This window comes from Methylobacterium sp. 142-1Y (assembly GCF_057747795.1).
On the sequence record NZ_JBYLEN010000002.1, the window covers coordinates 315172 to 372842 of the forward strand.

36 protein-coding genes and 2 pseudogenes (2 of these 38 only partly in view) are annotated in these 57671 nt (G+C 72.8%); 17 read left to right on the plus strand and 21 right to left on the minus strand.

What is annotated here, in order from left to right; translation table 11 throughout:
• The 4 genes from AC3AOF_RS31505 to AC3AOF_RS31520 form a co-directional block, all read left to right on the plus strand.
• On the plus strand, positions 1 to 1598 hold the 3' portion of the coding sequence (locus AC3AOF_RS31505; protein ID WP_488349418.1) for a glycosyltransferase. The gene continues 1450 nt to the left of window position 1, outside the view; only the last 1598 of its 3048 coding nucleotides appear in the window; its start codon lies off the left edge, out of view; its stop codon occupies positions 1596 to 1598.
• On the plus strand, positions 1595 to 4708 hold the full coding sequence (locus tag AC3AOF_RS31510) for a tetratricopeptide repeat protein (protein ID WP_488349419.1): 3114 nt from the start codon (positions 1595 to 1597) through the stop codon (positions 4706 to 4708). The genes AC3AOF_RS31505 and AC3AOF_RS31510 overlap by 4 nt, the downstream gene beginning before the upstream one ends.
• A gap of 171 nt (positions 4709 to 4879) precedes the next feature.
• A complete protein-coding gene (locus AC3AOF_RS31515; protein WP_236993407.1) occupies positions 4880 to 5161 on the plus strand; it encodes a hypothetical protein in 282 nt (93 codons plus the stop codon).
• A 10-nt stretch (positions 5162 to 5171) separates the two neighbouring features.
• A complete protein-coding gene (locus AC3AOF_RS31520; RefSeq protein WP_488349420.1) occupies positions 5172 to 7064 on the plus strand; it encodes a tetratricopeptide repeat protein in 1893 nt (630 codons plus the stop codon).
• On the opposite strand, the gene AC3AOF_RS31525 is transcribed toward AC3AOF_RS31520, so the two are convergent.
• Entirely contained in the window at positions 7024 to 8844 is a 1821-nt protein-coding gene (locus tag AC3AOF_RS31525; RefSeq protein ID WP_488349421.1) for a glycosyltransferase family 9 protein, read from the minus strand. The genes AC3AOF_RS31520 and AC3AOF_RS31525 overlap by 41 nt on opposite strands.
• 120 nt (positions 8845 to 8964) lie before the next feature.
• On the opposite strand from AC3AOF_RS31525, the gene AC3AOF_RS31530 reads away from it, so the two are divergent.
• Together AC3AOF_RS31530 and AC3AOF_RS31535 are read left to right on the plus strand one after the other, a co-directional pair.
• Positions 8965 to 10767 (plus strand): tetratricopeptide repeat protein, encoded by a 1803-nt coding sequence (locus tag AC3AOF_RS31530; RefSeq protein ID WP_488349422.1) that lies wholly within the window; start codon positions 8965 to 8967, stop codon positions 10765 to 10767.
• The gene (locus tag AC3AOF_RS31535) at positions 10764 to 12671 is read left to right on the plus strand and encodes an O-linked N-acetylglucosamine transferase, SPINDLY family protein (RefSeq protein WP_488349423.1); all 1908 of its coding nucleotides are present in this window, start codon (positions 10764 to 10766) and stop codon (positions 12669 to 12671) included. The genes AC3AOF_RS31530 and AC3AOF_RS31535 overlap by 4 nt, the downstream gene beginning before the upstream one ends.
• Here AC3AOF_RS31535 and AC3AOF_RS31540 read toward each other — a convergent pair.
• The 3 genes from AC3AOF_RS31540 to AC3AOF_RS31550 all read right to left on the minus strand — a co-directional run bounded on the left by AC3AOF_RS31540 (position 12623) and on the right by AC3AOF_RS31550 (position 19667).
• Positions 12623 to 14617: a tetratricopeptide repeat protein gene (locus tag AC3AOF_RS31540; RefSeq protein WP_488349424.1), complete on the minus strand. Its 1995-nt coding sequence runs from the start codon at positions 14615 to 14617 to the stop codon at positions 12623 to 12625. The genes AC3AOF_RS31535 and AC3AOF_RS31540 overlap by 49 nt on opposite strands.
• A 270-nt stretch (positions 14618 to 14887) precedes the next feature.
• Positions 14888 to 16054, minus strand: coding sequence for a glycosyltransferase family 4 protein (locus tag AC3AOF_RS31545; protein ID WP_488349425.1), 1167 nt, complete (start codon positions 16052 to 16054; stop codon positions 14888 to 14890).
• An 85-nt stretch (positions 16055 to 16139) separates the two neighbouring features.
• Positions 16140 to 19667, minus strand: a complete 3528-nt coding sequence (locus AC3AOF_RS31550; RefSeq protein WP_488349426.1) for an O-linked N-acetylglucosamine transferase family protein — start codon at positions 19665 to 19667, stop codon at positions 16140 to 16142.
• A gap of 466 nt (positions 19668 to 20133) precedes the next feature.
• Here AC3AOF_RS31550 and AC3AOF_RS31555 point away from each other — a divergent pair, with 466 nt between their 5' ends.
• Positions 20134 to 30933 carry a beta strand repeat-containing protein gene (locus AC3AOF_RS31555; protein ID WP_488349427.1) on the plus strand — a complete coding sequence of 3600 codons (10800 nt, stop codon included), beginning with the start codon at positions 20134 to 20136 and terminating at the stop codon, positions 30931 to 30933.
• A gap of 176 nt (positions 30934 to 31109) precedes the next feature.
• Positions 31110 to 31672, plus strand: a pseudogene (locus AC3AOF_RS31560) (IS630 family transposase); the annotation flags it as partial.
• Positions 31673 to 31929: 257 nt separating this feature from the next.
• Here AC3AOF_RS31560 and AC3AOF_RS31565 read toward each other — a convergent pair.
• The 12 genes and pseudogenes from AC3AOF_RS31565 to AC3AOF_RS31620 form a co-directional block, all read right to left on the minus strand.
• Positions 31930 to 32336, minus strand: a pseudogene (locus AC3AOF_RS31565) (transposase); the annotation flags it as partial.
• 198 nt (positions 32337 to 32534) lie between these two features.
• The gene (locus AC3AOF_RS31570) at positions 32535 to 33332 is read right to left on the minus strand and encodes an IclR family transcriptional regulator (protein ID WP_488349428.1); all 798 of its coding nucleotides are present in this window, start codon (positions 33330 to 33332) and stop codon (positions 32535 to 32537) included.
• A gap of 8 nt (positions 33333 to 33340) precedes the next feature.
• The gene (locus AC3AOF_RS31575) at positions 33341 to 34075 is read right to left on the minus strand and encodes an ABC transporter ATP-binding protein (RefSeq protein ID WP_488349429.1); all 735 of its coding nucleotides are present in this window, start codon (positions 34073 to 34075) and stop codon (positions 33341 to 33343) included.
• Positions 34076 to 34077: 2 nt separating this feature from the next.
• Positions 34078 to 34848, minus strand: a complete 771-nt coding sequence (locus AC3AOF_RS31580; protein ID WP_488349430.1) for an ABC transporter ATP-binding protein — start codon at positions 34846 to 34848, stop codon at positions 34078 to 34080.
• Positions 34845 to 35897: a branched-chain amino acid ABC transporter permease gene (locus AC3AOF_RS31585; protein WP_488349431.1), complete on the minus strand. Its 1053-nt coding sequence runs from the start codon at positions 35895 to 35897 to the stop codon at positions 34845 to 34847. The genes AC3AOF_RS31580 and AC3AOF_RS31585 overlap by 4 nt, the downstream gene beginning before the upstream one ends.
• Entirely contained in the window at positions 35897 to 36754 is an 858-nt protein-coding gene (locus AC3AOF_RS31590; RefSeq protein WP_488349432.1) for a branched-chain amino acid ABC transporter permease, read from the minus strand. The genes AC3AOF_RS31585 and AC3AOF_RS31590 overlap by 1 nt, the downstream gene beginning before the upstream one ends.
• 22 nt (positions 36755 to 36776) lie before the next feature.
• Positions 36777 to 37901, minus strand: coding sequence for an ABC transporter substrate-binding protein (locus AC3AOF_RS31595; RefSeq protein WP_488349433.1), 1125 nt, complete (start codon positions 37899 to 37901; stop codon positions 36777 to 36779).
• A 200-nt stretch (positions 37902 to 38101) separates the two neighbouring features.
• Positions 38102 to 39685: a tripartite tricarboxylate transporter permease gene (locus tag AC3AOF_RS31600; RefSeq protein WP_236993422.1), complete on the minus strand. Its 1584-nt coding sequence runs from the start codon at positions 39683 to 39685 to the stop codon at positions 38102 to 38104.
• 4 nt (positions 39686 to 39689) lie between these two features.
• Positions 39690 to 40142: a tripartite tricarboxylate transporter TctB family protein gene (locus AC3AOF_RS31605; RefSeq protein ID WP_488349434.1), complete on the minus strand. Its 453-nt coding sequence runs from the start codon at positions 40140 to 40142 to the stop codon at positions 39690 to 39692.
• A 73-nt stretch (positions 40143 to 40215) separates the two neighbouring features.
• Positions 40216 to 40575 carry an AtuA-related protein gene (locus AC3AOF_RS31610; protein ID WP_060851194.1) on the minus strand — a complete coding sequence of 120 codons (360 nt, stop codon included), beginning with the start codon at positions 40573 to 40575 and terminating at the stop codon, positions 40216 to 40218.
• A 6-nt stretch (positions 40576 to 40581) separates the two neighbouring features.
• Positions 40582 to 41937 carry an acyclic terpene utilization AtuA family protein gene (locus AC3AOF_RS31615; protein ID WP_488349435.1) on the minus strand — a complete coding sequence of 452 codons (1356 nt, stop codon included), beginning with the start codon at positions 41935 to 41937 and terminating at the stop codon, positions 40582 to 40584.
• 91 nt (positions 41938 to 42028) lie between these two features.
• Positions 42029 to 42991: a Bug family tripartite tricarboxylate transporter substrate binding protein gene (locus AC3AOF_RS31620; protein ID WP_488349436.1), complete on the minus strand. Its 963-nt coding sequence runs from the start codon at positions 42989 to 42991 to the stop codon at positions 42029 to 42031.
• Positions 42992 to 43261: 270 nt separating this feature from the next.
• Between AC3AOF_RS31620 and AC3AOF_RS31625 the strand changes: the two genes are divergently transcribed.
• The 9 genes from AC3AOF_RS31625 (at position 43262) to AC3AOF_RS31665 (ending at position 53084) form a co-directional block, all read left to right on the plus strand.
• The gene (locus AC3AOF_RS31625; RefSeq protein ID WP_488349450.1) at positions 43262 to 44392 is read left to right on the plus strand and encodes a thiolase family protein; all 1131 of its coding nucleotides are present in this window, start codon (positions 43262 to 43264) and stop codon (positions 44390 to 44392) included.
• Complete coding sequence (locus AC3AOF_RS31630; protein ID WP_488349437.1) at positions 44389 to 44769, plus strand: Zn-ribbon domain-containing OB-fold protein; 381 nt, start codon at positions 44389 to 44391, stop codon at positions 44767 to 44769. Before AC3AOF_RS31625 ends, AC3AOF_RS31630 begins: the two co-directional genes overlap by 4 nt.
• Positions 44769 to 46868 (plus strand): acetate--CoA ligase family protein, encoded by a 2100-nt coding sequence (locus AC3AOF_RS31635; protein ID WP_488349438.1) that lies wholly within the window; start codon positions 44769 to 44771, stop codon positions 46866 to 46868. Before AC3AOF_RS31630 ends, AC3AOF_RS31635 begins: the two co-directional genes overlap by 1 nt.
• A 25-nt stretch (positions 46869 to 46893) precedes the next feature.
• The gene (locus AC3AOF_RS31640) at positions 46894 to 47871 is read left to right on the plus strand and encodes a tripartite tricarboxylate transporter substrate binding protein (RefSeq protein WP_488349439.1); all 978 of its coding nucleotides are present in this window, start codon (positions 46894 to 46896) and stop codon (positions 47869 to 47871) included.
• 477 nt (positions 47872 to 48348) lie between these two features.
• Positions 48349 to 48687 carry a hypothetical protein gene (locus AC3AOF_RS31645; RefSeq protein ID WP_488349440.1) on the plus strand — a complete coding sequence of 113 codons (339 nt, stop codon included), beginning with the start codon at positions 48349 to 48351 and terminating at the stop codon, positions 48685 to 48687.
• A complete protein-coding gene (locus tag AC3AOF_RS31650; RefSeq protein WP_488349441.1) occupies positions 48684 to 49514 on the plus strand; it encodes an HTD2 family dehydratase in 831 nt (276 codons plus the stop codon). The genes AC3AOF_RS31645 and AC3AOF_RS31650 overlap by 4 nt, the downstream gene beginning before the upstream one ends.
• A complete protein-coding gene (locus AC3AOF_RS31655; RefSeq protein ID WP_488349442.1) occupies positions 49511 to 50734 on the plus strand; it encodes a CaiB/BaiF CoA transferase family protein in 1224 nt (407 codons plus the stop codon). The genes AC3AOF_RS31650 and AC3AOF_RS31655 overlap by 4 nt, the downstream gene beginning before the upstream one ends.
• Before the next feature lie 62 nt (positions 50735 to 50796).
• Complete coding sequence (locus tag AC3AOF_RS31660; protein WP_488349443.1) at positions 50797 to 52032, plus strand: ABC transporter substrate-binding protein; 1236 nt, start codon at positions 50797 to 50799, stop codon at positions 52030 to 52032.
• Positions 52029 to 53084 carry an alcohol dehydrogenase catalytic domain-containing protein gene (locus AC3AOF_RS31665; RefSeq protein ID WP_236993434.1) on the plus strand — a complete coding sequence of 352 codons (1056 nt, stop codon included), beginning with the start codon at positions 52029 to 52031 and terminating at the stop codon, positions 53082 to 53084. Before AC3AOF_RS31660 ends, AC3AOF_RS31665 begins: the two co-directional genes overlap by 4 nt.
• A gap of 228 nt (positions 53085 to 53312) precedes the next feature.
• Here AC3AOF_RS31665 and AC3AOF_RS31670 read toward each other — a convergent pair whose 3' ends face one another.
• The 5 genes in view from AC3AOF_RS31670 to AC3AOF_RS31690 are tightly spaced (at most 48 nt apart) and all read right to left on the minus strand, a layout consistent with a single transcriptional unit that may run on beyond the window.
• Positions 53313 to 54089 (minus strand): glucose 1-dehydrogenase, encoded by a 777-nt coding sequence (locus tag AC3AOF_RS31670; protein ID WP_488349444.1) that lies wholly within the window; start codon positions 54087 to 54089, stop codon positions 53313 to 53315.
• On the minus strand, positions 54086 to 54931 hold the full coding sequence (locus AC3AOF_RS31675; RefSeq protein ID WP_488349445.1) for an SDR family NAD(P)-dependent oxidoreductase: 846 nt from the start codon (positions 54929 to 54931) through the stop codon (positions 54086 to 54088). The genes AC3AOF_RS31670 and AC3AOF_RS31675 overlap by 4 nt, the downstream gene beginning before the upstream one ends.
• 37 nt (positions 54932 to 54968) lie before the next feature.
• A complete protein-coding gene (locus tag AC3AOF_RS31680) occupies positions 54969 to 55304 on the minus strand; it encodes an NIPSNAP family protein (RefSeq protein WP_488349446.1) in 336 nt (111 codons plus the stop codon).
• Positions 55305 to 55334: 30 nt separating this feature from the next.
• Positions 55335 to 56573, minus strand: coding sequence for an ABC transporter substrate-binding protein (locus AC3AOF_RS31685; RefSeq protein ID WP_488349447.1), 1239 nt, complete (start codon positions 56571 to 56573; stop codon positions 55335 to 55337).
• Between the two features lie 48 nt (positions 56574 to 56621).
• On the minus strand, positions 56622 to 57671 hold the 3' portion of the coding sequence (locus AC3AOF_RS31690; protein WP_488349448.1) for an FAD-dependent oxidoreductase. Its footprint extends 660 nt past the window's final position; 1050 of the gene's 1710 nt are visible here — the last part of the coding sequence; its start codon lies off the right edge, out of view; its stop codon occupies positions 56622 to 56624.

A 57671-nucleotide genomic window follows, 5' to 3' on the forward strand; every position in this document is an offset into this window, starting at 1 on the left:
GCCCCGGTGACCATGCCACCGTCCTGCGCGCAGGGAGGATCCTGATCCGGCACCGGCCCGGCGAGGCCGGCCCGCACCTCGCGGTCGCCTGGGCGCAGAGCGCCCTCGGCCGGCACGACGAGGCCCTGGCGCAACTCGACCGCGCCCTCGCGCTCGGACCCGCGGACCTCGTCGCCGAGCCCGGGACCCGCGCTCTCGCGGCGGGCTGCATCGCGGCCGCCGAGGCGGACCTCGCCCGCACGGGGCTCGGTGACGAGGCCGTCTCCGGGGCTCCGGGCCGGGCCGCGATCGTCGACCGGCTCCGCCGCCTCGCCGGCCTCGTCGGCGCGCTCGGCGACGATCCGGGCCTGCTCGCGGAGACCGCCGAGGCCGTCGCGGAGGCGGCCGATCCGGGAACGGCCGCCTCCCTCCTGGCCGGCGGCCTCGGCCGGCGGCGCCTGCGTCTCGGCGAGCCCGATGCGGCGCTGCCGCTCCTGCGGCGCGCGGGCGCGGCCGGCGGTGCCGCGGTGGCCGAGGCGCGGGTCGCCGCGGGTCTGGCCCAGGCGCAGTTCCAGATGCTCGACGCGCTGGAGACCCTGCTGCAGGCGGGCCAGCGGGGCCAGGCGGGGCCGGGCTGGCGCGCCGAGGCCGCCCGGCTGATCGCGACGGTCGACGGGATGCTCGACCTCGACCCCATCGGCGAGGATATCCGCAGCCGGGTCTGGGGAACCCTGCGGGGCTTCTCGGCCTGGCTCGGCTTCACGGCGGAACCGCACGTGGCGCGCCCGGCGCCCCCGGCCGGGCGCCGGGTCTACGATTGCTTCTCGTTCAACGACGAACTCGACATGCTGGAACTGCGTCTCGCCGAGATGGGGCCGGCCGTCGACCGCTTCGTCCTCGTCGAGGCGCGCCACACCCATGCCGGCCTGCAAAAGCCCCTGCACTTCGCCGAGAACCGGGCCCGCTTCGCCGCCCATGCCGACCGCATCGTGCACGTGGTGGTGGAGGACGATCCGGGCGGCTTCGCATGGCGGCGCGAGGCGCATCAGCGCGACGCCATCGCCCGGGGCCTCGCCGGGGCGGATCCCGACGACCTCGTCCTCGTCAGCGACGTGGACGAGATCCTGCGGCCCGAGGTGGTGGCGGCCCTGCGCACGGCTCCCGGGGACCTGTTCGCCCCGCGCCTCGCCATGCGCCTGTACTTCCTCGACCTCGCCGCCGCCGAGCCGTGGCTCTCGGTCGCGGCGGCGCCCTGGTCGCTGATCCGCCGGATCGGGCCGAACCATGCCCGCTACCTCGTCAAGCAGGGGCTCGGCCGGCCGGTGGCGGAGGCCGGCTGGCACTTCACCTGGATCGGCGGGATCGAGCGCTTCGAGGCGAAGATGCGGGCCTATGCCCATCGGGAGATGGCCGTCGGGTTCGATCGCGACACGGCCGCCAACCGCGCCCGCCTCGCCCGGTTCTACGCCGACGGACGGCCCTCGGCCGGGCTCGTCCCGGGTATGTGGCGCGACCTCGCCCGGGTGCCGGTGGATGCCGGCTTCCCGGCGAGCGTGCGGGCGGATCTCGACCGGTACCGGCGGCGCGGCTGGCTCTGTCCGCAGGAGGCAGGGTCGTGACGCAGGCCGCCCGGCGCGCCCGCGACGCCGTCCTCGACGCCGCCCGCGCGCATGCGTCGGCCGGCCGCCTCGACGCGGCCCGCACCGCCTGCCAAGCCGTCCTCGCGGCCGATCCGCATTGCGCCGAGGCGACCGGCCTGCTCGGGAACCTGGACGCGGCCCTCGCCCGGCAGGCGCGGTCGCGGGACCGATCGACGGCCCTCCCCTCGCCGGAAGCGGTGACGGCCGAGCCCCCGGCGCCGAGCGACCGCGCCTCGCCCGCTCCGGACCGCGGGGACGAGACCGACGCCGTGATCGTGCTGCGCCGCCGTCTCGCCCTGTCGCCGGATGACGGGAAGGCCCGCCTCGACCTCGTCGAGGCGCTGATGCGGGCGGGACGCCCCGCCGAGGCCGAGCCGGAACTCGCTGCCTTCGTCCGGCGCTACCCGGAGGATTGGCGCAGCCCGAGCAACCTGGGCATCCTGCGCAAGACTCTCGGACGCCACGCCGCGGCGGAGGCCGCCCTTCGCCGGGCCCTCGTGCTCATGCCGTCCGATCCGGCGCTCCTCGGCAATGCGGGCTCCGTCCTCGCCCGGATGCCGGGCCGGGAAGCGGAGGCCGAGCTGTGGCTGCGCCGGGCGGCGGCGCTCGGTGGCGATGCGCCCCGGGGCCTCGTCGATCTGGCCGGCTTCCTCGCCGGACAGGGGCGCGATGGCGAGGCCGAGGCGCTCTGCCGGGCGGTCCTCTCCCGGGATCCGGACCATGCCCCGGCCCATCTCGTCCTGGCCTTCGTCCAGCTCGCCCGCGGGGCGCTGGAGGCGGGCTTCCGGACCTACGAGTGGCGCCGGCGCCTGCCGGGGTGGGAGGCCGGCCGGGCATCGGAGGCGCCGGACTGGACCGGCGACGATCCGGCAGGCCGCACGATCCTGATCCGCGAGGAGCAGGGCCTCGGCGACGCGATCCAGTTCGTCCGCTACGCTCGGGCCCTGCGGCGGCGCGGCGCGCGGGTGATCGCCGCCTGCGGACCGGCCCTGCGGCGCCTGTTCTCGACGATGCCGGATCTCGAGGCCGTGACCGGCCTCGACGGCGCAGCACCGCCCCACGACGCGCAGGCGCCCCTGCTCAGCCTGCCCCATCTCCTCGGGCCGGAGGCCGGCACGACCCCCGGCATCGTGCCCTATCTGGGCGTCGAGCCGGCCCTCGCGGCCCGCTGGCGCGCCCGGCTCGCCACCGGGTCTGTGCCCGGCCGGCCCTTCCGGGTCGGCCTCGTCTGGGCGGGCAACCCCGGGCATCCGGACGACGCGCGCCGCTCGCCCGGCCTCGCGGCGCTGGCGGACCTGCTCGACGTGCCCGGCGTGCAGACGGTGGTGCTGCAGGCCGGACCGGGCCGCACCGATCTCGGGCAGGTGCCGCTGCCGCCGGATTGCCTCGATCTCGGGCCCGACCTCACCGATCTCGCCGACACCGCGGCCGCGATGGCGGCGCTCGACCTCGTGATCACCTGCTGCACCGCGCCCGCCCACCTCGCGGGCGCACTCGGCTGCCCGGTCTGGAACCTCGTCGCCTTCGCGCCCGACTGGCGCTGGGGCAGGCAGGGCGAGACGACGCCCTGGTACCCGACCATGCGCCTGTTCCGTCAACCGCGGCCCGGCGCCTGGGCACCCGTCGCGGCGGAGGTCCGGGCCGCCCTCGCGGCCGCGGCGACACCCGGTGCGCTGCCGCTGCGGGACCTGCGGCCGGAGCCCGGCTCCGAGGCGGAGAGGCACGAAACACGGGACGGGCGCGTCGCGGAGGAGCTGCGCCCGAACGATCAGCGCGCCGATGACCGATGCTCCGACGACCAACTTCTGGCGCAGGCAGAAGCGGCCCTGGCGGCCGACCCGGCCGATCCCGGTGCCCTGAGCGTCCTCGGCGTGCTGCAGCGCCGGGCCGGGCGCCACGAGGCCGCCATCGCCTTCCATCGGCGTGCCCTGGAGCGGGCGCCGGAGCGCGCCGCGATCTGGTCCAACCTCGGCAACGCCCTGCGCGATGGCGGGCGGCTCGACGAGGCGGCGGCGGCGCACGAGCAGGCGCTCCGCCTCGCCCCGGAGGACCCGACCCTGATCTTCAACGCCGCCATCACCCTGCGCCAGTCCGGCGCCTTCACGGACGCGCTGGCGCTGCTGGAGCGCGCGGCCGCCCTCGCGCCCGCGACGGCGGACCTGATCTGGGAGCGCGCGCTCGCACGGCTCCAGATCGGCGACTACGAGGGAGGCCTGCGCGACTACGAGGCGCGCTTCGGCATTCCGACCTATCGCAACCGCATCCTGCACGGCCCCCGCTGGGACGGCGGCGACCTGGCCGGCCGCACCCTCCTGATCACGGTGGAACAGGGATTCGGCGATGCCCTCCTGGCGGCGCGCTACGTGCCGCTGGTGGCCGAGCGCGGCGGGCGCGTGATCCTCGAATGCCATCCCGAGCTGCGCCGGATCCTCGCCGGCCTGCCGGTGGCGGCGCTCGTCGATCCCGGCGCCCGGCATCCGGCCTTCGACGTCCAGATCTCGCAGATGAGCCTCGCCGGGCTGTTCGGAACGCGGGCCGGGACGGTGCCGCCTCCCGTCCGCCCGACCCTGCCGGAGGCGGCGCAGCGCAAGGCCCATTCCCTGCTCGGGCCTGCCGACGGCACCTTCCGGGTCGGGATCGTCTGGTCGGGGCGGGAGAGCTTCGGCGAGAACCACCTGCGGGCGACCCGGCTCGCCCCCTTCCTGCGCTTTTCCGAGATTCCGGGCGTGCGCCTCTACAGCCTGCAGAAGGGCGGGCCGGCGGCCGAGCTGGACGGCGCCCTCGCACGCCTCGTCACGCCCCTCGGCCCTCATCTCGACGATTTCGCCGACACCGCCGCCGTGGTCGCGCGGCTCGACCTCGTGGTGATGACCGACAGCGCCGTCGCCCATCTGGCGGGCGCCCTCGGGCGTCCGGTCTGGAACCTCGTGCAGCACGTGCCCTACTGGATCTACGGCCATTCCGGCGACGCGACGCCCTGGTACCCGACCATGCGCCTGTTCCGGCAGGGGCGCGACCGGGCCTGGGAGCCGGTCTTCGCCCGGGCCGCCGACGCCCTGCGCCGGCTGGCCTCCGACCGTCTGCCCTGATACGTCCCGGGCCCCGGGGCGCGACGGGGATCGAACCTCCCGCGCGGGAGCGGCGCCGATCGCGTTGCAATCGTGCGCGGCGCTAGGTAATTGATTTTTCCGCATTTTCCGAGACGGACCGGTCTCCGCCGCGTCGGGAAATGCGACAGGCACGTCCGGAGGAGGGTGGCCGTGGACTACTTCAGGATGGTCGAGGACAGCTGGGAGCTGAGCGACGCGATCCGCGACTACGTGAGCAAGGCCGGCCGCGAGGTCCCGTTCCCGGAGCTGTGGGAGAAGATCCTCGCCCCCTCTCCCCTGGTCGACCAGGCCCGCACCCTCGGCGAGGAGGGCGTCGCCAAGGGCCGCATCTTCCTGAACTCGCCCTACGGCCTGCAATTCCGGGCCGACCACAAGGATTGGATCCCGTTCCGGCACGGGCCGGTCGATCTCTCCGCCGAGCCCCTGCCCTGAGGGCGCGCCCGTGACCGGCCGGGCCCTGTTCGACGCGGGGCTCGCCCGACACCGGGTCGGCGCCCCGGCGGAAGCCGCCACCCGCTACCGCCATGCCCTCGCCGCCGAGCCCGGCCTGCCCGAGGCCTGGCACATGCTCGGGGTGGCGACGGCGCAGGCGGGACGGCTCGACCCGGGCCTCGACTGGATCGGCCGGGCGCTGCGGCTCGCGCCCGGCCTCGTCGAGGCGCGGCAGAGCCGGGTCGTCCTGCTCTCCGCCGCCGGCCGCCGGGACGAGGCGACCGCGGATGCACGGGGCCTACTGCATCAGGCCCCCGACCACGGCCCGACCTGGCTGCGTCTCGGCACCCTCCTGGCGCAGGGCGGCCCCGGGCAAGGCACGGCCGCCGTCGCCGCCTTCTCGCGCGCGGCGCGCCTGATGCCCGATTCTCCCGAGGCGTGGCGTGGGCTCGGCCTCGCCCTGCGGGAGGCCGACGAGCTCGATGCGGCGCTCTTCGCCCTGCGCCGCGCCCGCGCGCTCCGGCCGGATGCGGAGGCGGAGATGAGCCTCGGCAACGCCCTCCTCGCCCGGGGCGAGCGCGCCGCTTCCCTCGCCCACCTCCTGCGCGCCGTGTGCCTCGCTCCCGGCAGCCCGGAATGCTGGTACAATCTCGGGCTCGCCCGCCACGCCCGCGGCGAGACCGAAGCAGCCCTGCTCTGCAACCGGCGGGCCGTCCGCCTCGGGCTCGGCCTCGCCCGCACCCGGATCGCCGCGGCGCTAGCCGATCTCGGCCGCGCGTCGGAGGCCGAGGCCGAACTGCGTGCCGCGCTGCCGCTGCCCGGCACCGCCGTGCCGGATGCGGTCGAGCAGCTCACCGGCCTGCTCCTGGCGCAGAATCGGATTCCGGAGTTGCGGGCGCTGTTCGCGCCCTTCGAGACCGAGCCGCTCGCCGGTCGGCTCCATGCCGGCGAGGGCCGCACGGCGCTGGCCGCCGCCGACCTCGCCCAGGGGCGCCCCGCCGCGGCCTATGCCCGCCTCGCGCCCGTCGCCGGCGAGGCCGGCTGGACCTTCACCCTCCGCTCGGTCGCGGCCCTACGCCTCGCCCTGGACGAGCGCGGGGAGACGCTCCTGCGCCCCCCGGCCGATCCCGGCCGGCCCCGCCTCGCCTCGAGCACGCTGGGCACGCGCGGCCGTTTCGCCCACAACGTCCTCGAATACATCCTCCTGCGCCTCTACGCCGAGCGGCACGGATTGGTGCTGGAGACGCCGGACTGGGTCGGCGGGCTGTTCTTCGCGCTCGACGATCCCGCCCCGGCCGGTCCGCTGGCCCCCCTGCTCTTCGGGCGCCACCTCCTGAACGAGGGCGTGCTGGGCGAGGCCCACCTTCCGCCGCTCGCGGGCTGCGATGCGCTCTCCCCGCTCTTCCTGTTCGCCTATCCGGAGGCGGTGCGGGAGCGGGTCCAGTCCTGGTTGCGGCCCAGGCCCGCCTTCGCGTCCCGGCTCGACCCCGTCGTGGCGCGGCTGCGGCTTCTCGGCCGCACCCTGGTGGCGCTGCACCTGCGGCGCGGCGACTTCGTCGCCTGCGGCTACCCGATCACCGATGCGGGCTGGTACGTGTCATGGCTGCGCGAGCTCTGGCCGACCCTCGACCGGCCGGTTCTCTATCTCGCGAGCGACGACCTTGCGGCCGTCCGGGCCGATTTCGCCGAGTTCGATCCCCTGTCGCTGACGGACGTGGCCGAGCCCTGGCCGGGTCTCGACTACCTGCAGGACTTCCACGTCCTGTCCCGGGCCGACATCGTCGGCGTCAGCGCGGCCAGCGGCTTCAGCGCCCTCGCCGCCCGTCTCAATCCCGGCCTGCGCCTCGCCGTCGAACCCGATCTCAAGGCGCGGCGGATCCGCCCATTCCGGCCGTGGACGTGACGCGGCCGGGACCGGCGCGATCGGGAGAGGCCAGGGCGCGGGCCGCGAGCAGGCCGGCCAGGGCCGCGCGCACGCGTTCGACCACGCCGCTCCAGTCGCCCCGCCGCTCCTGGCGGAACAGGCGCATGCTCGGGTACCAGGGCGTCAGGTCGCCGCGGGTCCGCCAGCGCCAGTCGCAGGCGAAGGGCAGGATCGTCCAGGTCGGGCAGCCGAGCGCGCCCGCAAGATGGGCGGGGCCGGTGCAGGAGCTGATCACGAGGTCGAGCCCGCTCATCGCCGCGGCGGTGTCGGCGAAGTCCGCGAGGTCCGGCCCGAGATCGACGAGGCGCCCGGCCGCCTCCGGGCAGGCGGCGAGCTGGGCGTGGCCCGGCCCCTTCTGCAGGGACAGGAAGCTCACGCCCGGCACGTCGAGGAGGGGCAGGAAGGCCGGAAGGCCCGGCGAGCGCACCCGGTCGCCCTTGAAGGTCGGGTTGCCGGCCCAGACGAGCCCGACCCGCAGGCCCGGCTGGCGCGCCAGGCGGCCGGCCCACGCCGCCCGCAATGCGGGCTCGGCCACGAGATAGGGAAGCGGACCCGGCGGATCCTCCCCTGCGACACCCATGAGGTGGGGAAGGCTCAGCAGCGCGGCGTGGGCGTCGTGCGGCGGGACCGGATCGCCGTAGCGGATCACCGCCGCGACGCCCGGCAGCCCGGCGAGGACCCGGACGAGGTAGGCGTTGCAGGCCAGGACGACCCGGGCGCCCCGGGCGGCGAGCAGGGTGGCGTAGCGGGCAAATTGCAGCGTGTCGCCCGCGCCCTGCTCCTCGTGGACGAGAAGCGTCAGCCCCGCCGGGTCGCCCCCGGTCCAGCGCGGCGAGCCGAAGGCCGGCGCGGCGCGGGAATCGGCCATGCGGCTGCGCCACTCGTAGGCGGCATAGCCCTCCGCGTCGCGGCCCTCGATCAGCAGGTTGAAGCCCAGGGTGGTGTGGGCCTCGGCCAGCCCGGGATCGATCCGGATCGCCCGGCGGGCGGCGGCGGCGGCCGCACGCGGGCGCATCCCGTGCTGGGCTCCGAGGGCGAGGTTCAGCCAGGCCGCCGCATCCGCCGGCCGCAGCGCCAGCATCCGGCGCTGGCAGCGGCCGGCCCCATCGTGATCGCCGCGATCCTGCAGGGCGATCCCGAGATTGTTGAGGAGGCCCGGCTCGTCCGGATCGATGCCGAGACCGTTGCGGTAGGCGGCCTCCGCCTCGGCGTCGCGGCCGAGGCGCCGGAGGGCGACGCCGAGATTGCCGTAGGCGGCGGCCAGCACCGGGTTCATCCCGAGGAGCGTCATGAGGACCTCGACGGCCTCCTCCGCCCGCTCCGCCAGGATGAGATGGCGCGCCAGCCCGAGCCGCGCTTCGATGCCGAGCGGATCGAGGTCGATCCCCCGCGCCAGCGCGGTCGCCGCCTCCGCGTGGCGGCCACCGTCGCCGAGGATGTTCGCCAGGATGGCCCAGGCCTGCGCCGTGCGGGGCGCGACGCGCAGGGCCGCGACGGCCTCCCCCTCGGCCTCGGCGAGGCGGCCCGCCGCGCGCAAGGCCGCCGCATGGGCGAGGCGGAAGGCGGGATGGCGTGGCGCGACGCGGACCGCGCGGGCGATCCAGGCGGCCGCCTCCGCCGGCCTCCCCGCCTGCAGCAGGCAGATCCCCTGGAGGTGGAGGGCCTCCGCCCGCTCCGGCGCCGCGGCGAGGGCGTCGCGGCAGCCCCGTCCGGCCTCGGCGAGGCGGCCGATGCCCAGATCGGCGATGATCGCATCCATCGGAGCCGGAAGCCCGCCCGCCTTGCCCATAGCCTTCCCCGGCTCCGCGCTTTATTCAGATACCGCCTCGCCGTCCAGGCGAGCGCGCGCAGCACGGACACGAACACGATCGCCGGCAGGATGGAGAATGCGTTCGAGACCGCGCTCGGGCTCTACCGTGCGGGACGGGGCCGGGACGCGCTGCCGTTGTTGCGCGAACTGGCCGGGCAGCATCCCGGCGAGCCGGCCATCCTGAACCTGCTGGGCGTCTGCCTGCGGATGGCCGGAGAACCGGCGGCGGCCGAGACGGCCCTGCGCGCCGCCCTGGCCGGATGCCCGGACCACGCGGACGCCCTCCTGAACCTCGCGGCGGTCTCGCGGGATGGCGGACGCCACGGCGTCGCGGCGTCCTGCCTGCGCCGCCTCCTCGCGCAGCATCCCGCCCTCCGCGAGGGCCTGAACCAGCTCGGCGCGACGCTCTCGGAGATGGGCGATCTCGAGGGGGCGGAGAGAACCTTGCGCCGGGCGGTCGGGCTCGTGCCGGACGGGATCGACGAGCGCTTCAACCTCGCGGCGATCCTCTGCCAGGCCGCGCCGCCGGATCGGGCGATCGCAGCCCTCAGGCAGGCCATCGCTCTGCAGCCCGAGGGCGCCTTCGCCTACGGGCTGCTCGGAGCCTGCTCCCTGCGGGCCGGGGACCTCGACGGGGCGCAGGCGCCCTTCTCGCGCGCGCTGCGCCTCGATCCGGCCGCGGCGGAGGCGCGCCAGGGCCTCGTGCGCGTCGCACGCTACCGGGCGACCGCGCGGGCCGCCCGCTCGGGCACGGGCCCGGACGGCCTCGCCCTGCGCGGTGCCTTCGCGACGGCGAGCGGCTACAGCCACATGACGCGGCGCCTGATCGAGGCCCTGAGACGGCAGCGCATCCCCCTGGAGATCCTCGGCCTCCTCGGCGACGAGCGCTGGCCGTTCGAGCCCCTCGACCGCCCGGTCCGGGCGCGGGCCCTCCTCAACGTCCTGATCCCGATGGCGGTGGAGCGGGTGCCGGGCCTGCCGGCGGTCACCTTCACGATGTTCGAGGGCCATCCCATCCCGCCGAGCTGGCAGGTGCACAGCCGCAACAGCGACATCGTCGTCGTGCCGACCCGCGCCTCCCGCCGGGCCTGGATCGCGGGCGGCTTCCCTGAGGCGCGACTGCGCCTCTGCCCGCTCGGCATCGACCCGGAAGCCGGGGACGGCGCCCCCCTGCACCTCGCGCTGCCGGACGGGCGTCCCGTCGCGGAGATCCCGTACCGCTTCCTCAACGTCTCGGATTTCGTCCCGCGCAAGAACGTCGACGGGCTGCTGCGGGTCTGGCTGCGGGCCACCGACCGCCGGGACCCGGCCTGCCTGATCCTCAAGCTCGCCATCGGCGGCCGGCCCGACGGCCGGGCCGAGCTCGCCGACCTCGTGCGCCGCGGCGAGGCGGCGACGGGCCGCCGCGTCGCGGAGGCCGCGCCGATCCTGCTGGTCGACGCGGTCCTGGACGAGGTCCGGATGGACGGCCTCTACCGGGCGGCGACCCATTACTGGAGCCTCTCGCACGGGGAAGGCTGGGACCTGCCGATGGCGACCGCGGGAGCGCTCGGCCTCGGGCTGATCGCGCCGCGCCACACCGCCTATGTCGATTATCTCCATGACGGCATCGCCCACCTGATTCCGGCCCGCACCGCACCGGCCAGGCGCCCCTACGCGGACGAGCCCTGGGCGCCCTTCCACGGCCTGGACTGGTGGCAGCCGGACGAGGAGGCGGCCGTCGCGGCCCTTCGGGCCGTGATCCGGAACGGCGCGGCGCTCCCTTCCGCCGCGGACCACCTGCGACGGTACTTCACCTGGGACCAGTCGGCGGCGACCCTGCTGACGATCCTGGGCGGGCTCGGCCTTACCCCGCCGCCGGAGGAGCCATGAGCGCCGTCGGGGTGCGATCGGAGAGGGAGGCGAGCGCCGTCGAGGCGCGGTTCGCGGAGGCCTGCCGCGATCACGGGGCCGGCCGCACCGACGCCGCCGAGGCCGGCTACGGCGCGATCCTCGCCGCTGCACCGGGCCATCCGGGCGCGGCGGGCAACCTCGCGGCGCTCCTGCACGCGTCGGGGCGTCCGGCCGACGCAATCGCCGTGCTGACCCGCGCGCTGCGCGCGGCGCCGGAGGAGGCGGCTTTGCGCGCGAGCCTCGCGGCTCTCGTCGGCGAATCCGCGGGGCCGGATCGTGCCCGCACGCTCGCCGAGGGCGCGCTCGCCCTCCGGCCGGACCTTGCGGAAGCCTGGTTCCATCTCGGCAACGCGCTGCGCGCCCGCGGCGAGCGGGCGGGCGCCGAGGGCGCCTATCGCCGGGCGACGCGGACCAGGCCCGATCTCGCCGGGGCCTGGAGCAATCTCGGCGACGTGCGGGCCGAGGCCGGAGCCCTGGAGGAGGCGGTCGCCTGCTACCGCACCGCGCTGGGCCACAGGCCCGACCTGCCCCAGCCCCGGGTCAATCTCGGGGAGGCGCTCAACGCGCAGGGGCTGGCGCAGGAGGCCGCCCTCCTGCTCCAGGACGGGCTGGCGCTCCACCCGGACCTGCCGCTGCTGCACGCGAACCTGCTCTTGACCCTCCACTACCTGCCCTCGGTTCCGCCCGCGGTCCTGGCCCGTGCGCATGCCCACTGGAACCGCCGCCACGCCGCGGGCCTCCTGCCCGCGCGGGCCGTCCATGCCAATGCGCGCGATCCGGGGCGGCGGCTGCGGGTCGGCTACGTCTCGCCCGATCTCTGCACCCATGCCTGCGCCTCCTTCATCCTGCCGCTGTTCGGCGCGCATGACCGGCAGGCGGTGGAGGTGGTGGCCTACGACCTCTCCGGGCGGCGCGATGCCGTGACGGAGCGCCTGGAGCGCCGGGCCGACCTCTGGCGGCCGCTCTCCGGCCACGACGACGCGCAGGCCGCCGCGTCGATCCGGACCGACCGCATCGACATCCTCGTCGATCTGGCGGGCCATACGGCGGGCGCGCGGCCCCTGATCTTCGCCCGCGCCCCGGCGCCGGTGCAGATCGCCTGGCTCGGCTATCCCGACACCACCGGCATGACGGCGATCGGCCACCGGCTCACCGATGCCTGGGCCGATCCGCCGGGCCCGAGCGACGGCTGGCACAGCGAGCGGCTGGTGCGGCTGCCCGGCGGCTTCCTGAGCTTCGCGCCGCTGGCCGAGGCCGAACCGGGGCCGGTGCGGGGTGCGGACGAGCCGGTGACCTTCGGCTCCTTCAACAAGCTCGCCAAGGTGACGCCCCAGGTCGTCGCCCTGTGGGCCCGCATCCTCCGGGCGGTGCCGGGCTCGCGACTCGTCCTGAAGAGCCGCGCCCTCGCCGAGGCCTCGACCCGGGAGCGGTACCGCACCCTGTTCGCTCGCGCGGGCGTGGAGGCGGAGCGCCTGATCCTCGCGGGCCAGGTCGCGGGACTCGACGCGCACCTGCGCGCCTATCACCGGATCGACGTCGCCCTCGATCCCTTTCCCTATAACGGGACCACCACGACCTGCGAGGCGCTCTGGATGGGGGTGCCGGTGGTGAGCCTCGCGGGAACCCATCACGTCGCCCGGGTCGGCGTCAGCCTGCTCACCGCCTGCGGCCTGCCCGACCTCGTGGCGGAGAATCAGGACGCCTATCTGGAGATCGCCAGGGCGCTCGCCGCCGATACGGACCGGCGAGCGACGCTCCGTACGGAACTCCGCGAGCGGATGCGGGCCGCACCGCTCGGCGACGCGGCCCGCTTCGCCCGGAGCGTGGAGGCGGCCTATCGCACGCTGTGGCAGGACTGGCTCGCATCCGCAGATCCGGCCTGAGGCGGAGCCGGTGCGGCGATCTCCGCCAGCGCCGCCGCGACCCGCTCGACCACGCCGGCCCAGGCGCCCGGCTCGGACTGCCGGAACAGCCGCATCGTCGGATACCAGGGCGTGTCGTCGCGGTCCTGGAGCCAGCGCCAGCAGCCGTCGTAGCGGGAGAGCACCCAGACCGGCTTGCCGAGCGCCCCCGCCAGATGGGCCACGGAGGTGTCGACCGTGATCACGAGATCGAGGCGCAGGATCAGGGCGGCACTGTCGGCGAAGTCGCGCACCGCCCCCATCGGGTCGTGAAGCACGAGGCCCGGCGGCGGGTCGGCGAGCTGCCCGGCGGGTGCCCCCATCTGGAGGTTGACGAATCCAAGGTTCGGCACCCGGGCGAGGGGCGCGAAATCCGCGAGCGTCATGCTGCGGCGCCGGTCGGTGAGATGCGCGCTGATCAGGCCCGGACGGGGATCGCCCGACCACACGAGACCGACGCGCAGGCCCTCGCCCGGCAGCGGCACGGCGAGCCAGCGCGCCACCGCCTCGGCCGGTGGGAACAGGTACGGCATCCGGGCCGGCACGCTCTCCAGCGCGGTGCCGAACAGGCGCGGCAGGCTCATGAGCGGGCAGTGGAAGTCGGGCCGCGGGAAGGCCTCGTTCGTCCCGTAGACCGCGGCGACCCCCGGCATCCCGGCGACCAGCCGCTTGAGGGACGGCTGCACGAGCAGGAACACCCGCGCGCCACGCTCGGCCACCAGTGGGGCATAGCGCACGAAGTGCAGGGTGTCGCCCTGGCCCTGCTCGGCATGCAGCGCGATCGTCCGGCCCGCGAGGGGCTCGCCCCGCCAGGGCCGGAGATCCGCCCGCACTGAGGGCAGCTGCCCGGTCTCCCAGCGCGCCTCGTAGAGGTCCCAGGCCTCGCGCAGGCGACCGCCCTTCAGGAGAGCGAGCGACAGGTTGAAGCGGGCATCGGGATGGTGCGGCTCGGCCTCCAGCACGCCGCGAAAGAGCGCCTCGGCCTGCGGCAGGTCGCCGAGGTCGAGATGGACGATGCCGAGGTTGTTGCGGGCCGGCCGATGCGCGGGCTGCAGCTGCAGGGCACGCCGGCACAGGGTCTCGGCCTCGCGAAAATCCGCCCTGCCCTGCGCGTGCGAACGCAGGATATGGCCGAGATTGGCGTAGGGGTCTGGGTGGTCGGGCCGGAGGGCGATGGCGTTGCGGCAACAGCGCAGGGCCGCCGCACCGTCGTTGAGGCTCCAGCGGGCGCTGGCGAGATTGTTCCACGCCTCGGGCTGATCCGGTGCGAGGCGCAGGGCGCGGGCATAGGACCGCGCCGCCAGCGCCGGATCCTTCCGCAGCGAGGCCGCGATGCCGAGCTTGACGTAGGCCTCCGGTGCCGACGGGTCGAGGGTGATCGCCACGCGGGCGGCCCGCGCCGCCTCGCCGTCGCGGCCGGCCAGCAGGTGGGCGGTCGCCACCGCGACCAGGGCGGGGACGGCCGGCCGCAGGCGGCAGAACCGGCGAAGCCAGTGCGCCGCTCCGTCCGGGTCCGCCGGTTGCTTCAGGAGATTGGCGAGCGCATCCGGATAATCGGGCCTCAGAATCAGCGCCTGCCGGTAACGGGTGAGCGCCGCCTCCGGCCGCCCGAGGGAGCGCAGGGCCTCGCCGAGGCTGTTGCGGTAGATCGCCTGGCCCCGGTCGACCGCCATGGCACGGACGATCCAGGCCCGGGCGCGCCGTGCGTCGCCGGCCTGGAGCGCGACGATGCCGTGCAGGTGGAGCGCGTCCGCATGGGCCGGGTCGAGGGCGAGCACGCGCCGGTAGAGCGCATCTACCCCCGTCCGGCCGGCTCTATGCAGTGCGGTGGCCCGGGCGAGCAGCGGCGCCGGATCCGTGACGGAAACGGAGAGGCCGAGGCCGTCGCCCCCGCCCCGCTCCTCCGTGATTCGGGCGGTCGCTGCCATCGCCACACCTTCGCTCACGGCTCTCCACCCATGCCCGATCCGGTAACCGCCGCCGGCCCCGCCATCGCGGTTTCTGGACGGCTTCTCCCGCCCGCGCAACGCGGGGCCGCCACGTCCCTCGTGCCCTCCCCCATGGTCGAAACCCCACCAGCTTGACCGTGCGCGGGGCCGCTTTCGATCCCGAGCGGTCCTTCGCCCGGGGCGGCCCGTCATGCGGTCAAGCTGGTTGAGTTCGGACCGTAACACTTGCCCTCGCCCAGGGCCGGCGGGTCAATCCGCCGCCTCCGTGAAGGCGCGGGCGAAATCCGACCAAAGCCGCTCGGCGCGCACGAAGGCGCGGCCGCTCGCCCCGAGGTCGCGGGCGGCGGCGCGGTCCCGGTAGAGGGCCTCCAGATGGGCGACCGCCTCCTCGACGCTGGATTCGCCCCAGCCGAGGCGACGGCCCTCCGGGTCGGGCACCGGGTCCTGGCGCAGGAGCGGCAGGCAGGTGCCCTCCCGGATCAGGTCGAGATGACCGGTATTGGCCGAGAGGATCGTCGGTACGCCGCAGGCCATCGCCTCCATGGCCACGAGGTTGGTCGCGCCTTCGCAGCGGTTGGGAAAGACCGCGGCGTGACACTCCGCGAACAGGGCCGCGAGCCGGTCGCGGCTCAGGAATCCGAGATCGACGACGCTGCCGAGCGAAGCGCCGTTCGCCGTCGCCCATCCTTCCAGGTCGAGCCGGCCCTCCGCCACGCCGACCGGGACGGGGGCGTGGCGCGATTCGGCCATGCCGCGGGCCGTGTGCGGCCAGGGATTGAGCCAGGCGGTGACCAGAAGCGCCTCGGGGTGGCGGCGGTGGAAGCGGGTGAAGGCCGCGAGCACGATGTCCTGCCCCTTGCGGAATTCCAGCTTCCCGCCGGAGAAGATCACGAAGCGGTCGCCGAAGGCGCGGCGCGGCGCGACCGGTTCCAGCTCGTCCGGATCCACGCCCTGGAAGATGCAGGCCACGTCCGTGAGGCCGCGCTCGCGCAACAGGTGGCGGTTGTAGGTCGAGTGCACCACGATCCGGTCGAATCCGCGCGCCCGCTCGATCGCAGCCGCGTCGAGGCCAGTATCCTCGAAGGCGATCACCCCGATGTTGCGCTCGCCCCGGTAGAGCCGGCTCGGCTCGTCCCAGACCATGCCGTTGCTCAGGGCATGCAGCACCACGGTGCCCCCGAGCCGCAGGGGCCGCCCGCCCCGGGCGGCGGAGATCGCGCCGATCCGCCGGCCATCCTCCACCAACGGCGCGATCCGGGCACGGTTGCGCGGGCGCAAGGAAGCGAGCGCCGGCTCGCAGAGGAGCAGCGGGGGGCGGCCTTCATCGAGGAGATGCAGGCAGGTATGCGTGCCCACCAGGCCCCAGCCGTGCAGCTCGGAGAGTTGCCACGTCAGGGCGAGCGTCGGCGGAGCCAAGCGGATCCTCCTCGATGTGCGGGCCGGGCGGCGCGGATGCCGCCGGGCGCGGTGCCGCGACGGCCCCCTCGTGCCGCAGGCCGTATCACGCCGCCGGCTCCACGCGGAACGGTGCCGGCGGCAACCCCGCGGCCTGGCGCCGCCACATCCGGCGCCAGGCACTCTCCAGGTGACGGACGAAGCGCGGCGTGTCGAAGAGCGGGCAGGTCTCGCGCCCTTCCGCCAGCCGCCGCCGAAGGCCGGCGAGCCGCTCCGGCTCCGCGGCGAGGCGGACGGCGAGGTCCTCGTAGGCGTCGGGGGAGGCCGTGACGAGTTCCGGCAAACCGGCCGCCCGCAGCAGGCTCCCGGCGACGCGCGCCGCGAACCCTTCGCCGAGGCAGGTCACGACCGGGACCCCGGCCCAGAGGGCATCCGATGTCGTGGTGTGGCCGGTATAAGGAAAGCTGTCGAGGCACAGATCCGCCGCGCCGATCCGGGCCAGATGCCCGGCCTGCGGCAGGGGCGCGGCCCAGATCAGGCGCTCCGGCGCGATGCCGGACCCAGCGGCCCGCGAGCGCATCCGCGCGAAGCAGGCGGCGTCCGGCGCGTAGATCCAGAGCTGCGCCCCGGGCCGCCGGTCGAGCAGGCGCATCCAGCGGGAAAAGAGCGCCGGAGCGACCTTGTGGGGGGCGTTCATCGCGGCGAACACGAAGGCATCCTCCTCGAGCCCGAGCGCCACGCGTTCCGCAGGCGCAGCGGCGCGGGGCCGCCGGCGGTCGTTGGGCTGGTAGGTCTCGGGCAGGAGCACGAGGTGCTCGTCGAAGAAGGCCTGGTGCTCAGGCGGCGTGACCACGGGATCGCCGATCAGGTAATCGATCGCCGCGCCGCCGAGGGTACCGGGATAGCCGAGCCAGTGCACCTGCAGCGGCGCGAGGCGCCGCCGCCAGAGCCGGTGCCGGCCCTGCTCGGTGGGACCCTTGAGATCGACCAGGATGTCGATTCCGTCGGCGCGGATGCGCTCGGCGAGCGCGGCATCCGGGAGGTCGGCGACCTCGTGGAAGCGATCGAAGGCCGCCCGGAGCCGCCGGCGCATCGGGCCACCATCGTCCGGTCGGGTCGCATAGCCGATCGTGCGGAAGCCCGCCCGGTCGTGGAGTTCGAACACCTCGGCCGCCAGATAGGCGGTGGCGTGCTCGTGAAAATCGGCCGAGACGTAGCCGACCGTGAGGGGCCGCTCCGGGTCCTCCGGCCGGTCGGGCGGCGCCCAGGGGGCGACGGGGCCGAGCGTCTTGCGCCGGAAAGTCCTGGCCGAGCGCAGCTGACGGGCCGGATCGTCGTCGATCAAGAGGTTGGCCAGCGGCAGGACGATGCCGTCCGCCGCCGCGACCGCCCTCAGGCGCGCCGTGATCGCCGCGTCCGCGGCTGCGTCCCAGTCGCCGGCCCCGCGGCCTGTGAACAACCCCGCGCTGAGGATATCGCCCCGGTCCGGATCGAGGCGGGCGGCACGCCGGTAGGCCCGGGCGGCGCCCGCCCCATCCCCCGCCCCGCGCCGCGTATGGCCGAGCTCGTGCCAGGCCTCGACCGAGTCCGGCGCCCACGCCACGGCCGCCTCGTGGACGCGGCCGGCCGCGGCGGCGCGGCCTTCCGCCCGCAAGGCCGCACCGTGCAGGATGCGGGCCCGCACGTCCGCAGGCTGCAGGGTGACGGCCCGGTCGAGGTCGGCAGCGGCCTTCTCGCCGACCGTCAGGCGGGCGCTCCCCCGGACCAGCCAGGCCTCGCCATGCTCCGGATCGAGCGTCACCGCCCGGTCGAGACGGCGCAGGCCTTGCCCCTCGTCGCCCCGCTGGCACGACAGCTGACCGAGATTGATCCAGGCATCCGCGATGCGCGGGTCGAGGCAGAGGGCGTCCCGGAACCACGCCGCGGCGGGTTCCGGCCGTCCGGCGGCGGCGGCGACAAGGCCGAGGAGCAACCGGCTCTCCGCATGCTCGGGCGCCGCCGCGAGAGCGTGGCGGGCCAGGGCCCCGGCCCGGTCGAGCCGGCCGTCCAGGTAGGCCTCGAACGCCGTCTCCAGGAGGCGGGGCACGATGGGGCGGGGCACGATGGGGCGGGACATGTCCCGGACGGGCGGCGGGCCCGTCGTGGCGCCGTGCGGGCCGCCCGCGCCCGCCCCATCCCGGACCAGGGCGGAGACCGCCTCCGCGACCCGGGCCATCGCGCCCGCCCAGTCGCCGGGACGCGAGCAGCGGAACAGGCGGTGGCCCGGATACCAGGGCGTTCGCTCAGGCTCGTCCATCCAGCGCCAGTCGCCCATCCAGGGCAGGACCAGGAAGACGGGCTGGCCGAGCGCCCCGGCGACGTGGGCGACGGAGGAATCGCAGCAGACCATGAGGTCGAGATTGGCCGCGAGCGCGGCCACGTCGGCGAAGCCGTCCGCGGCACCGTCCGGATCCGCCTCGGCCCGGGTGATCCCGAGCCGGGCCCCGTGCTCGGCCAGCTCGTCCAGCCCCTCGACGCGCTGGAGGCTGTGCAGGGAGACGCCCGGCAGGGCGGCCAGCGGCGCGAAGGCGGCGAGCGGAATCGCCCGCAGGGCGCCGCTCGCGCGCCAGTGGATGCCGATTCGCAGGCCCCGGCTCGGCAAGCGCCGCGCCCAGGCCGCGACGCGCGCCGGTTCCGGCGCGAGATAAGGCATGACGGCCGGGACCGCCTCCCGGCGCGTGCCGCAGAGATGGGGCAGGCTCATCAGGCTCTGGTGGCAGTCGAAGGGCGGCAGGTCCTCGCCCTCGGCGACGAGCCGGTCGATGCCGGGCGCGCTCGCGAGCAGGCCCCGGAGGGGCGCCTGGCACAGGAAGACCGTGCGGGCGCCCATCGCCTTCAGGAGCGGCAGGTAGCGGACGAACTGCACGCTGTCGCCGAGCCCCTGCTCGTAATGCACCAGGATGGTCCGTCCCACGAGCGGCTCGCCGCGCCAGGGCGGCGCCGACCCGAGATCCGGGCGCCAGCGCCAGACCGGCTGGAGCAGCCGCGCCTCGTAGTGCCGGAGGCCCTCCTCGAGCCGCCCCGCGGTCAGCAGGCAGATGCCGAGGTTCTTGCGATGGTGGGGGTCGGCGGGATCGGCCGCGACGGCGCGCCGGTACCAGGTCTCCGCCGCTCCGAGGCGGCGGCGCGCCATGAGGGCCGCCCCGAGATTGTTGGCCGCTCCGGCCATGCCGGGCGCGTCGATCAGGGCGAGGCGGAGGGCGGCCTCGGCCGCCACGGGCTCGTCGCCGGCGGCCAGCAGCGTGCCGAGACGGAAGGCGGCGCCCGGATAGTCGGTGCGCAGGCGCAGCAGCCGGCGCAGCAGGGCGACCGCCTCCGGCGCCCGGGGAATGCGGGCGAGCGCGGCGGCAAGGTGGTAGAGGGCATCCGGCTGCTCCGGGTCGCGCGCCAGCACGGCCGTCAGGGCTTCGACCGCCTCCCCGGTCCGGCCCGCGCCCGCGGCGGCGAGACCGAGCACGAGCAGGGCGTCCGGGTGTCCCGGGGCCACGGCCAGCGCCGCCCGCAGGCTCGCGATCCCCGCGTCGCCGCGCCCGGCTCCGAGATGATCGATCCCCTCCGAGACCAGGCGCCCGACGGTGCCGCCGATCGCATCCACAGGCGTCCGTGTCGCCAAAATCACACACCTCCGGGCGCAACCCTCGGGCGTGAAACGCCCGCTTCCCAATCCCGTCGCCGACGGTGTACAGAATCAGACAGAAAGAATCAGATACAACTGCATCGGGGCTCAGGTATCGGCACGGCTTCGGCGAAAGTCCACTCCCGGTATACGCTCGGATCGGCGAAATGCCCCGGCACGCTATTCGGGCAGCTCGAAGACGATCCTTCGTCTTGGGCTGGTCGATGGGCGTCGGCGGCCATCGGCCGGATGGCGGCATATCGGCCGAATGCGATGCCGATCCGCGTCGGTTAACCAGTTTTTAATCGAATTTTGGCACGCATGACCGCTGGTTGGGCGCGTGAGCCTTGGCTTGCGCGCCGGATGAGCCGGGCGTGTGCGACGAAGGGGGACGATGGGCCGGCAGGCCGCGATCGTCCCGCGCAGGGTGGGTGGGGTCCGACAGATGGCGGCAGGTGGAACGCTCACGCTCTCGACGGGCGTCACCGACTACGTCTTCAGCAGCACCGAAGTCTGGAGCAGCATCGTCGGGAACGGGACCCGCGGCGCCACCCTCAACACGCAAGGCCAGACGCTCACCGTCACCCAGCTCGATCATCTCACCGGCGGGAACAGCCTCAGCAGGAAGGATGTCGTCACGCTGCTGCCGTCCAACGGCGGGAGCACGATTTCGGTCAGAGCCCTCGAAACACTGTTCGGCAGCAGCGGCCAGGACGTCGTCCAGATCGCCAGCACCGGAACCACGATGGCGGTGGAGGACATCGAGACGATCCTCGGCGCCACGACCGGCACGGCTCTGATCAGCCTGACCAGCACCGCCGGCAATACGATGTCGGTCAGCTATCTCAAGTCGATCATCGGCAATTCCGGCAAGGACGTCATCACCTTCGGCGCGGCCGGCGGGAGCGGGACCACCACGGCGGTCTCCCTGATGGAGACGCTGATCGGCACCGCCGGCTTGGACCTGATCGCGACCATCGCGGGCAGCAACAACACCGTCGGCGTGAGCGGCATCGAGGTCTTCCTCGGCAACGGCAGCGCCGCCGGGAACGACGTCATCGTTCTTGATGGCGGGGGCACGATCGGCGTCGGCTTCGTCGAGACGGTGATCGGCTCCAGCGCCCGGGACGTCGTGACGACCGGCTTCAAGACTGGAACCATCAATCTCACGACGGGTGGAGGCACGATCGCCGTCTCGAGCGTCGAGATGCTCGTCGGCGGGACCGGTTCCAAGACCACCGCCATCCTGCTGGACCACGGCACCACCGTCACGGTGGCGAGCCTCAACACCCTGATCGGCGGCGGCGGCAACGACGTCCTGCAACTGACCAACCTGGATTCGACGACGACGCTGGTCCCGGGCACGGATTCGATCGCGTGGGCCTCCTCCGGCAACACGATGAGGGTCTCGCTGATCGAGACCATCATCGGCACGTCCGGCCAGGACGTGATCCTCGCCTCCTTTCCCGGCGGCGGCACCCTGTCGGTCTCGGCGATCGAAACGCTCGTCGGTTCCAGCGGCACCGACGTCATCCTCCTCGACGGGGGCGGCAATACGGTCGCGGTCGAACGGGTGGAGACCCTTGTCGGCGGCGCCGGCATCGATGCCATCTCCGCGAGCGCGAGCTACGGCATGACCCTGCAGGTCTCGTCGATCGAGACCGTCATCGGCGGCACGGGCGTCGACGTCGTCGCGAGCGTCTCGGCCGGCGGCATGACCATGCAGGTCTCCGCGGTCGAGACCGTCATCGGTGGCACGGGCGTCGACGTCGTCGTCCTGTCCGAGTCCGCCGGGACGATCTTCGTCAGCGACATCGAGACCCTCTATCTCGCCCAGTCCGGCCAGACCCTGGACGTCACCGGCCGAACCGGCGAAGTCGTCTTCCCGTTCTCGGCGACCGGTCCCGCTGCGCCGTCCGCGCCGGCGCTCGCCAGCGCGTCGGATACCGGCCTGCAGGGCGACCTCGTGACCGGCATCGCCGCCCCGACCCTGACCGGCACCGCGGCGGCCGGGAGCGTGATCAACCTCTACGGCACGCCGCCCAACGCAGCCATGGTCCTGGCCCTCGGGACCGGAACGGCCGACTCCGCCGGCCAATGGTCGATCGCCACGGGCACGGTCCTGACCGACGGCGCCTGGACCCTGATCGCGAAGACCATCGCGTCCGGCACGGAGAGCAACGCCTCCGCCGCCCTGTTCCTGACCATCGACACCACGGCGCCGGCCGCCCCGACCCTGGGGCTCGCGCCGGGGTCCGATACCGGCGCATCGACGACCGATAACCTCACGAACCGCGTGCAGCCGACCCTGACGGGCTCGGCGGAGGCGAGCAGCACCGTCACGCTCTATGACGGCGCCCTCGCGATCGGCATGGCGACCGCCGACGGCTCGGGCCTCTGGTCGATCGTTGCGTCGACCCTGGCGACCGGATCCCATACCCTGACGGCGTCCGCGGTCGACGCGGCCGGCAATACCGGCTCGGCCTCGGGACCGCTCACGGTCACGGTCGACACGACGGTGGAGGCTCCGACCCTGGCGCTCGGCCCCACCTCCGACACGGGGATCGCGGGGGACGACCTGACCGCGATCACCACGCCGGTCGTGGTCGGCAGCGCGGAAGCCTTCGCGGTCGTCAGCCTGATCGAGAACGGCGCGTCGCTCGGCAGCGCGACCGCGGACGTCTCGGGCCAGTGGCAGTTCACCCTGGGCACGCTGTCGGAGGGACCGCACACCTTGTCCGCCAGCGCCGTCGACCGCGCGGGCAACACCAGCACCCCATCGGGATCGCTCACCGTCACCATCGACACCACCGCGCCGGCCGGCCCGAGCCTGCGGCTCGCGCCGGGGTCCGATACCGGCGCATCGACGACCGATAACCTCACGAACAGCGTGCAGCCGACCCTGACGGGCTCGGCGGAGGCCAGCAGTACCGTCACGCTCTACGACGGCGCCCTCGCGATCGGCATGGCGACCGCCGACGGTTCGGGCCTCTGGTCGATCGTTGCGTCGACCCTGGCGACCGGCCCCCATACCCTGACGGCGTCCGCGGTCGACGTAGCCGGCAATACCGGCTCGGCCTCGGGACCGCTCACGGTCACGGTCGACACGACGGTGGCGGCTCCGACCCTCGCGCTCGGCCCCGCCTCCGACACCGGGATCGTCGGCGACGGCCTGACCGCGCTCACCACGCCGGTCGTGATCGGCAGCGCGGAAGCCTTCGCGGTCGTCAGCCTGATCGAGAACGGCGCGTCGCTCGGCAGCGCGACCGCGGACGCCGCGGGCCAGTGGCAGCTCACCCTGGGCACCCTGTCGGAGGGACCGCACACCTTGTCCGCCAGCGCCGTCGATCGCGCGGGCAACACCAGCACCCCGTCGGGATCGCTCACCGTCACCATCGACACGACGCCGCCGGCCGGCCCGAGCCTGCGGCTCGCGCCGGGGTCCGATACCGGCGCATCGACGACCGATAACCTCACGAACCGCGTGCAGCCGACCCTGACGGGCTCGGCGGAGGCCAGCAGCACCGTCACGCTCTACGACGGCGCCCTCGCGATCGGCATGGCAACCGCCGACGGTTCGGGCCTCTGGTCGATCGTTGCGTCGACCCTGGCGACCGGCGCCCATACCTTGACGGCGTCCGCGGTCGACGTGGCCGGCAATACCGGCTCGGCCTCGGGACCGCTCACGGTCACGGTCGACACGACGGTGGCGGCTCCGACCCTGGCGCTCGGCCCCACCTCCGACACGGGGATCGTGGGCGACGACCTGACCGCCGTCACCACGCCGGTCGTGATCGGCAGCGCGGAAGCCTTCGCGGTCGTCGGCCTGATCGAGAACGGCGCGTCGCTCGGCAGCGCGACCGCGGACGCCGCGGGCCAGTGGCAGCTCGCCCTGGGCACCCTGTCGGAGGGACCGCACACCCTGTCCGCCAGCGCCGTCGATCGCGCGGGCAACACCAGCACCCCGTCGGGATCGCTCACCGTCACCATCGACACCACGCCGCCGGCCGCCCCCTCCGCGCCGGCGCTGGCCCCGACCTCCGATACCGGCCTTTCGAACGGCGACCGGCTCACCCGCATCGCTGCGCCGACCTTCACGGGCAGCGCGGAGGCCGGCAGCGTGATCGACCTCCTGGTCGGCGGCTCCACGGTGGGGACCGGCACCGCCAGTGGGGCGGGCCTGTGGACGATCACGTCGAGCACGCTCGGCGAGGGCGCGCAAACCGTCCTGGCACGGGCCCGCGACGCGGCCGGCAACACCCGCGACGGCGGCGACGTCACCGTGACCATCGACGTGACCGGCCCGCTGGCACCCACGGGCATCGGCCTGACGGCGGCTACCGACAGCGGAATTCAGGGCGACGCGGTGACGAATGCCGCGGCGCCGACCCTCACGGGCAGCGCCGAGGCGGGCAGCACCGTCCGGCTCTACGAGGGCGCCGCCGCCCTCGCTACGACCATCACCAACGGACAGGGGGTCTGGGAGATCGCGGCGGGCGGCCTCGGCGAGGGCCGCCATACCCTGACGGCGCAGGCCGAGGACGCGGCGGGCAATGCCGGCTCGGCCTCGGCCGGGTTCGTCGTCACGATCGACCGGAGCGTCGCCGCACCCACGGGGCTCGCCCTCACGGCCGGGTCGGATACCGGCGATGCAGGGGACGGACTCACCCGCCTGACGGCCCCCGCCATAAGCGGCATTGCCGAGGCGGACGGGCTGATCCGGCTCTACGAGGGACAGACTCTCCTGGGCACCGGCACGGCCGACGGACAGGGTGCCTGGACGGTGACCAGTTCCGCCCTCGTCGATGGCAGCCACAGCCTGACGGCGGTCGCCGTCGACGCGGCCGGCAACACGAGCGCGGCCTCCGCGCCGCTCGCCATCACCCTCGACCTCGTGGCCCCGGCCGCCCCCTCCGGCCTCGCCCTCGCCGGCGGCTACGACAGCGGCACGGCCGGTGACGGCGTGACCAACAGGACCGCGCCGGTCATCACCGGCAGCGCCGAGGTCGGCAGCGCGATCGCGCTCTACGACGGCAATGCCCTGATCGGCACCGGTACGGCCGACGCGGTCAGCGGAATCTGGTCGGTGCAGGCGGCCAGCGCGCTGATCGAGGGCCCGCACACCCTGACGGCGATCGCCGGCGACCGAGCCGGCAATGCCGGCGCAGCCTCGGCCGGCTTCACGGTCACGATCGACACCACCGCCCCGGCCATCGGCACGCTCATCGCCGATGCCGACGGCGTGGCGCCGACCGTCTCCGGGACCGCGGAGGCCGGGAGCGTCGTCACCCTCTACGACAGCCCCTCGAACGGAGCCGTGCTCGGCACGGCGACCGCGGGCTCGGCCGGTGCATGGAGCATCAAGACACCCGACCTCGCACCGGCCACCTACACCCTGGCGGCCCAGGCGACGGACGCCGCCGGCAATGTCGGCACCGCACAACTCACGCTGACCCTGGCGGGACGTCAGGGCACGCCGGGCGGGCTCGCCCTGGCATCCGGCAGCGACAGCGCCGACCCGAACGACCGCATCACCCGGGTCGCCGCACCGACCGTCACCGGGACGGCCGGTGCCGGCGTCGTGGTCACGCTCTACGACAACGGCACGACGAATGCGGTCGGCACCACGACGGCCGGCACCGCCGGCGCATGGGCGATCACCGCGACCGCGCTCGGCGACGGCACCCACGTTCTGCGCGCCATGGGCCAGGACGGCACCGCGGCGCTCGGCCTCTCGACGCCGCTGACGATCACCATCGACACCACGGCACCCGAGGCAGGCGGGCTCGCGCTGGAGGCGGCCTCGGATACGGGCGCCTCGTCGACCGACCGCCTCACACGAATCACGAACCCGGTCGTCACCGGGACCGCGGAGGCCGGCAGCCTCATCACCCTCTACGACAGCGACCGTACCACCGTGGTCGGCCGGGCGACCAGCGCGGCGAACGGCGCGTGGTCCGCCACCACGACCCTCGGTGCAGGCGTGCACACGCTGACGGCACAGGCGGTCGACGTCGCCGGCAATACCGGGAGCGTCGGCGCAGGGTTCGTCCTCACCGTCGACACGGCCGCGGCGGCGCCCGCGATCCTGGCCCTCGCCGACGACCTCGGGACCGGCGGCAGCCATCTCACGCACCAGGTCGCCCCCACGGTGACCGGCACGGCCGAGGCCGGCAGCAACGTCGCCCTCTACGCCGGCGGCCGGCTCGTCGGCACGGGAAATGCCGATCCCGCCTCCGGCGCCTGGACGGTCGGTGCCGCGGCGCTCGGCGACGGCACGCACACCCTGACCGCGCAGGTCGTGGACCGTGCCGGCAATACCAGCGTCGCCTCGGCGGGCTTCGTCCTCTCGATCGACAGTACGGCGCCCGGTGCCCCCGGCACCCCGGCCTTCTCGGCCGATACCGGCACGCCGGGCGACGGCGTGACGCGCGAGCGGATCCAGACCATCACCGGTACGGCGGAGGCCGGCAGCCTCGTCACCCTCTACGACAACGGGACTGCGCTCGCGGGCGTGACCGCGGACGCGACGAGCGGCGCCTGGAGCATCGCGAACGTCACCCTCGCGGCAGGTCTTCACACCCTGACGGCGCGGGCGGCCGACGCGGCGGGCAATACCGGGGCATCGTCGGCGGCGCTCGCCCTCACGATCGACCTCGTATCGGATACCCCCTCCGGCCTCGCCCTCTCGGCGGCGAGCGATACCGGTCTGTCGGCGAGCGATCGCGTGACCCGCGCCTCGGCGCTCATCCTCACCGGATCGGCGGAAGCGGCCAGCAACGTTACCCTCTATGACGGAGGCACCGCAAACCCGGTCGGCACGGTGGAGGCCGACGGCACCGGGGCCTGGAGCCTGACCCTCCCGGGGGCCGTCGAGGGCGGGCACACCTTCACGGCGACGGCGATCGACCCGGCCGGCAACACCTCCGCGGCATCGGCGGCGCTCACCGTGACAGTGGATCGTACGATCGCCGCGCCGCTCGCCCCTGCGCTGGACGCCGGCTCCGATACCGGCGCGAGCGCGACCGACCACGTCACCCGCCTTCTCGCACCGACCCTGACCGGAACCGTGGAAGCGGGCGCGCAGGTCTGGCTCTACGAGGGCAATGCCCTCATCGGCGCGACGACGGCCGATCCCACGGGGATCTGGCGGATCAGCCAGGGTCTGGCGGAGGGCACCCACATCCTTTCGACCCGGGTGTTCGACGCGGCCGGCAACAGCGCGGCTTCCTCCGGCAGCCTCACCGTCACGATCGACGCCACGGCACCGGGCATTCCCTCCACCCCCGTCCTGGCGGCAATCTCGGATACGGGCGCCTCGTCGAGCGATGGCGTCACCCGGGCCACGACGCCGATCCTGAGCGGATTGGCCGAGCCGGGCAGTACCGTGCTGCTCCTCGAGGGTGCGTCACTCGTCGGCACGGTCGTGGCAGACACGTTCGGCGCCTGGACGCTCGCCACGGGTTCGCTTGCGGATGGGACCCACACGCTGACTGCGCGATCGGTGGACCTCGCCGGCAACCCGTCCTCGGCCTCGACCGCCCTGACGGTGACGGTCGACACGGCCAACCCGGATGCCCCGGTCATCACCAGTGCGGCGCTCACCAAGAGCGCTGCCCCGGCCGTGACCGGCACGGCGGAGGCCGGCTCGACGGTGACCGTCACGGTGGGTGGAGCAACCTACGCCACGACCGCGACGGGCGGAGCCTGGTCGCTCGACCTCGCCACCGCCACGCCGGTCACCGGCACGCTCAGGCTCGACACGAACGGTCGCAACGCGATCTCGGTGACCGCCAAGGATGCGGCGGGCAACGTCTCCGCGGCCGCAACGCAGTCCCTGGTCATCGATACCGCCGCTCCAGGTGCGCCCGCCGTCACATCGTCGGCGCTCACCAACAGCGCGACCCCGACCCTCACCGGCACGGCGGAGGCCGGATCGACGGTGACCGTCACGGTGGGTGGTGCAACCTACGCCACGACCGCGACGGGCGGAGCCTGGTCGCTCGACCTCGCCACCGCCACGCCGGTCACCGGCACGCTCGCTCTCGACCTCAACGGCCGCAACGCGATCGCGGTGACCGCCAAGGATGCGGCGGGCAACGTCTCCGCGGCCGCAACGCAATCCCTGGTCATCGATACCGCCGCTCCAGGTGCGCCCGCCGTCACATCGTCGGCGCTCACAAACAGCATCACCCCGACCCTCACCGGCACGGCGGAGGCCGGATCGACGGTGAAAGTCACGGTGGGCGGGGCGACCTACGCCACGACCGCGACGGGCGGAGCCTGGTCGCTCGACCTCGCCACCGCCACGCCGGTCACCGGCACGCTCGCTCTCGACCTCAACGGCCGCAACGCGATCGCGGTGACCGCCAAGGATGCGGCGGGCAACGTCTCCGCGGCCGCAACGCAATCCCTGGTCATCGATACCGCCGCTCCAGGTGCGCCCGCCGTCACATCGTCGGCGCTCACCAACAGCGCGACCCCGACCCTCACCGGTACGGCGGAGGCCGGATCGACGGTGACCGTCACGGTGGGCGGGGCGACCTACGCCACGACCGCGACGGGCGGAGCCTGGTCGCTCGACCTCGCCACCGCCACGCCGATGGCCGGCACGCTCGCTCTCGACCTCAACGGCCGCAACGCGATCTCGGTGACCGCCAAGGATGCGTCGGGCAACGTCTCCGCGGCCGCAACGCAATCCCTGGTCATCGATACCGCCGCTCCAGGTGCGCCCGCCGTCACATCGTCGGCGCTCACCAACAGCGCGACCCCGACCCTCACCGGCACGGCGGAGGCCGGCTCGACGGTGACCGTCACGGTGGGCGGGGCGACCTACGCCACGACCGCGACGGGCGGAGCCTGGTCGCTCGACCTCGCCACCGCCACGCCGGCGACCGGCACGCTCGCTCTCGACCTCAACGGCCGCAACGCGATCGCGGTGACCGCCAAGGATGCGGCGGGTAACGTCTCCACGGTCGGGACGCAGTCGCTGGTCATCGACACCACAGCCCCCTCCGCCACCGTCCGGTTCGAGGATGCCGACATCGGCGCCGGCGAGCAGACCGACGCCGCCTTCCTCCTCACCAGCCTCGATGCCGGCGACAGCTTCACCTGGACCATCACCTCGGCGGGCGGCGGCCAGATCTCCGGGAGTGGCACCACCACCACCGGCACCACCCGCGTCGGCGGCCTCGACCTGTCCGGCCTCGCCGACGGCGCCCTCACGCTCACCCTCGGCCTCACGGACCCGGCCGGCAACGCCGCCGGGCCCGTCACCGCGGCGGCCCGGAAGGCGACCGCGACCGACCCGGTCACCCCGCCGAAGCAGACCATCGACGGCGCCACCGTTGACACCGGCGTCACCGTCGCATCCGACGGCAGCCGCATCGAAACGGTCACCATCGCGGCGACCGATGCCGGCCGCGTCGAGGACGGCACCACCGCCAATCCCGATCTGGCCGACGTGCCGGTGGTGCGCGAGACCCTCGTCGACCCGCAGACCGGACAGCCCACCAGTCTCACCAGCCTGACCGTCAGCGTCCCCACCGGCGTCGGCGTCGCGGCCACCGGCAATACCAGTCGACTGACCCCCGACCAGGCGCTGACCGGCCTGACCGGCCTGATCGCCGCCATCAAGGCCCGCACCGAACCGGGCAGCACCTCGCAGACCGACCTGACCGGCGGCGGCTCCGGCTTCCTCGGCGGGCTGCCCAACCAGGCACAGCTCCTCGTCCGCACCATCGACATCACGGCACCGGGCGTCACCCCCGGCCAGCCGGTGCAGATGCGGGTCAACGGCAACACCCTGGGCGGCACCGGCACCGCCAGCACGACCCCGACCGCACTGGTCTTCGACACCACGGCGGTGGCCGGCCCGGTCACCATCCGCCTCGACAACGTGGAGTTCGCCGCGGTGGTCGGCAACGCCACCATGGTGGGCGGCGACGGCCGGCAGGTCGTCTACGGCGACACCAACCAGCAATACCTGTATCTCGGCGCCGACGACGACATCCTGCATGGCGGCGGCGGCAACGACACCGTGGCCAGCGCCGCGGGCAACGACACGCTCTACGGCGACGAGGGCGAGGATCTCGTGGCCGGCGGCGAGGGCGACGACTGGCTGCGCGGCGGGACCGGCCGCGACACGTTGTTCGGCGAGACCGGGAACGACGTGCTGTTCGGCGAGGACGACGACGACTTCATCGGGGCCGGTGCGGGTAACGACTTCGCGTCGGGCGGCTCCGGCAACGACGAGGTGCACGGCGAGGACGGCAACGACGTGCTGTTCGGCGACGAAGGCCGCGATGGGGTCTATGGCGGGGCCGGCGACGACCTGGCCTATGGCGGCACGGGCGACGACTTCATGCAGGGCGGGACCGGCCGCGACACGCTGTTCGGCGAGACCGGCAACGACGTGGTGTTCGGCGAGGACGACGACGACTTCATCGGGGCCGGTGCGGGTAACGACTTCGCATCGGGCGGCTCCGGCAACGACGAGGTACACGGCGAGGACGGCAACGACGTGCTGTTCGGCGACGAAGGCCGCGATGGGGTCTATGGCGGGGCCGGCGACGACTGGGCTTACGGCGGGACCGGCAACGACGTCGTGCTGGGCGGTGAGGGCCGGGACGTGGTGTTCGGCCAGGACGGCGACGACCTGGTGCGGGGCGAGGCGGGCGACGACTTCGTGTCGGGCGGCTACGGTCGTGACGTGGTGGAGGGTGGGTCGGGCAACGACCTGGTCTACGGCGACGATGACGACGACGTGGTGCTGGGCGGTGAGGGCGACGACGCGGTGTTCGGCGGGACCGGCAACGACCTGGTACTGGGCGAGGCGGGCAACGACCGGGTCGCGGGCGAGCAAGGCAACGACACGCTGCTGGGCGGTGCAGGAGGGGATGGCCTGAGCGGTGGCGAGGGCGACGACGTGCTGTTCGGTGGCGATGGGGCCGACCTTCTGTTCGGCAATATCGGCAGCGATACGCTGGAGGGCGGGCTCGGCTCGGACGTGTTCGGGTTTGGCCGCTGGGACGGTTCCGACCTGATCCGGGACTTCGTGGTTGCAGGTCCGGAGGCGGACGTGATCGCGTTCAACGGCGGCGTCGTGGGGTCATTCGAGGCGCTGCAGGGGGCATTGACCCAAGTGGGCTCCGACACGGTGCTCAGGTACGGGGCGGGCGACGTGCTCACGCTGCAGAACGTGCAGGCCTCCAGCCTCAGCGCGGCGAACTTCATCTTCGGCTGAGGACCGAAAGCGCCCGGGCCGTCTCGCGATCGCGCGGCGGCCCGGACGCCCGTGTTCGAGGCTCGTGGTGCCCACCAGAGCTGTCGCCGATCCCGCGGCCGATGACGCGGTTTCTTGTACCTGATGTGTGGCCGCAAGCTGCTACGGCAGGGGCATCCGGCGCTCTCACGGTTTCCCGGTCCGGCGCCCACCGCCACAACGCCGAGGGGCTGGCAGGGCTGAGCGACCGCACGGCGCCGGGCCGCGCTCGCCAAGCTGACCCTTGAGCGGAGGCAAGCTCTGGTCGCCCTGGTCGAGGCGGGACCGGACGTCGACAAGGATGGCGTGGTGCGCTGGCGCCGGGTCGACCTGCAGGCGCGCAGCGAGGAGCTGTTCGGGGTCGAGATGCACGAGCGCACGGTCGGCAAGCACCTGGCCGAACTCGGCTTCGTGCGGCTCTCGGTGCGCCCGCATCATCCCAAGGCCAGCGACGAGACCCGGGAGGCTTCCAAAAATAGCTTCGCCGCGCGCGTGGCGGAGATCTTGCCCGAGCCCGCCCGCTCGAGATCTGGTTCCAGGACGAGGCGCGCGTCGGCCAGCAGGGCACTCTGACGCGGGTCTGGGCGTGCAAGGGGACGCGCCCGCGGGCGCCACGCGACCAACGCGGCAAGTGGACGTATCTGTTCGGGCGGCCTGCCCGGCGCGCGGCACTAGAGCCGCCTTGGTGCTGCCGACGGTCAACACCACGATGATGTCGCTGCTGATTCCGTTCTCGAATTTTCGCCAAGCCTCTGGCTTGAAATCGAAGATTCGAGGTGGATCAATGGCCCGATGCGTCAGAATCTTGGGCCATTGGTATCATACGAAATCCGGAAGATCACTTCCGGATTTCGTATCATCAGCCCGCGCGGCGCCTGAGCGAAGCCGCTTTCCGCATCGCGAAGCGATCAATCGGAAAGCGTATCAGTGGCTGGAAAGCGGAATAAGCCCTCGCAGCGCACTCGCATGCACGGGGGATTATCCGCGGATCGCCGAGATCAGCGCTCCAACCCCGACGATCTGGATCATCCAATTCATGGTGTAGGCTAGAGTCTGCAAGCTCATGTCGGTTCTGACCTTTGCCAGAGTTCGTGCCGGGAAGTGTCTCGCCCCATCCGGGCCTTCAACGTGCCGAACGGAGGCTCCACGATCCGGCGACGGATCATCATCGCGTCCCGAATCCGGTCGAGCCGCTCCTGCATCGCATCGAGCACGCCCTCGTACATCCAGCGCTCGACCCGTCTCGTCCTCGTAGGCGTGCGGCGAGGTTCGAGCGCACAACCCGCGCAGGCGGCCGGGCGCCGGTCGTGGTTCATGGCGTCATCCTCGGCCCGGCGGTCGGACCGGGCCGCCCCCTTGGTCAGGTGCTGGCCGGCGGGGCAGGTACGGCGTAGGCGACGATCCCGGTCGGGGTAGAGCTTCGCCTCACCCCTCCCCTCAACCTCGGCCGCACCGATCGGGCGCGCGTCACGGGCATCATCGTCCGCCGAGGCGAGATCGGCGACGACATCTTTGAAGAGCGGCAGCCGCGCAACGCACCGGGCGTAGAGTGGTCGGTGGACGGCGCGACGCGGCCGACGCCCCTACCGGCCGACGCCGGAACCGTCGACGCGCTCGCGCTCCATGAGGTCCGCCTCGCGCCGCAGCGCTTCGGCCAGTTCCGTCTCCCGCGCTTGCACGCGGGTGGACAGCGCCGCGATGCTGAGCGCCGCCACCGGCCGGCCGGAGGCGTCCCTCACCTGCACGCCGATGGCACCCATCGTCTCGATCACACGGTCCAGGAGCATGACGTAACCGCGTGCCCGCGAGGCCTGGACGGCGTCCCTGATCTCCGGAACCCCAAGACGCGGATAAGGCCCGAGGCGCTCGGCGACGATGCCGAGGATCGCCTCGATCTCGCGGTCGGGCAGCCAAGCGAGGAGCGCCATCGATCCTGCCCCCACCCCGAGGGGGCGGCGGCTGCCGATGTCGAGGTAGTTGGCCCGGATCGGGTAGGAGCCGACCTCGCGGTCGATGCACACCGCCTCGACGCCGCTGCGCACCGAGAGCAGCACGGTGTCGCCCGACATTTCGGCCAGGCGCATCAGGCTCGGCCGGGCGAGGGTCCGCAGGTCGTCGGACCGCCCGCTGCTCGCCGCGAGCGCGGTCAGTTCGGGACCGGGGCGCCAGCGCCGCCCGTCGGACGCCCGGGCGGCAAAGCCCTCCTGAGCGAGCGTGTCGAGGATTCGCAGGGCCGTGACCTTGTTGAGCCCGGTCTCGGCGGTGATCTCGCTGAGCCGCCGCGGCGTCGCGGCGGCGAGCGCGCGCATCACCGCGCAGACCTTCTGCACGGCATTGGGCTCGCCGGGCGCGGAGGGTTTGCCCGGGGGCTCGTCGGGCATGCGACCGCTCACGCCGCCTCGGTCCCGCCGAGATAGATCCGGCGCAGGAGGGCGCTGTCCTGCAGCGCGTCGGCGCTCCCCTCCCCGGCGATGGCCCCGGCATCGAGGAGATAGCCGTGGCCGGCATGGCGCAGGGCCTTCTCGACGAGCTGCTCCACGAGGAGGATGGCCGTCCCGGCGCGGGCGAGGCGGGCCGCCACGTCGAGGATGCGGTCGACCACGATCGGGGCGAGCCCCCCGGAGGGCTCGTCGAGGATCAGGAGGCGCGGACCGGCGATCAGGCCCTGCGCGACCGCCAGGATCTGCTGCTGGCCGCCGCTCAGGCGCGACGCCTGCTGGTGGCGGCGCTCGGCCAGTTCGGGAAAGTCGGCGTAGATGCGTTCAAGGGTTTCCCGCGAGGCGCCCTCCCGCCTCGCATAGGTTCCGACGCGCAGGTTGTCCTCGACGCTGAGCGTCGTGAAGACCCGGTGGCCTTCGAGCACCTGGACCAGGCCGGCCCGCACGATGTCGCCCGGACTCGCCCGGGTGATGTCGGCGCCCGCGAAGCGCACGCGGCCGCGCTGCTTGGGGATCAGGCCCGAGAGGGCGTGCAGGATCGTGCTCTTGCCCGCGCCGTTGCGCCCGAGCACGACCACGAACTCGCCCTCGTGCACGGCGAGGCTCACCCCGTGCACGACATGCGCCTTGCCGTAGGCGACGTGGAGATCCTCGACCTCCAGGAGGACCGCACCGGCACGGGACATCGTCAGGCTCCCAGGTAGACGCGGACCACCTCGGCGTCGCGGCGGACCTCGTCGGGGCGACCGTGCTTGATCAGGCGGCCGCGGTCCAGGGCGGTGACGCGGTCGCAGACGCGGAACACGAAGTCGGTGTGATGCTCGACGACGAGGATGCCGACGCCGCTCTCCCGGATCGCCCCGAGGATGGCGGCGAGATGGCCGATCTCGGCGCCGGTGAGGCCGCCGGCCGGCTCGTCGAGGAGGAGGAAGCGCGGGCGCAGCGCCAGCGCCCGGGCGATCTCCAGGAAGCGCTGCTCGGCGTGCTCCAGAAGGCTCGCGCGCCGGTCGATCGTGTGGCCGAGCCCGATCCCGTGGACGAGATCCGCGGCGTGGGCGCGGATCGCGCGCTCCTCGCGCCGCGCCGCCGGCCAGGCGAGGGCCGCCGCGAGGAAGCCCGCGCGCACCTCGCGCCAGGCGCCGAGCATCGCGTTGTCGAGCACGCTGAGGGAGGGAAGCAGCCGCGGCTTCTGGAAGGTGCGGGCGATGCCGAGCCGCGGCCGGCTCTGGACCGAGCGCCGGGCTAGCGAGGTGCCGTCGAGCTGCACGTCCCCGCCATCCGGGCGGTAATAGCCGGACAGCAGGTTGAGGAGCGTGGTCTTGCCCGAGCCGTTGGGGCCGATCAGCCCGTGAATCTCCCCCGGGCGGAGGTCGAGGGTGACGCCATCGAGAGCGGTGACGCCGCCGAAGCGCTTGGTGATCGCACGCGCGACGAGGGCGTCGGTGGCGTGCGCGCTCATGGCAGGGACTCCCGGGCCAGCGGCGCCGGCGCCGGCGCGTCCGGCTCGCGGGGCGTGGCGCCCAGCGCGCGGCGCAGGCGGGCGAGGTCGGGCCGGACCTCGTGGCTGCCATGGGTCGCGGGCCGCAGGCGGCTCGCGAGCGTGGCGACGAGGCGGCCGATGCCGTCGGGCACCAGCAGCACCACGACCAGGAGGGCGAGGCCGTAGAAGAAGTTGCCGAGCCGGGCCAGCGGCGCCACCATCTCGGGCAGCGCGGTCAGCATGGCGGTGCCGATCAGCGGGCCCAGGATGCTGCCGCGCCCGCCGATGATGATGCAGACGAAGAAGAACAGGCCGATGTCGAACACGAACGTGTCCGGCGTGATGTAGGTCTGGAGCGCGGCAAACAGCGCGCCCGCGACCCCGGCGGTGACCCCGGAGAACACGAACACCGTGAGCTTGGCCCGGAACAGGTTGACGCCGACCGAGGCCGCCGCGACCTCGCTGTCGCGCACCGCGATCAGCGCGCGCCCCCACATCGACCGCGCCACGCTCCAGGTCATGGCGGTGACGGCGGCACCGAGAGCGAGGATGAGGGCATACCGGCCCCGCGGGCTGTCGAAGGGCGCCGGGAAGCCCGGCACCGACAGGCCGGTGCCCCCTCCCGTGAGGCCGCCCCAGGCGAGGGACAACTCGCCGACGATCAGCGCGAAGGCCATCGTCACCATGGCGAAGTAGAAGCCCGGCAACCGCAGGGACGGCAGCCCGAGGAGAAGGCCGCCGAGGCCCCCGAGCGCGCCGCAGAGCGGCAGGGCCAGGAACGGGTCGAGGCCGACCGTGCCGGCGAGGATGGCAAAGCCGTAGGCGCCGACGGCGAGGAGCCCGACATGCCCGATCGAGAGCTGGCCGGCAAAGCCCACCACGAGGTTGAGGCCCGCGACCAGGACCCAGTAGGCGCCGATCAGGGAGGCGAGGTGAACCTGGTAGAGGTCGCCCGACCAGGCCGGCAGGGAGGCGAGTGCGAGGACGGCGAGGAGCGTCAGGCCGATGCGGAGGCTGGGGTGGGACATCAGACCGGCCTCACCCGCTTGTTGCCGAGAAGCCCCTCGGGCCGCAGCAGCAGGACCAGCATCAGCAGCCCGACCGCGATCGTCTGCTGGTACTCGCCGCCGAACCAGTAGGTCGCGAAGGCCGAGAGCAGCCCGAGGCCGGCCCCGCCGATCAGCGCCCCGAGGTTGCTGCCGAGCCCGCCCACCGCGAGCGCGATGAAGCCGTTGAGGGTCAGCGAGAGGCCGAGCGCGAAATACGCGAAGGTGAGCTGGCCGGCCGCGAAGCCGGCGAGCCCGCCGAGCCCGCCGGCCAGCAGGTAGGAGGTCAGGCGCACCCGGTCGGTCGGGATGCCGCGGGCGCGGGCCGCGAACGCGTCCTCGGAGGTGGCCTGGAACAGCTTGCCCCACAGGGTCAGGCGCGTGAAGGCTTCGAGCCCGGCCGTCATGGCGAGGACCGCGACCACCGGCAGCCAGTATTTCTGGTCGAGGAGCCCGGCGGAGAAGTCCTGCGGGATCACCCGCGGGAAGGGACGCGGCTCGGTGCCCCACCAGAGCCCGATCGCCTGCTGCAGCATGGTGGCGAGCGCCAGGGTGGAGAGGAGCCAGAGGTGCTCGTCGGAGCGGGCGAGAACCCGGCGCACGCCGACGATCTCGGTGACGGCGCCGGCCGCCGCCCCGGCCAGCACGGCACCCGCGAGACCGAGCGCCGTGGGCAGCCCGAGGCCGGCGATGAGCCAGGCGCCGACCACCCCGCCCAGCATGCAGAGGTGCCCGGTCGTGACGCTCAGCACGCGCGAGGTCGAGTACATCACGTTGTAGGCGAGCGCCGTCGCCGCGTAGACGGCGCCGATGGCGAGGCCCGAGACGATCACGGCCATGGGTGGCTCCTCTGTCTCGCGATCACCGGGGGGCCGCCTCGTAGCAGCCGTCCCGGAACGAGGCGGCGATGTCGGCGACGATGTTCTTGTCCGGGAAGCCGTTGTGGTCCTGCGGGCTCCAGCTGTAGCTGGCATAGACGCCGGGGAGGTCCCGGGTCGATTCGAGCACCGCCTTGATCTTCTGCGGATCGGTCGATCCGGCCTGCCTCACGGCGTGCTCGATGATCCTCACGGTGTCGTAGCCGAGGGCGACCCACCAGAAGGTGAAGTCGATGCTGCCGCCGAGCGCCGGCTTGATCTTGTCGATCAGGGCCCGGGTCCGCGGCGGCAGCTTGCCGTCGACGTAGGTCGTGCTCTGGTAGCCGGCCGCAAAAGCGTTCTGCCAGTAATCCGGCTTGTTGAGCAGGGCCTTGATCGGGAGCGCCATGATCGCAGGGTGGCCCACCACCGGCACGTCCCAGCCCATGTCGCCGCGGGTGTTGAGGATCCGGGCCATCAGGCCGGTGGCGGCGGTCCAGGGCATCACCACGTCGGCGCCCGCCGCCCTCGCCTTGGTCATCTCGTCGGTGAGGTCGGTCTTGTTGGGATCGACCAGCACCGAGTAGACCGGCTTCACCCCGGCCTGCTCCAGGAGCGCGGCCGCCGTCTTGGCGCTGGACGTGCCGTAGCCGGAGGTATCGCCGATCACCGCCACCTTCCGGCGCTTGAGCACGTCGAGGGCGTAGGCGTTGCCGCCCTCGATCCATTGCCGGTTGGTGTTGATGGCTCGGAACGCCAGCGGGTACCTCTTCGGATCGGTGAGCTCGTCGATCGTCCCGATGACGATGTTGGGGATGCCGGCCCGGGCGACGATCGGCACGGTCGCGAGGGATTCACCTGAATTCACCGGGCCGATGACGAACTGCACCTTGTCGCTGAACAGAAGCTGCTGGGCGAGGTTCACCGCCTTGGTGGGTTCGCCCGCGGTGTCGCGGGTGAGGAGTTCGAGGGGGCGGCCGTCGATGCCGCCGGCCGCGTTGATCTCCTTGATGGCGAACTGCACGCCCTGGTTCTCGGCGATGGCCGCCGAGGAGAGCGGCCCGGTGAGCGAGGAGAGCCAGCCGATGCGGATCGGCTCCGCCGCCCGGCCGGGTCCCGACGAGAGCACGCCGAGGCACGCGACAAGCCCGCATATCCACGCTGATGATCGCATCCCACACCTCCCCTGCCGGATCGGGCCGGCCCGTTGTCTCGACGATTGGCCGCGACACGACGCTCCACTTCCGGAGGCGGCGGCTGCATTGCGTTCTCTCTCCGGGGGCCGCAGCGCTGTCCGGGACAAGGATCGGCTCTGGTTTCCCCGTCCCCTCACACCTCGAGCGACCCGGTCACCGCGGGCGCCTCGACCGGCGCCATCCGGCGGCCCCGCTCGTTCCCGGCCAGCACGGCGTCCATGCGGGAGCGCCGCCGGCCGCGCCAGGCGAGGACCACCTGCATGCCCACGAGCAGGACCGCGAGCGCCACGAAGGTCGCGCTGATCGGGCTGCCGACGAAGGTCCACGGATCGCCCCGCGAGAGCAGCAGGGCGCGGCGGAAGTTCTCCTCCAGCCGCGGGCCGAGCACGAAGCCGAGCAGCACCGGGGCCGGGTGGAAGCCGAGCCGCATCAGCCCGTACCCGACGATCCCGATGACCAGCGTCTGCAGCACGCCGAACATCTCGTTGTTCGTGCTGTAGACGCCGACGCAGATGAAGAACAGGGCGCAGGGATACAGGAACCGGAACGGGATCTGCAGCAACCGCACCCAGATCCCGATCAGCGGCACGTTGAGGAGGACGAGCAGGATGTTGCCGATCCAGAAGCTCGCGATGAGGCCCCAGAACACGTCCGGGTGCTCGGTCATGAGCTGCGGGCCCGGAGTGATGCCCTGGATGATCAGCGCGCCGAGGATCAGCGCCATCACGGCGTCGCCCGGGATGCCGAGGCTCATGGTCGGCACGAAATCGCCCTGGACGGACGAATGCGTCGAGGCCTCCGGGCTCGCGACGCCGCCGATCGCGCCGCGGCCGAAACGCTCCGGATGGCGGCTCACCCGCTTCTCGGCCGCGTAGGCGATGAAGGAGGCGATGGTCGGACCCGTGCCGGGAATCAGCGAGCACAGGCTGCCGACCAGGGTGCCGCGCAGGATCGGCAGCGCGGCCTCCCGCAGGTCGGCCCGGCTCGGGCGCATGTCGCGCATTCGAACCCGCACGCCCGACAGATCGCCGACGGTGAGCCGGTTGATGCTCTTCAGGAACTCGGCGATGCCGAAGAACCCGAGTGCCACCGCGACGAGGTCGATCCCGTTGTAGAGCGACATCGCCCCGAAGGTGAACCGGCTCGTCCCGGTGTCGAGGTCGCTGCCGACGCAGCCGAGGATCAGCCCGACGAGCGTCATCGCCACGCCCTTGAGCGCCGAGCCCCGGGCCAGCGTCGCCCCGGCGAGGAGCCCGAGCAGCATCAGGGTGCTGATCTCGGCCGGGCCGAACTGGAAGGCGATGCGCACAAGGAGCGGCGCGAACAGGATCATCTGCACGATGCCGAAGGCGGCGCCGAAGAACGAGGCCAGCATCGTGATGCCCAGGGCCACGCCGCCGCGGCCCTGGCGCGTCATCGGATAGCCGTCGAGGCAGGTCACGGCGTGCGAGGGGTGGCAGGGCAGGTTGAGCAGGATCGAGCAGATCGCCCCGCCGTACTGCGCCCCGTAATAGATCCCCGCGAGCATCAGGATCGCGGCGACCGGCGGCATCCCGAAGGTGAGCGGCAGCAGGATCGAGATCGTCGCCATGATGCCCATCCCGGGCAGCACGCCGATGAGGTTGCCGATCAGCACGCCGACCAGGCTGAACAGGAAGTTGTGCGGCTGCAGCGCGATCGAGAAGCCGTGGATCAGGTTGGCGACGGTGCTGTCCATGACCCTATCCCCGCCAGAACGGCATCTGGAACTTCAGCGCCAGGGTGAAGACCAGCCCCGCCACTACGGTCATCGCGAGCGCCAGCACCAGCGCGGCGCGCGGGCTGCCGCTCCGGTCGCCGAGCGCCGAGACGAAGACGCAGGCGAAGGTCGCGGGTCCGAGGCCGAGATGCTCGCCGAGCACCATGAACAGCACGATCCCGAGCACGATGCAGAACCAGCCGCGCCAGTCCGGCCGCCCCCCCTCCCCCTCGTGCTCCGCCGCCTCCGGCGTCACCGCGATCAGGAGCCCGATCACGCCTAGCGCACCGCCGACCAGCATCGGGAAGAGGCCGGGGCCGACCCGCGCCAGGGTGCCGAGGCCGAAGGTGCGGGCCTCCAGCACGACCGCGAGGCCGAGGAGGAGCATCAGGCCGCCCGCCGCGTAGCGGCGGACGATGGACGCCGAGGCGTGCATGCTCAGCCCCGCGGGTTCGCGTGGTGGAGGGGCAGGCCCCGGGCGAGTTCGGACAGCGGCGGGATCGCGGCCATCACGCCACCTCCGGGTGGTAGTTGCGCAGGAGGTTCGCGGCCTTGTCCGGCACCTCCATCTCGAAGCCGAGGATCGCCGCGGAGAGGGCCTTTCCGTAATTGTCGAGGCAGAGCGAGCGGGACACGCCGCCGCCGAGCGCGCCCTCGGCGACGAAGTTGAGCACGCCCAGCCGGTCGACCGCGTAGCGGGTGACCTTGCCCGTCACCATGCCGGCGTAGAACGCCTTGAAGCGCTCGGCGGTGAGCTGCTCCTTCAGGTAGGGGTAGAGGTCCGGCTCGTAGGCGATGACCGTGATGTTCGAGGTGTTGCCCTTGTCGCCGGAGCGGACATGGGCCACGTGCTGCAGGGGCAGGCGCATGGTCTCTCAGCTCTCGTAGAACGTGATGACGGGGGACAGCGCCTCGCGGGGAACGAGCGACGACCAGACGCCGATCACCTCGCGGGTGCGGTCCTGGTGCGGCACGCGCTTGCCGGTCATGCCGACGCCCGCCACGGCCATGCCGTCGACCTCGCGGCCGACCTTGAGCGCCTCCTCGCGGGTCCGCGTGCGTGCGGCGACCCGCACGGCGATCTCGTAGGGCTCCGGGCCGGTGCGCGCCGCGCTGCCGCCGTGGATGGCGTTGAGGCCGACGAAGTCGATGCGGATCTCCTCGGCCTGAAGGCCGACGATCCGGAACCGCTCCTCCAGGATGCGCTTGGCGAGTTCCGCCCGGCGCAGGGCGCCCGGCCCGGCGTAGAAGAACATGTCCTCGCCGACGAAGCCCTCCTGGCAGGCGATCGACACCTTGAGGGTGGGCGTGCGCGGCTTGCCGGAGATGCGCGACACCCGCACGCGGTCGTGGCCGACCTCCTCGAGCTCGGTCGTGGTGAAGTCCACCACCACGTCCGGGGTGAGGTAGTTCGCCGGGTCGTGCACCTCGTAGAACAGCTGTTCCTTCAGGGTGCGGAGGGTGACCGCCCCGCCGGTCCCGGCGACCTTGGTGATCACCGCCGAGCCGTCGCTCTCGACCTCGGCGATCGGGAAGGCGAGATCCCAGGGGTCCGGCACGTCCTTGAAACCGGGATCGCAGAAGTAGCCGCCGGTGGCCTGCGCGCCGCATTCGAGCACGTGGCCGATGCCGTTGCCGGGCCCCAGGCGATCGTGGTCGAGGGGATCCCAGCCGAATTCGTGCATCATCGGCGCCATGAAGATCGACGGGTCGGCGACGCGTCCGGTGACGACGATCTGGGCTCCCTCCCGCAGGGCCGCGACGATGGGCTCGGCGCCCATATAGGCCTCCGCCGAGACGATCGAGCCGGCGAGCGAGGCGCTCGGCCGCCCGTCCTCCATCAGCGTGTCGGTGAGGCCGAGGACCCGGTCGGTGATCAGGCTGCCCGAGACCGCCGCGACCTTCGTGCCCTTCGGCGCCCCGCATTCGCGCAGCCAATGGACGATCCGCTCGGCCGCCCCTTCCGGGTTGATCCAGCCCTGGTTGCTGATGATCCGGGTGCCGCGCCGCAGGCAGCCGGGCAGCACCCGCTGCATCCGGTCGTCGAGATAGGTGTCGTAGCCGGGAAAGTCCGGATCGCGCCGCTTGCGCACCTGCGCGGCGGAGATCGTCGCCTCCGCCATGGTCTCGAAGCAGAGATAGTCGAGGTCGCCCCGCTCGGCATTGAGGCGCGCCGGCTCCAGCCGGTCGCCCCACCAGGCCGAGCCCGATCCGATCCGCAAGCCCGCCATCCCGTTCCTCCCTATGATCGATGGCGACGCCGGAATGACTTCATTCGACGGCGGCGCGGGATGTTTCTACTGGAGTTCTGCGCCGGACCTTCTACTCGACCGCAACGCCGGTCTTGGCCACGATCTCCGGCCATCGGGCGACCTCGTTGCGCACTACCTGCCCGAAGGCGTCGGGGGCGGTGCCGCCCGGCGTCGCGCCGAGTTCGAGCAGGCGGGCCGTGGTCTCCGGCTCGGCCAGCACGGCGGCGATGCGCGATTGCAGCAGGTCGACGACCGGTCGCGGGGTCCCGGCGGGCGCGAGCAGCCCGAACCAGGCCGCGACCTCGTAGCCGGGCACCCCGGCCTCCGCCATGGTCGGCACCTCCGGAAGTCCGGGGAAGCGGGCGGCCGTCGTCACGGCGAGCGCCCGCAGCGTTCCGGCCCGCACGTGCCCGATCGCCGAGGGCAGGTTGTCGAACCCGAGCTTGATGTGGCCGGCGATGAGATCGTTCAGCATCGGACCGCCGCCCCGGTAGGGGACGTGGGTGAGCGGAATCCCGGCCATCACCTTGAGCAGTTCGCCGGACATGTGCGGCGAGCCGCCCGTCGAGGTCGAGCCGAAGGCCAGGCCCTCGGGCGTGGCACGGGCCAGCCGGATCAGCCCCGCGAGGTCGGCGACCCCGAGCGAGGGGTTGGCCAGCAGCACGTTCGGCGTGGAGGCGACCACGGTGATCGGCGCGAAGTCGCGCACCGGGTCGTAGGGCAGGCTGCGGAACACCGCGGCGTTGATGCCGTGGGTGTTGATGGTCGCCATCACCAGGGTGTAGCCGTCCGGCGCGCTGCCCGCGACCGCCTTGGTGCCGATGTTGCCCGAGGCGCCCGGCCGGTTGTCCACGATGGCGTGCTGGCCGAAGCGCTTGTCGAGCCGGTCGGCGACCAGGCGCGCCAGGATGTCGGTCGTCCCGCCGGGCGGGAACGGAACCACGATCCGGATGATCCGGTCCGGATAGGCGGCGAGTGCCGTCCCGGGGACGGCCAGCGACGCGAGCAGGCCCAAGCACAGCCGACGGTCCACGGTGGCTCTCCGTGCGTTTCGCGAGTGCGCCGCCCTTCGGGTCGAGTTCCGTCACGCGGAACTCTTACGGTCGCCCTCGCCCCTCCCTCGCCCGCAACAACCGACGTCGTTCCAGCGGACGTAACAGTGTTGACAGGGTCTAACCGGGAAGGCAACCATCTTCCGAACAGAGATCGCGCCGGAATGTCCGCGCGGCCCGCCCGGAGGATGCCCGATGCCTCGTTCCGCATCACGGACCTGTTTGCCCCGGCCCGTGCCGGTTTCGGCCCGGTGAGCACCGTTGCGGGCGTCGGGCTGACGCCGTTCGGGCGCCACGAGGGGCACTCCACGCTCGACCTGATGAGCCGCGCGGCCGCCGATGCGCTGACGGATGCGGAGCTTGAGCGGGGCGACGTCGACGGGCTGATCACCGGCTACTCGACCACCCACCCGCACCTGATGCTCTCGACCGTCTTCGCCGAGCATTTCGGACTGCGCCCGACTTACGCGCACGCGGTGCAGCTCGGCGGCGCCACCGGCTTCGCGCTGGTGATGCTCGCCCACCTCCTGGTCGAGGCCGGGGCCGCGCGGCGGATCCTGGTGGTGGCGGGGGAGAACCGGCTCACGGGCCAGTCCCGCGACGCCGCGATCCAGACCCTCGCGCAGGTCGGCCATCCCGTCTACGAGGTGCCGCTCGGCCCGACGATTCCCGCCTATTACGGCCTCGTCGCCGCCCGCTACGCCCACGAATACGGCGAGCAGGATCTCGCGGCGCTCGCGGTCTTGATGCGCGCCAACGCCGCCCGTACGCCGGGCGCCCATCTGCGCGATCCGATCACCGCCGAGGCGGTCCGGGCCTCGAAGCCGATCGCCTCGCCCCTGCGCCTTCTCGATTGCTGCCCGGTCTCGGATGGCGGCGCGGCCTTCGTGATCGCCCGGGACGAGGCGGGGCGGCGCGGACCCCGCATCCGCGGTGCGGCCCAGGCCCATACCCATCAGCACGTCAGCGCCGCCCCCTCGCTCACCACCTTCGGAGCAGGAGACTGCGCGGCCCGCGCGCTCGCCGCGGCGGGCGTCGGTCTGCCCGATATCGGCTACGCGGCGATCTACGACAGCTTCACGATCACCCTGGCGATCCTCCTGGAGGAGATCGGCTTCGCGCCGCGGGGCGGGGCCGGGCGGCTCGCCGCCGAGGGGCATTTCGATCCCGCCGGCGCCATGCCGCTCAACACGCATGGCGGCCTCCTGAGCTACGGCCATTGCGGGGTCGGGGGCGCCATGGCGCACCTCGCCGAGACGGTGCGGCAGATGCGCGGCGAGGCGGGGCCCCGCCAGATCCCGCCGCCGGCCCTGGCGCTGCTGCATGGCGACGGCGGCGTCCTGTCCTCCCATGTCGGCCTCGTGCTGGAGAATGTCCGATGAACCCGGATCCTTCGAGCCTCGCGCCCGCGGACTGGACGCGGGGCGGCGAGGGCCTCGCCTTCGCGCGCTGCCGCGCCTGCGGCCACGTCCAGTATGTCCTGCGCCCGTTCTGCCCGGCCTGCGGCGCCCGGGACCTTCAGGTCACGCAGGCCTCCGGCCGCGGCCGGGTCTACGCGCTGACCACCGTGGCACGGGCGCCGTCGCCGGAACTCGCCGCCCACGCGCCCTACGTCGTCGCGCTCATCGACGCCGAGGAGGGCTTCCGCTTCATGGCCCACGCGGCCGAGGGGCTGGCGATCGGCGCGCCCGTGCACACCGCCTTCCGGACCTTCGGGGCCGGGCGCGTCCCCTATTGCCTGCCGCAGGAGCGTGAGTGATGGCGAATCTCGCAGCGGCCCTCGACCCGCGCAGCATCGCGGTGATCGGGGCCTCGGAGAACCCGGACAAGATCGGCGGGCGGCCGCTCCTCTACCTCTCGCAGTTCGGCTTTCGCGGCGAGGTCATCCCGGTCAACCCGCGGCGAGAGGAGGTCCAGGGCCTGCGCACGGTGCCGCGCCTCTCCGACCTCCCCCGGGCGCCGGACCTCGCCATCGTGGCGGTCCCGGGCGAGGCAGCGGTCGCCGCCCTCGACGAATGCGGCGCCATGGGCGTCACGGTCGCCATCATGATGGCGTCCGGCTTCGGCGAGACGGAGTCCCCGGAAGCCAAGGCGGCCGAGCGCGCCATGGTAGCCCGCGCCCGGGCCCGCGGCATGCGGGTGATCGGCCCCAATTCCCAAGGGCTGGCGAATTTCGGCACCGGGGCGGTGGCGAGCTTCTCGAGCATGTTCCTGGAGGTCCCGCCGCTGGACGGCCCGGTCGGCATCGTCAGCCAGAGCGGCGCGATGAGCGTCGTGCCCTACGGGCTGCTGCGCGGGCGCGGCATCGGGGTGCGCCACACCCACGCCACCGGCAACGACGCCGACGTCACCGTCTGCGAACTCGCCGCCGCCGTGGCCGAGGACCGGGCGCTGAAGCTGCTCCTCCTCTACCTGGAGAGCATCCCGGACCCGCACCACCTCGCGCAGGCCGCGGAGGTCGCCCGCTCGCACGGATTGCCGATCGTCGCGCTGAAATCCGGCCGCACCGCAGCGGGCCAGGCCGCCGCGCTCTCTCATACCGGCGCGCTCGCCAACGAGGACCGGGTGGTGGACGCCTTCCTCGAGCAGCACGGGATCTGGCGCGCGCGCGACACCGCCGATCTCGTCGAGGCGGCGGAACTCTACCTCAAGGGCTGGCGGCCGGAGGGCCGCCGCATGGTGGCGGTCAGCAATTCGGGCGCGACCTGCGTGATGGCGGCGGATGCCGCCTCGGCCGCCGGCCTCACCCTGGCGCCCCTGAGGGAGGATACGCAAGGAGAGCTACGCACGATCCTGCCGAGCTTCGCCTCGGTGCGGAACCCGGTCGACATCACGGCGGCGCTCATGACGAACAGCGCCCTGTTCGGCCAGATCCTGCCGGCGATCGCCCGCGACCCTTCGGCGGATGCCTTCCTGATCGGCGTGCCGGTGGCGGGCCGGGCCTACGACGTCGACGCCTTCGGCCGCGACACCGCCGCCTTCGCGGCCGCGACCGGCAAGCCGGTGGTGATCGTCGCGCCGCAGGACCTCGTCGCAAAACCGTTCCGCGAGCGCGGCCTGCCGGTCTTTACCGGCGAGGGGGCCGCCGTGCGGGCGCTGCACCAGTTCATCGTCCACCACGAGCGGATGCAGGCGGCGGCCGGTCGCCCGCCTATCGCGGCGGTCGCGCCCGTGTCCCCGCATGCGCCCCGCCTCCTCGACGAGGCGCGGAGCCTCGCGCGCCTCGCACAGGCCGGGATTCCGGTCGTGCCGCACCGGCTCTGCCGCACGTCCGAGGAGGCGGTCGCGGCGGCGGCCGCCCTCGGCGGGCTCGTCGCCGTGAAGGGCTGCTCGCCGGACGTGGCGCACAAGAGCGAACTCGGCCTCGTCCATCTGGGCTTGAGCGACGCCGCCTCCGTCGCAGCGGCCTTCGAGGCCTGCCGCGCAGGTCTCGAGCGGCACGGGAGTGCCTTCGCGGGCGTGATCGTCGCGGCGATGAGGCGCGGGCGGCGCGAATTGATGCTGGGCGCCCACCGCGACGCCTTCTTCGGACCGGTCGTGGTGGTGGGTGACGGCGGCAAGTACGTCGAGGCGATGCCCGACGTCGCCCTCCTGCTGCCGCCCTTCGACGAGGACGACGTGCGCCGGGCGATCGGTCGCCTGCGCATCGCGCCGGTGATCGCCGGCATCCGGGGCGAGCCGCCGCTTGCCCTCGACCGCTACCTGTCCGCCGCGGTCGCGGTCGGCCGGCTGATGACGGGCGACCGCCGCATCCTGAGCCTCGACGTGAATCCCATCGTGGTCGGCAGTGCCCCGGACGACTGCGCGGCACTCGACGCGGTCGTGTTCGAGAGCGGCGAGGAGGGAGGCACGCCATGATCCGACATGAGGAGGGAGACACGCCATGATCCGACGCCGAGACCTCGCCGCCTGCCTCGCCGGTGCCGGCGCCCTTGCGCTGGCGCCGCGGGCCGCCCGCGCCGCCGCCTGGCCGGCGCGGCCCATCGGCGTCGTGGTACCCTATCCGCCCGGCGGGTCGACCGACATCACCGCCCGGATCGTCGGCGAACGGCTCTCCGTGGCCCTCGGCCAGCCCCTCGTGATCGACAACCGGTCGGGAGCGGGCGGCAACCTCGGCATGGATGTCGTCGCCCGCGCCGTGCCTGACGGCTACACGCTCGGCGTCGCCACGACGGCGCACGCCATCAACATGACGCTGTTCCGCAAGCTCAACTACGACACGCTCAAGAGCTTCGCCCCCGTCGCACTCCTCACGGAAAATCCCCTCGTCCTGGTGGTGCCGGAGGCGGCGCCATGGCGCGACGTGCGCGCCCTCATCGCGGCGGCCAAGGAGAAGCCTGGCGCCCTCAACTACGCCTCGTCGGGCGTCGGCCAGTCGACCCATCTCGCAGCCGAGCTCTTCGCGTCGATGGCGGGGGTCAAGCTCACCCACATCCCCTATCGGGGCAGCGCGCCCGCGATCACCGACGTGATCGCAGGACGGGTCGATCTGATGTTCGACACCACCCAGTCCGTGCTCTCGCACGTGGAGGGCGGACGGGTGCGGGCGCTCGGCATCACCTCGGCGGAGCGGCTGCCGCGGGCCAAGGACATCCCGACGATCCGCGAGACGGCCTTGCCCGACTACGTCGCCATTGCGTGGAACGGGCTGGTGGCGCCCAAGGGCACCCCCTCCGACACCATCCAGCGCATCCACGCCGAGACCGTCCGGGCCTTGCAGGAGCCGGGGATCGTCGCGAAGTTCGAAGCACTCGGGGCGACCTCCCGCCCGCTCTCGACCGAGGCGTTCGGCGCCTTCATGGCCGACGAGATCGCCAAGTGGGGCGCCGTCGTGAAGCAATCCGGAGCGACGCTCGACTGAAAAAAACGTTTTCCGGCAATGCCAGAGGCTTGGTAAGACAAGTTACACAGCATCGGGGGCATTGATTATTTCCCGGTTTCTCGGACACCTCCGATACGAGTTCCGGAAAATTCCTTCCGGAACGCGTATCACGAGCCCGCGCGGCGCCTGAGCGACGCTGAAATCCGCATTGCGAAGCAATCCGTGGGAATTCGTATGATACGCTCATCGCGGACAGGGGAGGTGTTCGACGATGAAGGTCCGACGCTGATTCACAGGGCGCAACGCTAACCCTTCTGCCTGGCGTCCAGCGCCGTCTTACCGCCTCCGGAAGGCCGCCACGCGGGCGATCGGCGGATGAGCGGCGACTGTGCGCTTTCATTTCGCCCAGTGAACGATATTCTCATGTGTGAATGGCGACGAGCGTGCGGGGCGATCCCGGGTGGGGGACGGCGGAAAGCGGGCGACATGAACCGAGCGGAGGAGCGGAGCTGGGCGATGAAGGTCGGTCGTGGGGGCGTCACGCAACCCGTGGCGATCGCGCGGGCGCTCGCGGCCGCCCTGCGGGCTGAAAGCGTCGAGGCGATCTTCCGCGCTGCGTCGGCCAGCCCCTCTTCCGCCATCGACGATGTGCGCACACGTGTCGGCGAGGGCTTCGGCTCGGTCGCGCGCGATACCCGGTTCCATCGGTTCGGGCTCCTCGACGTGGCGCCGCCTCCCCCCGACCGGTCGGACGGCGCGAAGCTCCAGCCGGGGGTGCCGCGGATCGCGACGCGGTCCGAGGCAGAAGCGAGTGTCCGTCACGCCGTCCCGGACCGCCGCAGGAGCGCCCGATGAGCCAGACGGTCGATGCGGATGGGGAGACGTGGACGGACGACATCGCCACGCCGGGCCTCCTGTGCCGGATCGCGGCCCTGCTCGACCGCGACGGGCGTGAGGTCGCGCGGCGTACCGTCCTTCCCCGTGGCTGGCACATCGGGCTTTTTCCCACCGGCCTGGCGCAATCGGCACTGCGGCCGGACGGCTATGCAGGGCCGGGGGTGCCGCTCCCGGATCTCGGCCTGCCCCGAGTCATGCTGGGCGGACGCCGGGCGGCCTACACGGGCGACATTCCCCTCGGCGCAAGGGTCGGGCGGCGGACCGAAATCGAGAGCGTCGCGGAGAAGACCGGCCGCAGCGGCCGGATCGCCGTCGTGGCGGTTCTCAATGTGCTCAGCGTCGGCGGGCGCGAGGTCGTCGCGGAGCACGAGGATTACGTCCTGCGCGAGGCGGCCCCGTCCGGCACGGACCCTATCGCCTCGCCGCAGGACGGTCCCCCGCGGCCGTTCGACGTCGCGCGCATCCTGACACCCGACGAGACGCTGCTGTTCCGCTTCAGCGCCCTCACCTTCAATGCTCATCGCATCCATTACGACGCGCCCTACGCCACGGGCCGCGAGGGCTACCCGGCCCTCGTGGTCAACGGCGCCCTCACGGCGCTGCTCGTCCTGGAACTCGTCCGGGCGACCGCCGGACGGGAGCCCGCCGCCTTCGGCTACCGTACGCTCAGGCCGCTCTATTGCGGGCGTCCGATGCACCTGAAGGCGCGGCGTGGGGCAGACGAATGGCGAGCCTGGGCCGAGGACGAGGCCGGGGCGGTCGCGCTCGAGGCGACCTTCCGGTGAGCGAGCCCTCCCCCGCCGCCCGGCCGCTCGCCGGCATCCGGGTCATCGACCTCACGAGCGTCGTGGTCGGCCCGGCCTGCACGCTGCGGCTCGCGGATTTCGGTGCCGAGGTGATCAAGATCGAGCCTCCCGGCGGCGACATGCTGCGCTGCCTGGGCGGCCCCTCGCCCGGGGGGCGCCACGCCGGCTCGTACCTTCACCTGAACCGGGGCAAGCGCGCGCTCGGCCTCGACCTCAAGATGCCGGCCGCCCGCGCGGTGCTGGAGCGCCTGATCGCGGGAAGCGACATCCTCGTCGCCAACATGCGCCCGGAGGCGCTGGCCCGGCTCGGCCTCGACGCGGAAGGCCTCCGTGGCAGGTTTCCTCGGCTCGTTCACTGCACGATCACCGGCTTCGGCCCCGGCGGGCCCTATCGCGGTCGCCCGGCCTATGACAGCGTGGTGCAGGGCGTGTCGGGCATCGCCGGCCTGGCCGAGCGGCGCGACGGCCGCCCGCTCTACGCGCCGTTGCTTCTGGCCGATCACGTCACCGGCGAGATCGCCGCCTCGGCGATCCTCGCCGCCCTCTTCGCCCGCGAGCGGACGGGCGCGGGTGCGACGCTCGAAGTGCCGATGCACGAGACCATGGCGGCCTTCGTGCTCCACGAGCATCTCGGCCCGCGGACCTTCGTTCCCCCGCTCGGCCGGGCCGGCGACGCCCGCGTGCTCAATCCGGAGAACCGGCCCCTCGCCACGGCGGACGGCTGGATCAGCCTGACGGCCAATTCCGACGCGCAGGTCCACGCCTTCCTGCGAGCGGTCGGGCGGGCCGAAATGATCGACGACCCGCGGCTCGCCACCGTCGCCGACCGGTTCCGCAACGTCGACCTGTGGTTCCGCATCCGCTCCGAGGCTCTGGCGGCGCGCACGACCGCCGAGTGGCTCGCGGTCTTCTCTCGGGCCGACGTGCCGGCCATGCCCTGCCACACGCTCGAAACGCTGGAGCATGATCCCCACCTCGCTGCGGTCGGGCTGATCGGCACGGATGCGCACCCGACCGAGGGCACGGTGCGCACCATCCGGCCGACGATCCTGCACGACGGCGCGCCGGCCGCCGCCGGTCGACCGGCGCCGCCGCCGGGCTACGACACCCGTGCCGTGCTTCACGGGCTCGGCCTGAGCGAGGCGGAGACCGACGTGCTGATCGCCACCGGGGCCGCGTTCGAGACTGGGACCGGCTGAACACGCCACGGCCCGACGGCGAACACGCTGCGGGCCTCGACCTTCAGGGAGGAGACACCACTATGACAGGCATACGATGGAAGGGCCTGCCCCTAGGGCTCACGGCCGCGTGCCTCGCAGCCGGCCTCGCCCTCCCGGCACGGGCCGCCGACCAGGGCCCGGTCAAGATCGGGGTCCTCGTCGATCTGGAGGGCACCTACGCCGATATCGGGGGCCTGGGCGCCGTCGAGGCGGTGAGGATGGCGGTCGAGGATGTCGGCGGCGGCGTGCTTGGTCGACCCGTCGAGGTGGTCTCGGCCGGCGGGCAGAACAAGGCGGACGTCGCCGCCAACATCGCCCGGCAATGGTACGACTCGGGCGTCGACGTCATTACCGACCTGCCCTCCTCCGCGATGGCCCTCGCGGTGATGAACCTCGCCAACGAGAAGAAGAAGATCGCCCTCGTCACCAGCGCCGGCTCCTCCGACATCACCGGCAAGTTCTGTTCGCCCTATACGGCGCATTGGACCTGGGACACCTATGCCATGGCCAAGGGCACCGGCTCGAGCGTGGTGCGCCAAGGCGGCACCGACTGGTACTTCCTCACCGCCGACTACGTGTTCGGCCAAGCGCTGGAGCGCGATACCGCCGCGGTGGTGAAGGCGAGCGGCGGGCGCGTCCTCGGCGCGGTGCGCGCGCCCCTCAACACGCAGGACTTCTCCTCCTTCCTGCTCCAGGCACAGGCCTCGAAGGCGAAGATCCTGGGTCTCGCCAATGGCGGCACCGACACGACGAACGCGATCAAGCAGGCGCGGGAATTCGGCCTCACCGATTCGATGCAGCTCGTCGCGCTGATCGCCTTCCTGAGCGACGTCCACTCCCTCGGCCTCAAGGTGGCGCAGGGCCTGCTGCTGACGGAAGCCTTCTACTGGGATCAGGACGAGGCGACGCGGGCGTGGTCGCGCCGGTTCTTCGCCCGGATGAAGCGCATGCCGAGCATGACCCAGGCCGGCGCCTATAGCGGCGCGCTGCACTACCTGAAGGCCGTGAAGGCGGTCGGCAGCAAGGACCCGGATGCCGTGATGGCGCAGATGCGCCGCACGCCGATCGAGGACTTCATGACCCATGGCGGGACGTTGCGCGCCGACGGGCGTGTGATCCGCGACATGTACCTCTTCCAGGCCAAGACCCCGGCGGAATCGACGGGCGAGTGGGACCTCTACAAGCTCGTACGCCGCATCCCCGGCGACGAGGCGTTCCGCCCACTCGCCGAGGGCGGCTGCCCGCTGGTGCGCACGGCGAAGGAGACGCAGCCGTGAAGCGCTTTGCCGTCACCGAATTCGGCCGCCCGCTCTGTACCCTGGTGGAGGACGATCCCGTCCCGCAGGGCAGCGAGGTGATGCTCGACCTGGAGCGCTGCGGCGTCTGCCACACCGATCTGCATCTGCGCGAGGGCCATTACGACCTCGGCGGCGGGCGGCGCCTGAGCCTCGCCGAGCGCGGGGTGAAACCGCCCGTGACCCTCGGCCACGAGATCCTCGGCCGCATCGCCGCGGCGGGACCCGAGGCGGGCACCGTCGGGATCGGCCGGCGGGTCCTCGTCTTCCCGTGGATCGGCTGCGGCAGCTGCCACCGCTGCCTCTCCGGCGAGGAGAACCTGTGCGCCGCCGGGCGCTGCCTCGGCGTGCACCGGCCGGGCGGCTTCGCCGAGAAGGTCGTGGTCCCCCATCCCCGTTACCTGATCGACGTCGAGGACCTCGAGCCCTCCTCCGCCGCGACACTCGCCTGTTCGGGGCTGACCGCCTTCTCCGCCCTGCGCAAGGTCGGTGTCGATCCCGCCCGGGACTGGTTGCTGCTGATCGGCGCCGGCGGCCTCGGGCAGAGCGCCCTGCGCCTCGCGCGGGCGCTCGGCCACACCCGCATCGCGGTTGCCGACACGGCGCCCGGCAAGCGTGCACGGTCCTTGTCGCTCGGCGCCGACCTGGTCCTCGACCCTGTCGATCCCGGCGCACGCACGGCCCTCCTCGGCCTCGAGAACGGGCTTGCGGCAGCGATCGATTTCGTCGGCAATGCCGAGACGGCGCGCTTCGCCATCGATACCTTGCGGCGGGGCGGACGCTCGATCACGGTCGGCATGTTCGGCGGCGAGATCTCGCTGCCGCTGCCGCTCCTGCCGTTGCGCGCCCTGACGCTGACTGGCTCCTATGTCGGTAATCTTGGCGAGTTGCGCGACCTCGTCGACCTCGTGCGGAGGCACGGCCTGACCCTCGTCGAAACCGAGACGATCCCCCTCGATCAGGCAGAGGCCGCGATGCGGCGTCTCGAGGCCGGATCGGTTGCCGGACGTCTCGTCTTGTCAAACAAGATCTGATTCGATCGTCGATTGCGACGGCAGCGGAGTTTTGCCCTGATCGATTGCAAGTCGTCGTCGTATAGGGCGGCGGCATAGAAAGGATGCCTGCAATACCAAAGATCGTTGAGGCGGTGTATCGTTACGATTTCCTCATATCCCACGGTTTTTGACTGATCGTTTCGCGATGCGGAAATCATATGGGTCTCGGGTCGACGTCGACACGATGTCGGCACTTCGTCAGGCTGTTCAGATGAGCGACGCATCGCCGGCATCACCGTAGGCGCTCCAGCCGCCATCGACACTCAGGACTGCGCCGGTCACGTACGACGCCGCCGGAGAGCACAGGAACCATGCCGCCTCGGCGATCTCGGCCGGATCGGCGAGGCGGCCGAGGGGGATCCGCCGTTCCAGCCGCCCGCGGTCGATGCGGCTCGCCTCGACCAGCCTGGCGACCAGCGCAGTGCCGACATAGCCCGGCGCGATGGCATTGACGCGGATGCCCGCCCCGGCCCATTCGCAGGCCATGCTCCTGGTCATCGCGACGATGCCGGCCTTCGCCGCCCCGTAGGCGTTGCGCCGCGGCAGGCCGGTCAGCCCGGCGATCGAGCTCACGTTCAGGATGGCACCGCCCTGCCCTTCCATCACGCGGGCCGCTTCCCGCGACGCCACGAACGTGCCGTCGAGGTGGACGCGCAGGATCCTGTCGAAGGTCGCGAGGTCCTGCTCCAGGGTCGGCTTGTGGCTGTCGCCGATGCCTGCGTTGTTCACCAGGATGTCGAGCCCGCCCAGGCGCGAGACGGTCTCCTCGACCATCGCGATCGCCGAGGCCTCGTCGGCGACGTCGGCCCTCACCGCCAGATGATGGGCTCCGAGTTCCGCCGCTCGCGCAGCGGCACGGTCGCGATCGAGATCGGCCAGGGCGACCCGGCAGCCGGCCGCGGCGAAGCGCCGGGCCATCGCCCAGCCGATGCCGTCCGCGGCTCCCGTGATCAGGGCGATTTGTGTCCGGATGCTCCGGGTCATGATGCGCTCCTTTGTATGCTCCCGCCGGACGACGGGCCGGCCTCGAAGCCCGGTCGTGGGATCAGGTTCATCAGCACGCGGCCGAAGCCGCCATCGACCGTGATCTCGTCGCCGGTGACGTAGGCGGCCCGGTCGCTGGCGAGGAAGAGGACCGCGTCGCGGATATCGTCGGGCGTGCCGATGCGGCCGAGGGGTACGACGGCGCCGCGGCGCTCACGCACGCCGGGAGCGTCGTAGAAGGACTGGCTCAGCGGCGTCACCACGAGGCCGGGGCTGACCACGTTGCTGCGGATGCCGGCCCCTCCCCACTCGGTGGCAAGCTGGCGCGACAGCATCACGATGCCGGCCTTGCTGACGCTGTAGGCGCCGCTGAAGCCCTGGGGGTGGCGTCCGGAGATCGACGCGACGTGGACGATGGCGCCGCCGCCTCGCTCCCGCATCGGCCGCCCGAAGGTTTGCGCGCATAGGAAGTAGCCGGTGAGGTTGACCGCGAGGAGCGCGTTCCATTCGGACAGCGGCAGGTTTTCCAGGGGTGCGGGACGCATCAGCGCGGCATTGTTGACCAGCACCGCACAGGGCCCGAGCGGCCGTGCCCGCGCCGCGGCGGCCTCGAGGCTGTCCGGGTCGGTCACGTCGCAGGCCAGCGCCAGCACCTCGGCGCCGCTTCGCTCGACCTCGGCGGCGATCCCCGCCATCGCCCCGGCCTCGCGGTCGAGGAGGACGAGGCGGGCGCCCGCCCGGGCGAATCCGAGCGCGATCGCCTGCCCGAGCCCGCCTCCGGCGCCGGTGACCACGCAGACCCGGTCCCGCAGGTCCAGCCAGTCGAAATCCCTGTCGCTCATGGTGCGAATGCTCCGCGTGAGGATGCGTGCACGGCGATCACCGCTCGGCCAGGGACGGCAGGACCGCCCTCCGGATCAGCCGGTTCTCCTGGGCGGTGATCAGGTGGGCGGAGGCCTGGAGATAGGCCGGCCAGTCCGGGTCCCGGTCCCGGGCGGCGTGACGTGCCTCGAACTGGCCCATATCGTCGAACCCCCAGAGGTGGACGACCTGGTTGAGGGGGCCGACCGCGCTCGTGAACATCCCGAGCGGGGCGCCGAGATACTTCAGCTGCACCGGCATCGCGAGCCGGTCGAAGACGTCGAGGAACTCGGTCATGCCGCGCAGGCGGATGGTGTAGGTGCGCAGGTCGACGATTGCCGCATCGAGCGTCATGAAGGTGTCCTCACGGGTCTTGAGCGGGAATCAGGAGCGGACGAGCGGGCAGGCGCCATCCGCTTCGGGCCGGAAGGCCTCGTCGGCCGGCATGGTCGAGACGAGCTTGTAGACGTCGCCCGCGCCCCGGCTCTCCTCCGGCTTCTTCACCTCGAACAGGTAGGCCGGGTGGATCTTGCGCCCGTCCGCCCGGATGCGGCCCGCCCCGAAGGCGTCGTCGTCGGTCGGCATCCGCTTCATCAGCTCGATCACCGCCCGCCCGTCGGCCTTGGCCTGCGCGACGCCGAGCTCCTTGACCGCCTTGAGGTAGTGGAGCACCCCCGCATAATCGCCGGCCTGGCTCATGTTGGGGAGGACGTTGGCGGCAAGCCGCGGCTTGACGCGCTTCGTGAAGCCGCGGGTCCGCTCGTTGAGGTCCCAGTAGAAGGTCTCGGTGAGCGACAGGCCCTTGGCCACCGGCAGCCCCATGCCGAGCACGTCGGTGACGTAGCCGACCATCGCGGCGAGTCGCACCCCGCTGCCCTCGATGCCGAATTCCTGCGCCTGCTTGAGGCAGGCGATCAGCTCGCTGCCGGAATTGGCGAAGGCGATGACGTTGGCGCCGCTGCTCTGGGCCTGGAGCAGGTAGGAGGAGAAGTCCGCGGTGCTGCCGAGGGGATAGCGCACCGCGCCGAGCACCTTGCCGCCGGCGGCCTTGACGAAGCGGGACGCGTCCGCCTCGGCCGCGTGGCCGAAGGCGTAATCGGCGGTGATGAAGAACCACCTGTCGCCGCCGACCCGCACCAGGGACGTGGCGGTCGAGTGGGCGAGGCACCAGGAATCCCACGACCAGTGCACCCAGTTCGGACTGCAGCTCTTGCCGGTGAGATCCGAGCTGCCGGCGGTGGTGATCAGCGCCGCTTTCCTCTTCTCCTCGATGATGCCGCGCGAGCCGAGCGCGATCGAGCTGTTGCCGACATTCTCGATCAGGTCGACGCCGCCGCGATCGAACCATTGCCGGATGATGGTCAGCCCGACATCCGGCTTGTTCTGGTGGTCGGCGGTGAGGATCTCGACCTTGATATCGGGGGTCTGAGCCATGAACTCGTCGGCGGCCTGCTGGACGCAGGCGACGGTGGTCGGCCCCGAGACGTCGCGGTAGACACCCGACATGTCGGTGATGACGCCGATGCGGATGGTGTTGGCGGCTTGGGCCCGGCTCAGGGATGCGGGCATCATGGCGAGCCCGGCGAGGCCGGCGCGCACGAAAGTGCGGCGGTCGAGGGTCATGGCGTCTCCTCCATTCTTCGTCGTTTGGTGATGCGCGGGCGGCTTCTGTCAGGCCGCTTCGTCCGCGAGGTGGTGTCCGGTGATGAAGCCGAAGGTCATGATCGGCCCGAGCGTGATCCCGGCCCCCGGATAGGCGCCGCCCATGATGCTGGCCCGGTCGTTGCCGACCGCGTAGAGGCCCGCGACCGGATGAGCATCGGGGCGCAGCACGCGTCCGACCGTATCGGTGCGCAGGCCGTCGAATGTGCCGAGATCGCCCATGACCAGCTTGAGGGCGTAGAACGGCCCCTTCACGATCGGCGCGACGTTGGGGTTGGGCCGGTGCTCCGCATCGCCGAGGAAGCGGTTGAAGGCGGTCGAGCCGCGACCGAAGGCGGGGTCCTCGCCGCGCGCGGCGCCGCGGTTATAGTGATCGACCGTCGCGACGAGCCCGTCCGGATCGATACCCGCGGCCTGCGCGAGCTCGGGCAATGTCCGGCCGGAGACGAGATAGCCGTTGCGGACATATCGGCCGATCGGGACCGGCGCCGGCTTGGCGTAGCCGAGGCCGTATTTGCGGATCGTCGGATGATCGCAGATCAGCCAGGCCGCGGTCTCGCCCGCCCCCTCGCCGTCGCGGATCATCGCCGCGCCGGTGTCGTGGTAGGAATTCGCCTCGTTGGTGAAGCGCCGCCCGTGCCGGTTCACCGCGACGACGCCGGGCTTGTACCGGTCGACGAGGTGGGGAAAGACCCCCGTGCGCCCCCCGCCGAGGGGCACGCGCGACACCGGCATCCAGGCCGCCGCGTTGGCCATCCGGATCTCGAACGCGCCGCCGGCCGCCTCGCCGAGGCGGATGCCGTCGCCGGTATTGCCGGACGGCGTCGGCGACAGGTGCTCGGCGCCGCGCTTGACGTGGGGATAGGCCTCGGAGACCCGCTCCCGGTCGTGCGGGAAGCCGCCGCAAGCCAGGACCACGGCGCGCCGGGCCGCGATGCGGCGCTCACCCTCCGCATCGCGCACCACCGCTCCGGTCACCCGCCCGTCGCTGACGCTCAGGCTCTCGGCCGCGGTGCCGGTCCGGATCGGGATGCCGAGGTCGAAGGCCGTCTTGGCCAG

Excerpts from the sequence above, each read along its gene's own strand:
- AC3AOF_RS31660 (WP_488349443.1), top strand. The coding sequence starts at position 50,797 with ATGACAGGCATACGATGGAAGGGCCTGCCCCTAGGGCTCACGGCCGCG.
- AC3AOF_RS31600 (WP_236993422.1), bottom strand. The coding sequence starts at position 39,685 with ATGGACAGCACCGTCGCCAACCTGATCCACGGCTTCTCGATCGCGCTG.
- AC3AOF_RS31570 (WP_488349428.1), bottom strand. The coding sequence starts at position 33,332 with ATGCCCGACGAGCCCCCGGGCAAACCCTCCGCGCCCGGCGAGCCCAAT.
- AC3AOF_RS31575 (WP_488349429.1), bottom strand. The coding sequence starts at position 34,075 with ATGTCCCGTGCCGGTGCGGTCCTCCTGGAGGTCGAGGATCTCCACGTC.
- AC3AOF_RS31540 (WP_488349424.1), bottom strand. The coding sequence starts at position 14,617 with ATGGCAGCGACCGCCCGAATCACGGAGGAGCGGGGCGGGGGCGACGGC.
- AC3AOF_RS31650 (WP_488349441.1), top strand. The coding sequence starts at position 48,684 with ATGAGCCAGACGGTCGATGCGGATGGGGAGACGTGGACGGACGACATC.
- AC3AOF_RS31590 (WP_488349432.1), bottom strand. The coding sequence starts at position 36,754 with ATGGCCGTGATCGTCTCGGGCCTCGCCATCGGCGCCGTCTACGCGGCG.
- AC3AOF_RS31645 (WP_488349440.1), top strand. The coding sequence starts at position 48,349 with ATGAAGGTCGGTCGTGGGGGCGTCACGCAACCCGTGGCGATCGCGCGG.
- AC3AOF_RS31555 (WP_488349427.1), top strand. The coding sequence starts at position 20,134 with ATGGCGGCAGGTGGAACGCTCACGCTCTCGACGGGCGTCACCGACTAC.
- AC3AOF_RS31605 (WP_488349434.1), bottom strand. The coding sequence starts at position 40,142 with ATGCACGCCTCGGCGTCCATCGTCCGCCGCTACGCGGCGGGCGGCCTG.
- AC3AOF_RS31680 (WP_488349446.1), bottom strand. The coding sequence starts at position 55,304 with ATGACGCTCGATGCGGCAATCGTCGACCTGCGCACCTACACCATCCGC.
- AC3AOF_RS31615 (WP_488349435.1), bottom strand. The coding sequence starts at position 41,937 with ATGGCGGGCTTGCGGATCGGATCGGGCTCGGCCTGGTGGGGCGACCGG.
- AC3AOF_RS31585 (WP_488349431.1), bottom strand. The coding sequence starts at position 35,897 with ATGTCCCACCCCAGCCTCCGCATCGGCCTGACGCTCCTCGCCGTCCTC.
- AC3AOF_RS31670 (WP_488349444.1), bottom strand. The coding sequence starts at position 54,089 with ATGACCCGGAGCATCCGGACACAAATCGCCCTGATCACGGGAGCCGCG.
- AC3AOF_RS31675 (WP_488349445.1), bottom strand. The coding sequence starts at position 54,931 with ATGAGCGACAGGGATTTCGACTGGCTGGACCTGCGGGACCGGGTCTGC.
- AC3AOF_RS31530 (WP_488349422.1), top strand. The coding sequence starts at position 8,965 with ATGGAGAATGCGTTCGAGACCGCGCTCGGGCTCTACCGTGCGGGACGG.
- AC3AOF_RS31635 (WP_488349438.1), top strand. The coding sequence starts at position 44,769 with ATGGCGAATCTCGCAGCGGCCCTCGACCCGCGCAGCATCGCGGTGATC.
- AC3AOF_RS31580 (WP_488349430.1), bottom strand. The coding sequence starts at position 34,848 with ATGAGCGCGCACGCCACCGACGCCCTCGTCGCGCGTGCGATCACCAAG.
- AC3AOF_RS31685 (WP_488349447.1), bottom strand. The coding sequence starts at position 56,573 with ATGACCCTCGACCGCCGCACTTTCGTGCGCGCCGGCCTCGCCGGGCTC.
- AC3AOF_RS31525 (WP_488349421.1), bottom strand. The coding sequence starts at position 8,844 with ATGGATGCGATCATCGCCGATCTGGGCATCGGCCGCCTCGCCGAGGCC.
- AC3AOF_RS31630 (WP_488349437.1), top strand. The coding sequence starts at position 44,389 with ATGAACCCGGATCCTTCGAGCCTCGCGCCCGCGGACTGGACGCGGGGC.
- AC3AOF_RS31610 (WP_060851194.1), bottom strand. The coding sequence starts at position 40,575 with ATGCGCCTGCCCCTGCAGCACGTGGCCCATGTCCGCTCCGGCGACAAG.
- AC3AOF_RS31640 (WP_488349439.1), top strand. The coding sequence starts at position 46,894 with ATGATCCGACGCCGAGACCTCGCCGCCTGCCTCGCCGGTGCCGGCGCC.
- AC3AOF_RS31535 (WP_488349423.1), top strand. The coding sequence starts at position 10,764 with ATGAGCGCCGTCGGGGTGCGATCGGAGAGGGAGGCGAGCGCCGTCGAG.